This is a genomic window from Methylomonas sp. HYX-M1, assembly GCF_040741385.1.
GTDB classification, from domain to species: domain Bacteria; phylum Pseudomonadota; class Gammaproteobacteria; order Methylococcales; family Methylomonadaceae; genus Methylomonas; species Methylomonas rhizoryzae.
Window position 1 is genome coordinate 345545 of the sequence record NZ_CP160405.1, and the last position, 57671, is coordinate 403215.

46 protein-coding genes, 1 tRNA gene and 2 pseudogenes (2 of these 49 running past the window's edge) are annotated in these 57671 nt (G+C 55.3%); 14 read left to right on the forward strand and 35 right to left on the reverse strand.

Annotated elements, in window-relative coordinates; genetic code table 11:
- A protein-coding gene (locus AB0A83_RS01555) for a hypothetical protein (protein WP_367155256.1) crosses the window boundary here: on the forward strand, positions 1 to 1607 show its 3' portion. It extends 460 nt beyond the left edge of the window; 1607 of the gene's 2067 nt are visible here — the last part of the coding sequence; the start codon falls outside the window, past its left edge; its stop codon occupies positions 1605 to 1607.
- Between the two features lie 482 nt (positions 1608 to 2089).
- Here AB0A83_RS01555 and AB0A83_RS01560 read toward each other — a convergent pair whose 3' ends face one another.
- The 12 genes from AB0A83_RS01560 to AB0A83_RS01615 form a co-directional block, all read right to left on the reverse strand.
- Positions 2090 to 3988: an REJ domain-containing protein gene (locus AB0A83_RS01560; protein ID WP_367155257.1), complete on the reverse strand. Its 1899-nt coding sequence runs from the start codon at positions 3986 to 3988 to the stop codon at positions 2090 to 2092.
- A 137-nt stretch (positions 3989 to 4125) separates the two neighbouring features.
- Positions 4126 to 6348 carry a TonB-dependent receptor gene (locus tag AB0A83_RS01565; RefSeq protein ID WP_367155258.1) on the reverse strand — a complete coding sequence of 741 codons (2223 nt, stop codon included), beginning with the start codon at positions 6346 to 6348 and terminating at the stop codon, positions 4126 to 4128.
- 232 nt (positions 6349 to 6580) lie between these two features.
- Complete coding sequence (locus AB0A83_RS01570) at positions 6581 to 7291, reverse strand: hypothetical protein (RefSeq protein WP_367155259.1); 711 nt, start codon at positions 7289 to 7291, stop codon at positions 6581 to 6583.
- A gap of 259 nt (positions 7292 to 7550) precedes the next feature.
- Positions 7551 to 8546 (reverse strand): GTP-binding protein, encoded by a 996-nt coding sequence (locus AB0A83_RS01575; protein WP_150046229.1) that lies wholly within the window; start codon positions 8544 to 8546, stop codon positions 7551 to 7553.
- Between the two features lie 63 nt (positions 8547 to 8609).
- Complete coding sequence (folE2, locus tag AB0A83_RS01580; protein ID WP_367155261.1) at positions 8610 to 9398, reverse strand: GTP cyclohydrolase FolE2; 789 nt, start codon at positions 9396 to 9398, stop codon at positions 8610 to 8612.
- 338 nt (positions 9399 to 9736) lie between these two features.
- A complete protein-coding gene (locus AB0A83_RS01585) occupies positions 9737 to 11389 on the reverse strand; it encodes a formylmethanofuran dehydrogenase subunit A (protein WP_367156148.1) in 1653 nt (550 codons plus the stop codon).
- Between the two features lie 106 nt (positions 11390 to 11495).
- On the reverse strand, positions 11496 to 12212 hold the full coding sequence (locus tag AB0A83_RS01590) for a DUF1826 domain-containing protein (RefSeq protein WP_367155262.1): 717 nt from the start codon (positions 12210 to 12212) through the stop codon (positions 11496 to 11498).
- 10 nt (positions 12213 to 12222) lie between these two features.
- Positions 12223 to 12996 (reverse strand): ZIP family metal transporter, encoded by a 774-nt coding sequence (locus tag AB0A83_RS01595; RefSeq protein ID WP_150046231.1) that lies wholly within the window; start codon positions 12994 to 12996, stop codon positions 12223 to 12225.
- Positions 12993 to 13238, reverse strand: coding sequence for a hypothetical protein (locus tag AB0A83_RS01600; RefSeq protein ID WP_150046232.1), 246 nt, complete (start codon positions 13236 to 13238; stop codon positions 12993 to 12995). The genes AB0A83_RS01595 and AB0A83_RS01600 overlap by 4 nt, the downstream gene beginning before the upstream one ends.
- A gap of 121 nt (positions 13239 to 13359) precedes the next feature.
- Positions 13360 to 14193, reverse strand: a complete 834-nt coding sequence (locus AB0A83_RS01605) for an all3515 family Zur-repressed PEP-CTERM protein (RefSeq protein ID WP_367155263.1) — start codon at positions 14191 to 14193, stop codon at positions 13360 to 13362.
- A gap of 85 nt (positions 14194 to 14278) precedes the next feature.
- A complete protein-coding gene (locus tag AB0A83_RS01610) occupies positions 14279 to 15640 on the reverse strand; it encodes a GTP-binding protein (RefSeq protein WP_367155264.1) in 1362 nt (453 codons plus the stop codon).
- A gap of 75 nt (positions 15641 to 15715) precedes the next feature.
- Positions 15716 to 17758, reverse strand: coding sequence for a TonB-dependent receptor (locus AB0A83_RS01615; RefSeq protein ID WP_150046235.1), 2043 nt, complete (start codon positions 17756 to 17758; stop codon positions 15716 to 15718).
- A 679-nt stretch (positions 17759 to 18437) separates the two neighbouring features.
- On the opposite strand from AB0A83_RS01615, the gene AB0A83_RS01620 reads away from it, so the two are divergent.
- On the forward strand, positions 18438 to 19211 hold the full coding sequence (locus AB0A83_RS01620; RefSeq protein ID WP_150046236.1) for a haloacid dehalogenase type II: 774 nt from the start codon (positions 18438 to 18440) through the stop codon (positions 19209 to 19211).
- A gap of 20 nt (positions 19212 to 19231) precedes the next feature.
- On the opposite strand, the gene AB0A83_RS01625 is transcribed toward AB0A83_RS01620, so the two are convergent.
- A complete protein-coding gene (locus tag AB0A83_RS01625) occupies positions 19232 to 21910 on the reverse strand; it encodes a methyl-accepting chemotaxis protein (protein WP_197737402.1) in 2679 nt (892 codons plus the stop codon).
- Positions 21911 to 22289: 379 nt separating this feature from the next.
- Between AB0A83_RS01625 and AB0A83_RS01630 the strand changes: the two genes are divergently transcribed.
- Positions 22290 to 23135, forward strand: a complete 846-nt coding sequence (locus AB0A83_RS01630; protein WP_150046237.1) for a mechanosensitive ion channel family protein — start codon at positions 22290 to 22292, stop codon at positions 23133 to 23135.
- 81 nt (positions 23136 to 23216) lie between these two features.
- On the opposite strand, the gene AB0A83_RS01635 is transcribed toward AB0A83_RS01630, so the two are convergent.
- From AB0A83_RS01635 to AB0A83_RS01645, 3 genes are all read right to left on the reverse strand, one after another.
- Positions 23217 to 24236 (reverse strand): HD domain-containing phosphohydrolase, encoded by a 1020-nt coding sequence (locus tag AB0A83_RS01635; protein WP_367155266.1) that lies wholly within the window; start codon positions 24234 to 24236, stop codon positions 23217 to 23219.
- A 15-nt stretch (positions 24237 to 24251) separates the two neighbouring features.
- Complete coding sequence (locus AB0A83_RS01640) at positions 24252 to 27926, reverse strand: response regulator (protein ID WP_367155267.1); 3675 nt, start codon at positions 27924 to 27926, stop codon at positions 24252 to 24254.
- A 587-nt stretch (positions 27927 to 28513) separates the two neighbouring features.
- Entirely contained in the window at positions 28514 to 29152 is a 639-nt protein-coding gene (locus AB0A83_RS01645; RefSeq protein ID WP_367155268.1) for a phospholipid-binding protein MlaC, read from the reverse strand.
- 671 nt (positions 29153 to 29823) lie between these two features.
- On the opposite strand from AB0A83_RS01645, the gene AB0A83_RS01650 reads away from it, so the two are divergent.
- Positions 29824 to 30390, forward strand: a complete 567-nt coding sequence (locus tag AB0A83_RS01650) for a YceI family protein (RefSeq protein ID WP_150046241.1) — start codon at positions 29824 to 29826, stop codon at positions 30388 to 30390.
- 46 nt (positions 30391 to 30436) lie between these two features.
- On the opposite strand, the gene AB0A83_RS01655 is transcribed toward AB0A83_RS01650, so the two are convergent.
- Positions 30437 to 31084, reverse strand: coding sequence for a DUF2959 domain-containing protein (locus tag AB0A83_RS01655; RefSeq protein ID WP_367155269.1), 648 nt, complete (start codon positions 31082 to 31084; stop codon positions 30437 to 30439).
- 349 nt (positions 31085 to 31433) lie between these two features.
- On the opposite strand from AB0A83_RS01655, the gene AB0A83_RS01660 reads away from it, so the two are divergent.
- Both AB0A83_RS01660 and AB0A83_RS01665 read left to right on the forward strand, forming a co-directional pair.
- Positions 31434 to 31521 (forward strand) — tRNA-Ser (locus AB0A83_RS01660).
- A gap of 172 nt (positions 31522 to 31693) precedes the next feature.
- Positions 31694 to 31819, forward strand: coding sequence for an Arm DNA-binding domain-containing protein (locus AB0A83_RS01665; protein ID WP_232056744.1), 126 nt, complete (start codon positions 31694 to 31696; stop codon positions 31817 to 31819).
- On the opposite strand, the gene AB0A83_RS01670 is transcribed toward AB0A83_RS01665, so the two are convergent.
- The 14 genes and pseudogenes from AB0A83_RS01670 to AB0A83_RS01735 form a co-directional block, all read right to left on the reverse strand.
- Positions 31800 to 31985, reverse strand: a complete 186-nt coding sequence (locus AB0A83_RS01670; protein ID WP_367156191.1) for a hypothetical protein — start codon at positions 31983 to 31985, stop codon at positions 31800 to 31802. The two genes, AB0A83_RS01665 and AB0A83_RS01670, sit on opposite strands and share 20 nt — an antisense overlap.
- A gap of 99 nt (positions 31986 to 32084) precedes the next feature.
- Positions 32085 to 32813 carry a beta-ketoacyl synthase chain length factor gene (locus AB0A83_RS01675; RefSeq protein ID WP_367155270.1) on the reverse strand — a complete coding sequence of 243 codons (729 nt, stop codon included), beginning with the start codon at positions 32811 to 32813 and terminating at the stop codon, positions 32085 to 32087.
- On the reverse strand, positions 32810 to 34018 hold the full coding sequence (locus AB0A83_RS01680; protein WP_367155271.1) for a beta-ketoacyl-ACP synthase: 1209 nt from the start codon (positions 34016 to 34018) through the stop codon (positions 32810 to 32812). The genes AB0A83_RS01675 and AB0A83_RS01680 overlap by 4 nt, the downstream gene beginning before the upstream one ends.
- On the reverse strand, positions 34015 to 36306 hold the full coding sequence (locus AB0A83_RS01685; RefSeq protein ID WP_367155272.1) for an MMPL family transporter: 2292 nt from the start codon (positions 36304 to 36306) through the stop codon (positions 34015 to 34017). The genes AB0A83_RS01680 and AB0A83_RS01685 overlap by 4 nt, the downstream gene beginning before the upstream one ends.
- Positions 36307 to 36308: 2 nt before the next feature.
- Positions 36309 to 36929 (reverse strand): outer membrane lipoprotein carrier protein LolA, encoded by a 621-nt coding sequence (locus AB0A83_RS01690; RefSeq protein ID WP_367155273.1) that lies wholly within the window; start codon positions 36927 to 36929, stop codon positions 36309 to 36311.
- Positions 36926 to 37546, reverse strand: coding sequence for a hypothetical protein (locus AB0A83_RS01695; protein ID WP_367155274.1), 621 nt, complete (start codon positions 37544 to 37546; stop codon positions 36926 to 36928). Before AB0A83_RS01695 ends, AB0A83_RS01690 begins: the two co-directional genes overlap by 4 nt.
- 2 nt (positions 37547 to 37548) lie before the next feature.
- Positions 37549 to 37812 carry a phosphopantetheine-binding protein gene (locus AB0A83_RS01700; RefSeq protein ID WP_150046248.1) on the reverse strand — a complete coding sequence of 88 codons (264 nt, stop codon included), beginning with the start codon at positions 37810 to 37812 and terminating at the stop codon, positions 37549 to 37551.
- 156 nt (positions 37813 to 37968) lie between these two features.
- Positions 37969 to 38206, reverse strand: a pseudogene (locus tag AB0A83_RS01705) (IS3 family transposase); the annotation flags it as partial.
- A gap of 953 nt (positions 38207 to 39159) precedes the next feature.
- A pseudogene (locus AB0A83_RS01710) lies at positions 39160 to 39336 on the reverse strand (transposase); the annotation flags it as partial.
- A gap of 140 nt (positions 39337 to 39476) precedes the next feature.
- Positions 39477 to 40451 (reverse strand): glucokinase, encoded by a 975-nt coding sequence (gene glk, locus AB0A83_RS01715; protein ID WP_367155275.1) that lies wholly within the window; start codon positions 40449 to 40451, stop codon positions 39477 to 39479.
- 11 nt (positions 40452 to 40462) lie between these two features.
- The gene (locus AB0A83_RS01720) at positions 40463 to 43729 is read right to left on the reverse strand and encodes a glycoside hydrolase family 15 protein (RefSeq protein ID WP_367155276.1); all 3267 of its coding nucleotides are present in this window, start codon (positions 43727 to 43729) and stop codon (positions 40463 to 40465) included.
- A 12-nt stretch (positions 43730 to 43741) separates the two neighbouring features.
- On the reverse strand, positions 43742 to 44308 hold the full coding sequence (gene dcd / locus AB0A83_RS01725) for a dCTP deaminase (protein WP_150046253.1): 567 nt from the start codon (positions 44306 to 44308) through the stop codon (positions 43742 to 43744).
- A gap of 102 nt (positions 44309 to 44410) precedes the next feature.
- The gene (locus AB0A83_RS01730; protein ID WP_150046254.1) at positions 44411 to 44878 is read right to left on the reverse strand and encodes a copper resistance protein NlpE; all 468 of its coding nucleotides are present in this window, start codon (positions 44876 to 44878) and stop codon (positions 44411 to 44413) included.
- Positions 44879 to 44981: 103 nt separating this feature from the next.
- The gene (locus AB0A83_RS01735; protein ID WP_150046255.1) at positions 44982 to 46487 is read right to left on the reverse strand and encodes a helicase HerA-like domain-containing protein; all 1506 of its coding nucleotides are present in this window, start codon (positions 46485 to 46487) and stop codon (positions 44982 to 44984) included.
- A 277-nt stretch (positions 46488 to 46764) separates the two neighbouring features.
- Here AB0A83_RS01735 and glyQ point away from each other — a divergent pair, with 277 nt between their 5' ends.
- From glyQ to AB0A83_RS01765, 6 genes are all read left to right on the forward strand, one after another.
- Positions 46765 to 47667 (forward strand): glycine--tRNA ligase subunit alpha, encoded by a 903-nt coding sequence (gene glyQ / locus AB0A83_RS01740; RefSeq protein ID WP_367155278.1) that lies wholly within the window; start codon positions 46765 to 46767, stop codon positions 47665 to 47667.
- Between the two features lie 11 nt (positions 47668 to 47678).
- Positions 47679 to 48734, forward strand: coding sequence for an ATP/GTP-binding protein (locus AB0A83_RS01745; RefSeq protein ID WP_367155279.1), 1056 nt, complete (start codon positions 47679 to 47681; stop codon positions 48732 to 48734).
- A 106-nt stretch (positions 48735 to 48840) separates the two neighbouring features.
- Entirely contained in the window at positions 48841 to 49251 is a 411-nt protein-coding gene (locus tag AB0A83_RS01750; protein ID WP_367155280.1) for a hypothetical protein, read from the forward strand.
- Positions 49252 to 49274: 23 nt separating this feature from the next.
- Positions 49275 to 51341 (forward strand): glycine--tRNA ligase subunit beta, encoded by a 2067-nt coding sequence (glyS, locus tag AB0A83_RS01755; protein ID WP_367155281.1) that lies wholly within the window; start codon positions 49275 to 49277, stop codon positions 51339 to 51341.
- Positions 51338 to 51880 carry a D-glycero-beta-D-manno-heptose 1,7-bisphosphate 7-phosphatase gene (gene gmhB / locus AB0A83_RS01760; protein WP_150046260.1) on the forward strand — a complete coding sequence of 181 codons (543 nt, stop codon included), beginning with the start codon at positions 51338 to 51340 and terminating at the stop codon, positions 51878 to 51880. Before glyS ends, gmhB begins: the two co-directional genes overlap by 4 nt.
- On the forward strand, positions 51846 to 52595 hold the full coding sequence (locus AB0A83_RS01765; RefSeq protein ID WP_150046261.1) for a lysophospholipid acyltransferase family protein: 750 nt from the start codon (positions 51846 to 51848) through the stop codon (positions 52593 to 52595). Before gmhB ends, AB0A83_RS01765 begins: the two co-directional genes overlap by 35 nt.
- 119 nt (positions 52596 to 52714) lie before the next feature.
- Here AB0A83_RS01765 and AB0A83_RS01770 read toward each other — a convergent pair whose 3' ends face one another.
- From AB0A83_RS01770 to AB0A83_RS01780, 3 genes are all read right to left on the reverse strand, one after another.
- On the reverse strand, positions 52715 to 52852 hold the full coding sequence (locus tag AB0A83_RS01770; protein WP_190303221.1) for a hypothetical protein: 138 nt from the start codon (positions 52850 to 52852) through the stop codon (positions 52715 to 52717).
- A 113-nt stretch (positions 52853 to 52965) separates the two neighbouring features.
- The gene (locus AB0A83_RS01775) at positions 52966 to 54873 is read right to left on the reverse strand and encodes a DCC1-like thiol-disulfide oxidoreductase family protein (protein ID WP_367155282.1); all 1908 of its coding nucleotides are present in this window, start codon (positions 54871 to 54873) and stop codon (positions 52966 to 52968) included.
- 129 nt (positions 54874 to 55002) lie between these two features.
- Complete coding sequence (locus AB0A83_RS01780; protein WP_255189959.1) at positions 55003 to 55131, reverse strand: hypothetical protein; 129 nt, start codon at positions 55129 to 55131, stop codon at positions 55003 to 55005.
- A gap of 215 nt (positions 55132 to 55346) precedes the next feature.
- Between AB0A83_RS01780 and AB0A83_RS01785 the strand changes: the two genes are divergently transcribed.
- The gene (locus tag AB0A83_RS01785) at positions 55347 to 55766 is read left to right on the forward strand and encodes a hypothetical protein (RefSeq protein ID WP_150046263.1); all 420 of its coding nucleotides are present in this window, start codon (positions 55347 to 55349) and stop codon (positions 55764 to 55766) included.
- A gap of 51 nt (positions 55767 to 55817) precedes the next feature.
- Here the strand turns inward: AB0A83_RS01785 and AB0A83_RS01790 are convergent, their stop codons facing one another.
- Positions 55818 to 56006 carry a DUF2970 domain-containing protein gene (locus AB0A83_RS01790; RefSeq protein WP_150046264.1) on the reverse strand — a complete coding sequence of 63 codons (189 nt, stop codon included), beginning with the start codon at positions 56004 to 56006 and terminating at the stop codon, positions 55818 to 55820.
- Between the two features lie 73 nt (positions 56007 to 56079).
- Here AB0A83_RS01790 and metH point away from each other — a divergent pair, with 73 nt between their 5' ends.
- Positions 56080 to 57671 carry the 5' portion of a methionine synthase gene (gene metH, locus AB0A83_RS01795; RefSeq protein ID WP_367155283.1) on the forward strand. It continues 2080 nt past the right edge of the window, so only the first 1592 of its 3672 coding nucleotides appear in the window; it begins with the start codon at positions 56080 to 56082; its stop codon lies off the right edge, out of view.

Genomic DNA, 57671 nt, shown 5'->3' on the forward strand with positions numbered 1-57671 from the left:
CTCATGTGAATCAACGTTTCCGCTTTAATTACGTACTTGGCAATGGCTCAGTCAAGAGTTCGAGTGATTTTGATGACGACGGTGATAGCAACAGCGATCCCGAAGATAGCGAACTTCTGATACGCACTAACGAAGTGCTTTCGTTCGCGCTGGAATCGATCAAAATCCTCGCAGAACTCTATGGGGCGTCGCTTCGGACGGAACTAAATGCGACAGACGAGAAGGACCAGCGTGTCATTGATGAACTGTTTGAAGAAGAACTTGACAAGCGGACACGAGAAGACGAGAGATTTCAGCAAGTCGTCGATGCCGTCATGGACGAAATAGAGGAGCGATTTACCCTTCTGTCCAACGGCAAGCTTCAAAAAACGAAAGTCGGTTGGCCCCTGTCGTGGACTTGGGAGACCGAAGATCGAAATGCCTTCATCTCAGAAATTTCGCGCTTTGCTTCGAACTATGCCCCGCTATTCGGCACACTTCTGACCCCACTGGTGAACGGGGTTCGCGTTGCAGGCCCTTTCTATCCAGTGTGGACGAATGACAAACCGAAATTGGTACTTCTCGACGGTGAGGGGCTTGGCCATACACCTCGATCGATGTCCACAATCTCGACAACCCTTTCAAAGCGAATTGATATGGTTGATGCCGTTATCCTGGTTGATAACGCGACCCAGCCGATGCTTGCTGCGCCCGTCGCGGCGATGAAGGAACTGGTCTCATCTGGAAACTCTGCCAAATTGATCTTCGCCTTCACTCATTTCGACAAAGTCAGCGGCGACAACCTGCCAAGCCCATCGGCCCGTGCCGATCACGTCCTTGCCTCAGCAGAAAATGTGCTCTCTGCCATCGGCGAAGACCTCGGACCGTTTGCCGAGCGAGCATTACGCGCCCGGCTTGCAAGCTCTCGAGTTTTCCTTGCGAACCTCGATCAAAGATTGGATATTGAATGCAAGGATGACAAACGCACGGCCACTCAACTAAGTAAGCTTTTGGAGACGATAGACGGCATTGTAGAGCGTCCTAAACCAATTGACTCGCGCCCAATCTATGACCGGATGAACCTTGCGCTCGCCGTCGAACGTGCGGCAGAGAGCTTCCGTAATGGGTGGCGGCCTCGACTCGGCCTGTCAGGAAAGCATAGCACTGAAAAAGAGCACTGGACTCGTATCAAAGCCCTCAGTCGACACATCGTGGTGATGGGGGCCGATCATTACGACACGCTGCATCCAGTGGCTGATCTGAGGAAGGAGTTAAGGCAACGGCTTTACATACTGCTTCAGAATCCAGTTGGCTGGAATGGGCCAGAGCCAACCGACGATGATAAGCAGATTATTTTCGACGCCATCGCCGATGATCTTAATCGCCGCTTGTTCGACCTATCTTTGCGCAGAGTCAAGTCTGAACGCTTGGCCGATTGGCGCCACGCATACGACGAATCAGGCCCACGCTCAACGTTCCGACGCGCAAAACTGATTGGAGAGAGCATTTACGACTTAGCTGCTCCAGTACCTGACCTAACCCCATCGCCAGACCGGAATGCCTTCTTGCAAGACGTGGCCACTGTGACCAGAGAGTCGGTTGAACTAGTTGGTGCGATTTTGAACTGAAGAAGTCGGTTTGACACGTAATGCTTTTAACGAACGTCGGCAACCTGAAATATTGCCGACGTTCAATTTATCGATTTTGATCATGAGAAAATGACAGCAATTGGCCGAACACAAACGCTCTGACTACCAGTGTATATTGATTGAAATCCAGCCAAACCGAATTCGCCTAAAGCCCGACAGCATCAGCTCTCGGCAAATAACTTGGGGAACAGCAGGTCGATGGATCGGCTGGTAAATCGCAGCACCCCAGCAAATGAAAGTTTTTCGGTGGGAGAGACGCCTTCGACGCGACGAAGGCGTCGCTCCCACAATGACTTTCATAGTCATTGCTCAGTCAGTGAGGTCAGTTCAGCCACCCAATCGACCACATCCAGTGGAGGATTTTCCAATAGATAAGGCTCGATGCGATTAAGCGGTTTTGCCGGCGCCGAGATGCCGGGTAACTGCGCTTGGCGTCACGTCATGCCTTCCCCGTGTCCGAGCTAACGCCGGGTCGGCCGGCAGCGCCTTAGCGTGCAACGTCTTTTCGCCGCCCGGGCGTCCGCTTTGTTGATTTTGCGATTGCCGTCCAAGTCGCGCACATCGTTGACGTCTATCGGTTTAGGCGCTTTTTTAATGGCCCGCAAAATCAGGGCGACGTCGATTCGGTCGACGTCGCCGTCCAAATCCACGTCGCCCAGCGCCGGGACGGTATAAGTCACCTCGTCGTAAGCAATGCCGACGCCGTCGCCGACCGCCAATTTAAAGGAATAGTTGCCGGGACGGGTCGGGGTGAAATAGGCCGACCGGTCGTCGGCGCCGTTCAACGCCATCGCCTCGCCTTGGGTTTGTTGCCAGCGATAGCTTAATGCGTCGGGACCGGGGTCGGTATCGACGCTGGCACTGCCGTCCAACGCGACTAGGCTGTGCAAGCGCGCCAGTTTGTCGGCGCCGGCATCGGCCAGCGGCGGCTCCGGCACGGTAACGACGACTTCGTCGTAAGCGATCAGATTGCCGTCGCCAACCGCGACGCGAAAGGCGTAACGACCGGTTTGAACCGGAGTAAAACCGGGGGTGGCGGTATCGGCGTTTTGCAAGATCACGCTAGTCCCGGCGGTTTGTTGCCAGCTAAAATTCAATTCGCCGGGGCCGGGTTCCGGGTCGTAGCTGGCGCCGGCGTCCAGGGTTACCACAGCATTCAAACCGACTGTCTTATCGGCGCCGGCATCGGCGACCGGCGCAATCGGCGTGTCGGCGGCGCTCACCGTGACCGCGACCTCGTCGTTGGCGCTGGCGGCGCCGTCGTTGACGGTCAAGCGGAAGGCATATTGGCCGGCTTGGCTGGCGACGAAGCTCGCGCCGGCGCTATTGCCGCCGCTTAACTCGACCGGGCTGCCGACGGTTTGTAGCCATTGATAGCTTAACGCCTTCGGCGCGGCGTCCGGGTCGTAACTGGCCGAGCCGTCCAGCTCGACGGTATCGCCGACCTTGACCGAGCGGTCGGCGCCGGCGTTGGCGATAGGTGCGACCGGTTGCACCGGCAATGTCTCGATGCGCTCCAGCAAGGCATCGGAAAAATCCTCGGTCGACAATCCGGCGTTGAATAATACGTAGAACGGGGTGGACGACTGGATGCGGCGGTTGGAACCGACTTGCAGTTCCAGCAAATAAGCGCCGACCGGCCCGCCGAGCGTACCTTGGGGGGGTTCCAAAAAGAAATTCAAGTGGGTGTGCAAGCTGCCCGAGTTGTTGGCGGCGTCTACCACCATTTGCGCCTTGCCGGCGATGCCGCTGCCGGTAAACAAGGTTACCGCGGTTTGGTTATCGAAACCGTCGGCAAAGCAAAACAACTGGCCGCCGCACTGGTTGTAGTCGGTGATTACGTAGGCCGGATCGATGGCCCCGGCCAGTTTGACGCGCACATTGGCCGGGGCCGGCTGCCAGGCGCGAGTCTCCGGGTTCCAATATTCCAGGATGCCCAGCGCTTGGTAATTGACCAATTCGCCGGCCTCCAGCGCGCCGTCTACCGCTTGAAACCCCGGATTCGGCGTCTTGTAAGGGCCGCCGGAGAAATCGCGAAAGTCCGTCAAATACACCATCTGCCCGCTGGCACCGTCTACCGGTAAAGTCCCGGCCGGCAAATTCAGGCTGCCTGTCAATTGGGTCAGGTCGCAACCGACCGCACCGGGCGTGCGGCAAAAACCGGCCTGCATCGCGTCGCCGTCGGCCCAAATTTCCACGTCCAAATGCACGGCGTAAACCGGAACGGCGACGGTGGCCAGCAGCCAAGCCAGCGGCTTCAACATCGCCGGCACGTGCGGCCGCTTTGGTTTGACAAGGCCGGACGGGCAGGCCGCAATTTGGGGACGAATGGTTAGGCGCGGCAAGCGGTGACGAAACATAGGGAATCTCCGGCGTTACGGATTACTGTGAAAGCTGCGCGGGAACAGACAGGCTCTTTGCGGCTCGAAAAATGTCGTGGCGATAGGCTGTAGCTGCAACTCATCGGGCCTAAACGTTGTCATGGCTTAAGCATGTTTTAGAAGGTGGCGCGAAAGCCGATCACGACGCTACGGCCCGGCTCCGGCGCGAAATTGCGCAAAAACGACACCGAGTTGCGCACTTCTTCGTTCAATAAATTGTTGGCTTTGGCGAAAAGCCATAAATCCAAGGGCTCCAGGCTTTTCCAATGGTAATCGGCGCCGGCGGCCAGCAGGTGGTAGCCGGCCGTCGCCGTTTCGGCGTTGCCGGGGTGGCTTTGCGCTTCGCCGCGGGTATAGCGGATTGAAGCGTTCCAGATCGCGTCGCCGAAGCCGAGTTCGGCGCCGAAGCGTAGCGGCGGCAGGCGTGGGACATCGCTGCGGTCGCCGTCGGCAAAGCGTCCGCGCACCCAATCGGAAAACAGCGTCAGTTTCAACCGGCCGAGACCGGTATCGGCCAATACCGCTTGTGCCTCGGCTTCGTAACCGGTGAACCAGGCGTTGCGTTGGTCGTAGGCGTAAATCGGCAAACAATCGACCAGACTGACGCAGTCGGCGTAAAACTGCGACTGGTGATAACTGTAAAAGCCGGACAGGCGTTTTTGATAGATGTAATCGTCGCTCCAGTTGTAATAGCCGTTCAATTTGAGCGACAGCCGCTCCGATTGCCAGTCCAGGCCTAGATCGGCCAGATTGACGGTTTCGTTGCCCAATTTGACGTTGCCGACCTCGAAATTACGCGTCGCCAGATGCGGGCCTATCGCCAACAGCTCCTGGATGTCCGGCGCACGCTTGGCCCGGCTCAGCGTCAGGGTCAGCCCGGCGTCGCGACTGAAATCCCAGCGGCCGGACAAGGACGCCGTGTCGGCACGAAATTGCAAGCTGTCGGGCAGGGCAATGTCGGCAAAACGGGGCGGCAGACCGGGCGGGGTCGGGAAGCGCAGATAGTCGGTGCTGGGGTCGATGCGCAACCGCTCGGTACGCAGGCCGGCTTCCAGCGTCCAATCGCCGAATTGCAGTTTTTGCAGGGTAAACAAGCCTAAGGTATCGCCTTGGGTCGGCGGCACAAAGCTTTCCACCCCTAGCGCGGCGAACTCGCGGTCTTGCCAATGCGCGCCGAAGCTGCCGGTCAGCGCGTCGAAGAAAGTGTGGTGAATTTCGAATCGGCCTTCGCCGACTTGGTTGGTGAAGGTGGTGAACGGCAGGCCGCCCTCGACTTCGGTATGGGCGTAATCGACGATGCCGTAGCGGAACGCGACTTTTTCGATGCCGGGCAAGCGCGGATACCAATCGCTTTTAAAGTCGTATCGGGTCTGGCGCATGTCGATGCGGATACTGGGATTCAAGGCTTCCGCTCCCAGGATGTCGGCGAATTCGTCCAGCAAAGCCGGGTCTATGTCCGGCAACAGCAATTCCAATCCGTCCAAATCGCTGGGGTCTATGCCGTGCGTGCCTTTGGGCACGCCGTAGCGGTTGGTGAAGTGGCCGACCGACAGGCCCGCCATGGCCGATTCGCCCAGCCAAGACAAACCCAGCGAGCCGCCGACGCTTTCGCTGTCGGTATTGGGTATCGTGCCGTAGGCGTTAATGAGCTTGTTCAAGCCGAATTGTTGGCGAACCGCGCCGGCATCGATCGCGGCGCCGGGAATTTCGGTGTCGTTGCGGTTACGGTGAAAACCGGCGACCCGCATCGCCAATTGCTCCCGGCCCAGGTCGAATTTAAAACCGGCGTTAGTGCCGTCGGCGTTGGTGTCGAAACGGTTTTCGACGGCGCCTTCGATGACGCGCCCCGGTACCTTTTCCGGAATCCGGTTGTCTTTGACATCGACGAAACCGCCGATCGCGTTGCCGCCGTAGCGAATCGTGCCCGGCCCGCGTACCACCTCGATTTGTTCGGCAAACAGCGGTTCTATCGCCACCGCGTGATCCGGGCTCAAAAAGGATGCGTCGTGGCTGCCGATGCCGTCTTGCATGATGCGCACCCGCGAGCCGCTCAGGCCGCGGATTACCGGTACGCCGACGCCGGGACCGAACGAGGCGTTGGCAACGCCCATTTGGTTTTCCAGGGTTTTGCCCAAGGTGTCGGCTTGCTGCCGGTACAAGGCGTCGCCGCGCAGTTCGCTGGTTTGCGGCGCGATTGTGGATTTCGTCCGGTCGCCGATCACTTCGACCGTGTCTAGGGCTATTTCATCGTCTACCGTGCTGCGTTCAAAATCCGTAGCCGCCGGGTCGGCGGCGCTTGCTAGCGGGCTGAGCGTCAGCAAAAACGCGGTTAGCGTCAAGCGTGCACACAACGGGCTGTGCCGGAAAACGCAAGCAAACCTTGTTGGCTCAAGCCGATTGGGGCCGCTGGGAATAGGCCGGGGGGGGCGCGGGGGAGCGCAACTGCGCGGCCTGATGATCGGGAATCGTTGCATTGCTTAAAAATTTTTGCGGTGCCGCAAGGGCCGAGGGGGGAGTTAAACCCCACCCCCGGCGGCGAGCTCAATTGCAGGTCGGCAAGCGGACGACGCTTTAAACATGCGCTTGGCGGCGGCGTCCTGTGTACAGCCAGCCCATCAAGGCGGAACCGAACATCCACACGGCGGCCGGCAGCGGTACCGGTGCGGTTGCCGCAGAGACCGCCGCTTCGAAGTCTGCGCTAGCCAAGCCGCGGTTGAAAATGATGTCGTAGCTTGCCGAAATCGCCAGCGGAGTTTGCGATTCAGCAACCGTCTCGAACAATTGCAGCGTAATCCAATAGGCGCCTACGCTGCCGCCTAAAACGTTGCTGGCGTTGCGAATCGCCATGTCCAGATGTTCGTGAATATCGCCATTGCTGTCGAATTGCCCTATTACCCCGGCGCCGTTGCTTACGCCGTCAGCCGAAAATACCGAGGTGTTGCCAAGCGCGTCTTCGATTTGGATGTGTTCGCCGTTCAATACCGAATTGCTCCAAGCCGAGCCGTTCCAGAATTGCAAGGAACCGATGCCTTGAAACCATAGCCAGTTACCGTCTCCGAATGCGCCTAACGCGGTGTCGGCATCGTAGCCCGGATCGTCGGTACGGTAAGCGCCGCCGGATAGGTCGCCGAAATCGGCTTCGAACAACGTGCCGTTCAATTCGATTTGCCCGCCTTGTTTCCAAGGCTGAATGTCGCCGTCGTGTTGCTCCGCCGCCAGCGGCGCGGACAGATTGATGCTTAAACCCAGTATCAACGCGGGTTTTAACCAAAGATTACTCATGAACGTTCTCCTGTTATGCAAGTGAAAGCCCGGCCTGACTCTAGGCGACGAGCTGTGTGAACCAAGTCACTATGTTATATTATAACATCTCATACAGGAGCACAATGTCATTTGTGCTGCTCCCTAAGGCTAGCCTGACGGGATCATTCGCGCGATCTCACCTCCGCATGGCTTATTCATGAAATGGGCCCAACTCTCGGAGACTTGGCGCGTGGCGACGCGTAGCGCGAGAGGTCAAGAATGATGCGGGCAACGTCATTCAAACCGCAAGCTGACAGGCTGCCAACGCCTCCAGCATCTCCTGCTTGGGTAAATTGCGGCCGATGAATACCAGATTCGATTCCCTAGCCGCGCCGTCCGGCCACGGGCTGCCGAAACCCTCGGTCATCAGCATGTGCACGCCTTGATAAATGACCCGCTTGTCGCAGCCGGCGATATTGAGGATGCCTTTGTAGCGCAGCAGGTCGTTGCCGTAGTCGCGCACCATGATGTCCAGAAACGCCAAGATGCGGGCCGCATCGAGCGGACGGTCGGTACGGAACACGAACGAACCGATGTCGTCTTCATGCTCGTGACTGACGTCGTCTAAAAAATCCGGCTCGATTTTCAGGATGTCGTCCAGGTTGAAACCGTCGATGTCCAGTATGTCGTGCAACTCGGTGGCGCCGAAATGCACGCGCTTGATCGGCGCCCTGGGGTTCATCGCCCGCAAGCGGGTTTCCAGGTCGGCAACCACTTCGGCTTCCTGCAAATCGGTTTTCGATAGCAAAATCCGGTCGGCAAAACCGACTTGTTCTTGCGCTTCGTGATGCTCTTGCAATTGCATGTGGGCATGCACCGCGTCGACCACGGTGACGATGGCGTCCAGTTTGTAATTTTCGGCGATGTCGGGTTCGATGAAAAAGGTTTGCGCCACTGGCGCCGGATCGGCCAGACCGGTGGTTTCTATGATGACCCGTTCGAAGTGGATAACGCCGCTTTCCCGCCGCTCGGACAATTCGGCCAGGATGCGTACCAGGTCACCGCGCACGGTGCAGCAGATACAGCCGTTGTTCATCGTGACGATTTGCTCGTCGGTTTGTACCAGCAGTTCGTTGTCGATGCCGGTTTCGCCGAATTCGTTTTCGATCACCGCGATGCGGCGGCCGTGCTGTTCGGTGAGGATGCGGTTCAGCAGTGTGGTTTTGCCGGCGCCGAGAAAGCCGGTCAATATCGTCACGGGTACCGGGTAGTTGAGTTTTGGGGCGGTTTGCATGGCGGTCTCCTTGGGGGGAATGACTCGTCCGTCGTCAAGGACGAACGATGAAGGCATAGAAATTCATAGCGTCGGTTTACGGCGCTCGATCAGCGCATAAGCCGAGTGGTTGTGTATCGACTCGAAGTTTTCCGATTCCACCGTGTAGGCGCCGATGCGCGGCTCGGCGTCCAGGCGGGCGGCAACGTCGCGCACCATGTCCTCGACGAATTTGGGGTGGTCGTAAGCGTATTCGGTGACGTATTTTTCGTCCGGACGCTTCAGCAAGCCGTAGATAGGCGACGAGGCTTCGGCCTCGACCAGCGCGATCAGATCTTCGATCCAGATGAATTGCGAGGTTGCTACCGTGACGCTGACGTGGGAGCGCTGGTTGTGGGCGCCGCGTTCCGAGATTTCCTTGGAACATGGGCACAAGCTGGTCACCGGCACCACGATTTTGACTTTGGTGCGGCAACCCTGGGCGTCGATTTCGCCGATAAAACCGACTTGGTAATCCAGCAGACTGCGCACGCCGCTGACCGGCGCGGCCTTTTCGAGGAAATACGGAAAACGCATGTCGATGTAGCCGGATTCGGCTTCCAGCCGCTGTAGCATTTCCTGCAACATGACCGGAAACGAAGCAATGCTGATCTCCCGGTCGTGGCCGTTCAAGATTTCCACGAAGCGCGACATGTGGGTGCCCTTGAAGTCGTGCGGCAGATTCACGTACATATCAAAACGAGCCACGGTATGTTGTTCGCCGCCGTTTTTATCCCGCACCCGCACCGGATGCAGAATGTCCTTGATGCCGACTTTGTCGATGGCGATACGGCGGCTGTCGGCGCGGGCCTGGATGTCTTCGATGGGGTTCATGGTTTTTACTGGTTGTAACGGCTTAATGTGTATTGGTCGAGGCGACTGTCATTGTTGTGTCACTATCGCGACGGCTTTTTAATGTCGGGTCTCGGCCCGACAGCCGAGATACTTTCTTTTGCGTGGCCAAAAGAAAGTATCCAAAGAAAAGGCCACCCCCGCTGCCGCTTATTCCCTGCGCTCCTCGGGTTTGAACGGGGTTTTCCGAAGGGGCTTCCCAGCCCCCGCGGAAAACGCGCGGCATCCTTGCCGCGCCCCTTCGGGCTATTCCGCTCAAACCCTGCGATGCTCGGCGCGGCAGAGGGGATGACAAATCTCGACTTCGTAGCGCAATGTCGTCATTCATGCACCTTAAACCTGGGATGTTCGCCGAAGTCGGCGTCGTTGACCGCGTATTGGCCGAGTTTCAGGCTGTAGAAGCGGTCGAAGTGTTGTTTGACAGTACGGATGATGCCGGCGTCGTAAACCGGGGTAACGGTCTGGGCCAAGCCGGCCGGCCGTTCGATCACGATGCCGTCTTGTACCACCAGCCGGCCGTTTTTGAACAGCAAGGCGGCGTCGGCGAACATTGCCCGGTAGTCGGGACGAGCGCCGGTACGCTGACCAGGATGGTAAACGGCGATGTCGGCAATGGCGCCCGGCGCCAGATGGCCTCTGTCGTTGAGGCCCAGCAGCGTGGCGGCGGCGGAGCGGGTCATGCTGGCGACTTCGCTCAGGGTCAATTCGCGCTTTAGATTCGGCAGCAAGGTCAATGCCAGGGCTTCCTGGTTCAGGTGGGCCATGCATTCCTGTCGGTAATCGGCGTCCATCAGCAAGCGCAGCAGTTCCGGGTAGGCGGTAAACGGCGCGCCGTTGGGGTGGTCGGTGGTGAAAAACAGCCGCTCCGGCGCCTCGGCCAGTAAAAACAGTTCCAGGCCAATCGCCCATTGCAGAGTGTTGACGAAGCTGGCTTGGCGGTAGCGGTACGGCACCACGCCGCCGGAGCCTTCGGTTTCGGCGTCCCACATTACATATTTGCTCGGGCTGGCGTCGGCGTGGCGGCTATATTGGGCGATGACGTCGCCGGAGATGGTCACGGTCTGGCCGAACAGCACTTGGCCGACGTCCATGCTGATGTTGGGGTGGCGGTTGAAGGCTTCCAGCAGTTTGGCCGCCGCCGAGGAAAAGCCTTTGGCGCCTTCCGTACCGTAAGCGTAAAACTGCACGTGGGCCAGGTGCATCGGCAGGCCTTGCGCGGCTTCCATGGTGGCGATGATGGTGTCGACGTTGCCGGGGATGCCCAGGTTGTTGCAATGCACGTGCGGCGGATGTGGCACGCCGAGCTGATGCACGGCGGTTTGCAGGGTTTGCAGAATCTGCCGCGAGCTGACGCCGTAATCCGGTACGATGTCGTCCAGACCGAATTGGCGGACGTTGCTTTTGAAGGCGTTGGCGCCGCCGGCGTTGATGATCTTCAAGCCCAGCGCGCGGGTGGCGTTCAAGGTCCAGGCTACGTAATCGTTGATTTGGTTCTGGCCGGCCTTGGCCCGTAGCAGTCGCAACAACAGTTCGTCGTTGCCCAGGATCGCCAGCGCGGCGGTGTCTATGATCGGGATGTCGGCCATTTGCAGGTGCACGTCCAGCGCGCCCACCGGCAACATCGCCGGTTCGACCACGCTGGTATAGCCCATCCGCGCGTAGCGGTAGCCGATGTCGGTACTGGACCACTTGGCGGAACTGAAGGGATGGTTAAGCCGCCGCGCCATATGATTGCGGTGCTGCTCCGGCAACAATACCCGGGCGGTGTTGACGTTGCCGCCGGCGATGTGGCTGTGGATGTCGATGCCGCCGGCCATCACAATCTTGCCGGTCAAGTCGTACACCGCGTCGAAACGCGCGCCCGGTCCGGGATCGGCGACAATCGCCCCGTCGCGGATGAACAGGTCGCGGGTATCGCCGTGCAGGTTTTGGCTGGGGTCGTAAATCGAGCCGTTGTACAGTTTGATCAGCATGTAGGTTTTTGTTGCGGTAGTCAGTAGATACGCACCGCGTACCAGTACCAGATTAAAGGTTTCCGATGAATCGTTTGCCAAAAGGTACGCACTGCGTACCTACGCTTTACAACATATCCAAAGTCAGCAACAAGCGGCGCGGCTGCACCGCGGTGGGGGCCGGCGAGCGGTGCACCAGGCCGCGGCCTTCGTTGCCTTCCCAGTGTTCGCCCTTCATCAGGCCCACCGCGTAGGCCGGCATTTGCCGGATTGCGGTCGGGTCCAAGATCAAGCCGGAACAGTCGTCCGGCTTTCCGCAAGCGCCCATGCCCAGCTTGCCGCGGTCCAAGGCATACTCGGGCAGCCATTCGGTACCGATGCCGCCGTAGCTGCAAATCAACCGGGCCGGCACCCGGTCGACGTGAAAGCGCGGGCACATGGCTTTGTCCAGCGTGTACAGACGGAATCCGGCCTCACGCAACTCGAATAAGTCGCAAAATGCCCCGACCAACATTTCGACGTCGTCCAACCAAGTTTGGTAACCCGGCAGCGCGGATGCTTGAGGCCAAATTTCGCCGAAATCAAACTGCAGTGGATCGATTCGCAGGCTGATTTCGACGCCGACTTTCCGTGCCAGCGCGGTATAAACAAAATGTTCCATGTCGACCGGAAACGTCCGTTCGATCAGGCATAAGTTGACGTTGTGCCGGTAAATATCCGCCAAATCGGCAAAATCGCGGGAAACCAGGCTTTTCATCGGAGAGTGCAGCCATGGCGGCGCTAAGTGTTGAGCGGCTTGGCCGGCAGGGCTTAAGGTTTGCCTCAAAAAATGGGCTACGGGCATTTAGGCCTCCTTATGCGGTTAACAAAATTTGTTCGAACAGCACGACGGCCTGCATGCAAGCAATGCCCAAAGCGAAAGAGACGGCTTGCCCGCCAAGATGGGGCAAGGTCGAACGCTCGTGCAATACCGGAATCAGGTCGGAGGCGGCAATGTAGATAAAGCCGCCTGCAGCTATTGGTAACAATACGATCAACGACGATTCGGCGACTTGGCCGAGCAGCAGGGTAAACAAGGCGCCGGGCACAACGGTTAAGGAACAATAAAAGTTGTACAACACGGCTTGCCTGGGTGCATATCCGCCACGCAGCAACGCGCCGACGTCGCCCAGTTCCTGCGGTACTTCGTGGGCAATGATCGCCAACGTGGTGGTCAAACCCACTACCGGGTCGGCCAAGAAGCTGCCGGCAATCAACACCCCGTCGACGAAGTTGTGGATCGCATCGCCGATCAGATTCATTTTGGCCAAAGGCAAAATTTCGCCGGCTTCGGCCTGGGTGTCGACAGTGTGATCGTGGCGCCAGCGCACTAGCTTTTCCATGACGAAAAAGCCGAAGACGCCGATCAATACCATCAGGCATACATCGCTGACCGAGCCTTGTCTGGCCGTGGCGTCCGGAATCAGATGGATGAAAGCGTCCCCCAGCAATACCCCTACCGCCAAGGCAACTAAGAACGGCACGATTTGTTTTAGGCGCTCCGTCGGCAGCCACAGCGCAAGCGCGCTCGACAGCGAGCACAGGCTGACGGCAAGGCAAGCGGCAATGCTAGGTAAAACGCTGTTCATGTCGGTTCTTTGCCCGGATTTTTCAGCGAGCGATAATCGCGGTGCGAGCTATAGATAAAATCGGCCAACCGGTTCGGCAGTACGTGGGAGATGAAATGGGCCAACATGAAACCGAGCACCGCCGAAAACACCAGGGTGAGCGCCCGTTTGTGGGTTTTATCGTCCAACAACGGAATCACGGCGCCGAGAATGATCAAGAGTTCAGCGCCTATCAGGTGCAGATAACTATCCAGACCGGTCATCTCATCCTCCTACACGAAAATGGCTAGCCGCCGGAGCGCACGGCTAGTCAAGCCAAGCACATGCGTAATGGCGGTACGCTGCCCATGTCGCTTCCGGCCGAGTTATTTTCACCGGTGGAACTCATGCCGTAGGGAGGCCGCGCTTGCGGCTAAGGCCGATATATCCGAATAAACCGGATGCAAAAAACCAAAACGCCGCCGGCAACGGAACCGCGGTCGGTGCGAAGTCGAAGTAAAAACGTCCGGAATTGATATTCGCGTCATTTAAGCCGACCAACCGAAATTCGGCGGTATACGTGCCTGCAACGGCATCGGATGCGGTCCAGAAGATCGGCGAGAATCCAGTAGTAAGGTAGCTATCCAGGTTGATGGTGTCGCTGATGGCGAACAGGTTGGCGGTTTGTTGGTCGCCGACGAACAAACCGGCCGTGGCGGAGATCAATTGCAGGCCGATAGCGGTATCGCCCAGCAAGGTCGACCAGCGGTTGTTGCTGCTGTTGAACAGAATCTGCTGTTCGCTGCCGGTTTCGTGCCCTGCCAGGTCGTCTACCCGAGCGAAGGTCAGGTTGCCGTAGTCTTCCGACGGATTGTTTTGGGACGTGAGTTTGCCGCTATACAGGCTACCGCTGCCCCAATTGAGTGCCAGAGGCGCATCCAGCGAGGAAATTTCCGGAATGCGGTTGTTGGTATTGGTGTCGTTGGTCGTTGGCGACCCTGCTGGGCCACTGTATGCGTAGGCGCCGATGCCGTGATAATGGTTGCCGTGGTTGAGAAGTAAGGTCAGATTGCCGGCATTGGGGTTTGCCAGGCCGTTGTAAGTGCCGGACGTAAAGGTGTCGGTACCGTCGATACCGATGTAATAGCCGGCCAAGCTACTCTCGGCAGCGAGGGATTGGCCGGCTATGCTCAATCCCATCGCAAGCAGCGCTACCGGTAACAGTTGGTTTTTTTTCATGGTATTGCCCTCCAAGGCAAAGGTTGGAAAAGTAGGCCGGCGATACGGTTTGCATCGCCGGCGGGTCGAGCCGTTTGCTTGCGCGTCATTGCGCGAACCAAAGCGGAAACGGGTCTGCATACCGGCGCCAAGCCATGGGGCCTGCCGCCAATTCGGCCTCGGTCAGTAAGCAAGCGTCGAGCTCCCGACAGACTTGTTCGGCATCGAGGTTTTGGCCGATGAACACCAGTTCCTGGCGGCAATCGCCATAGGGTTCTTGCCAATGTTCGCGAATGTCTTCTAGGTACTCTTCCGGCCATTGATCCTCCGGTACCGACGCCCACCAGCGTCCGGCCAGACCGTGGCGCATGATGCCGCCGGCTTGCGACCAGTTGCCGGCGTGCTCGGGTCTGGAAGCCAACCAAAAAAAGCCTTTGGAGCGCAGCAACGTGCCGTTTTCCCACTCGCCTTCGTGCAAATGCTGGTAGAAGCGTGTTGGGTGGAAAGGGCGGCGGGCAGAGTACACAAAGCTGCTGATACCGTATTCTTCCGCCTCGGGAACATGCTCGCCGCGCAATTCCTTGAGCCAGCCGGGAGCCTGTTCGGCTTTTTCAAAATCGAATAGCCCGGTATTCAATACTTTGCCGAGGTCGACTTGGCCCATCGCCATCGGCACGATTTCGGCGTCGGGGTTCAGGCTGTGCAAGATGGCCTTGAGGTTGACGATTTCGTCGCTGGCGATCAGATCGATTTTGGAAATCAGGATCACGTTGGCGAATTCGATTTGGTCGACCAGCAGGTCGGCGACATTGCGCTCGTCGTCTTCGCCCAAAGCCTCGCCGGCCTCCTTCAGACTCAGGGCTTCCTGGTAGTTGCGCATGAAGTTGACGGCGTCGACCACGGTTACCATGGTATCCAGTCGGGCGATGTCGGCCAGGCTAGCGCCGGTTTCGTCGCGAAAGGTGAAGGTTTCGGCAATCGGCAGCGGTTCGGCGATGCCGGTGGATTGACAAAACCCATCCTTGGGTTTTGCCGCTGGCGCGGTGCTTGCGCATCCCAATTTGCTCCCGGCAAATTGGTCAATCACCAGATAATCGAAGCGGCCGTCCCTGGCCAAGTTGCCGACCTCGATCAGCAAATCCTCTCGTAGGGTGCAGCACAAGTTTGCCGGGAGCAAACTTGGACGGGCAAGGCCCGGTGCGGAGCACGCAACCCAAGGATGGGTTGCGCAAATGCACCCGTTACTCATTTCGACCAGTTTTTCCTGGCCGCGATTCAGCTGCACCTCGTTCTTGACCAGCGCGGCGTCGATGTTGACTTCGCTCATGTCGTTGACGATCACCGCCACTCGCCGGTTTTCGCGATTGCTGAGTATGTGATTCAGCAGCGTGGTTTTGCCGGCGCCGAGAAAGCCGGATAACACGGTTACCGGGAGTTTGGGTTGATGAAAAGGATTAATTGCTGTCATTGGTATGTTATATTATAACAATTGGTGATTCAAAAAAAGGCGCTCCTCTCGGTGCGCCTTCGCCGCTATCGATAATTAATAACTTAATCTAAACCCTACTTCCGCCCCGCGTCCGGCTTCCGGCGCAAAATTGCGCAGATAAGAGGTCGCGTTGCGGATGTTTTGATCCAGCAAGTTGTTGCCTTTGGCAAACACCAGCAACCGGGTGTCGTTGGTCGCTTGAATCTGGTAATTGACGCCGACGTTCAGCAAGTAATACCCTGCGGTAGAGGTCTCGAACTCGCCGACGTGAGTTTGCTCGTCGGCACGGGTCAGACGCAGATAGCTGGAGAGTTTGTCCTGATTGTAATCCAGTTGCAAACCGTAGCGCAGCGGCGGCATGCGCGGCACGTCGCCGCCGTTGACGAATTGGCCGCGGGTGTAATCGCTGAACAAGGTCAGTTCCAGCAGGCCGAAATGGTTTTCCAGCATCGGGAAAATCAGCTTGGCTTCGTAGCCTTTGAAAATGGCGTCCTGTTGGCTGCTTTGCACTACCGGTTTGCAATCCACCGCGCACGGGTTGCCGTCTTCGTCGACGAATTGCCCGGTGCGGCGTTGGTAGATGTAATCCCCGGCCCAATTGTGAAACAGGTCGAGCTCGGCCCGCAACCAGTCGCCGTTGAAGCGGTAACCCAAGTCCAGGTTGTATGCGGTTTCTTCGTTCAGGTTCAAACTGCCGATTTCGAAGCTGCGAGTAGCGTCGTGGTAACCGTTGGCCAGCAGTTCCTGGACATTGGGCGCCCGCGATGAGCGAGTCACAGCCAGATTGATGCTGTTGCTAAGGTCCAATTTCCATAATGCCGCCGCCGATGCGCTGACCGGGGTATAACTCAAGGGGCTGAAACCGTCCGGATGAATATCGGTTTGCTCGACGCGAGTACCGAGCTGGTAGGTTACCGGGCCGAGATCGAAGGCTTCGACGCCGAACACCCCGTAACTATAGGTATCCGATCGCGGCACGATGCTGGCACCGCTCAATTTCTCGGTTGCGTTGAAATCGCTGATCTGGGCTTGAAAACCGACCGCGCCGCGTAGCGGACCGATGTCCTGGTGATTAAGTTCGATACGGCCTTCGTAGCTTTTGTTGGTGAAGAACGCGCCGGGCTCACCGTTGGCGATTTCGGTATGCTGATAATCGGTGTAACCAAGACGGGTACGCACACTTTTAGCGAACGGCAACGGATTGTTCAGTTCGCTTTTGAAATCGTATTTGTTCTGCCGCATTGCGATTTGTACGGTTTCTTCGCCGGTGCCGTCCGGAGCGATGCCGTAGGTATTGTTCAGGTTATTGATCGAGGCGCCGGCATAACCGAAATCGTCGATCCAAGACAAACCGGCCGAACCGCTGATCGCTTCCGCCCCGGTGTTGTTTAAATAGCCCTTAGGATTGTCGACGACAGACAACGACGGATCGGTAGTCGCTACCTTGGCGCTGTCGATGCCGCGACCACCGATGTCCAAATTGTTGCGGTGGCGGTAAAAACCATCCAGGTGGTAGGCGATGTGATCCCGGCTACCTTCGATTTTCATCGTCGTGCTGGTTTCGTCGCTGGTGGAGTCGAAGCGTTGCTCCAACGCCGCGTTCAAGGCTTTGTCGAAGGCCTTGCCGGGAATCCGGTTGTCGATCACGTTGACTACCCCGCCCATGGCGCCGCTGCCGTAGAGTAAGGTCGCCGGCCCGCGCAACACTTCGATGCGCTCCGCCAGCAGCGGTTCGACGCTGGTGGCGTGGTCCGGACTGATCGCCGACACGTCGTTGGCGCCGATGCCGTTATTCAATACCCGCACCCGCGGACCGGCCTGACCGCGTATCACCGGCGTGCCGACGCCGGGTCCGAACGACTGGCTGGAAATGCCTAGCTCGTTTTTCAAGGTGTCGCCGATGCTGTGACCGGTTTTCATTCGTAATTCGTCGTCGCTCAAGACGGTAATCGGCGACAAAAAGTCGGACAGTTTTTCGCGAATCGGCGAAGTGACGACCACGGTTTCCAATACCGGAAGGGACTCTTCCGCATAAACAGGCCCCGGCAAATTGCCGGACACTACTAATAAAATCAGTCGGGTGTGTTTTGAACTCATATTTTCAACGTTATATCGTCACTCTTGGTGACGCAAAACAGCGCGTCAATTCCGATCCGGTTTCAGTCGGCGCTACGATTGCGGATAGCAGGGTAGTGTATCCCGACAATGTAACCGGCCTTTTACAGCCCATACCCATGCCTTTATCGTTTGTTACCAGCATTCGCTCTAAATGTTCGAAGCATCCATTGCCCTGGACCAATCCTGACCTCGCAGCAACTCGACTGAACAAAAAATAGACATTTAATGGCATTTCCGCCTGCGAATGCTTCGGACAAAGTCTTGACCCACTCGGTTTAGCAACAGCAGTGGCGCACTTGAGACGGCGGATAATTGTTATAATATAACAACACAAATCGCGACAAACAAGCCATCTCTCAACGCAATACTTTTATGCTGCAGGATACGCCCGTGAACGGCCGCCGCTCATCCCCGGTTCGGCCGGCGGTCAAAGGATGCGCTCCGCATGACTCCAAATCGCCTGGCAAGCGTTCGCACCTAACATTAGGCGTTGGTGTTGTTTTGTAGTATTTTGCTCGCCACTCAGTGCGCCCGGCAGACCGACTTTTGCAACTCCGCCGACGCCTGATTACTCACTATCCGTAAAGACCTTGCCTAGCCATCGCCGGCTTGCGATTGGCTTAGTCAAAAACCACACCCTTGCTTCCGGAGAACCGTCATGCCCTTAACCCGACGCCGCTTCCTCGCCTTAACCAGCGCAACCGCCGGCGCGGCCTTGTCGCCATCGCTGATCAAGGCCGGCGGCACTGCTGCTCCAACCATCAAAGCCATTGCCTTCGACGCTTTTACCGTGTTCGACCCGCGACCGGTCGCAGCAGCAACAGAACGGCGCTTTCCAGGGCGCGGCAGCGAACTCAGCGCGCTGTGGCGCAGCCGCCAGTTCGAATACAGCTGGTTGCGTACCCTGGGTGGACGTTACACCGGTTTTCGCAGCATTACCGCGCAGGCGCTGTCCTATGCGGCAAACGCGCTTGGTTTGCCGTTAGCCGACAGCGACCGGGACGATCTGGTCGCTGTGTTCGAACAACTGCCGGCCTGGCCGGACGCACGACCGGTATTGTCCGAATTACGCGAACGCGGGATACGGCTGGCGTTTTTGTCGAATCTGCCGGAAGCGATCTTGCTGAAACTGAGCCGGGACAACGATTTGCAAGCGCTGTTCGATCCACCGCTCAGCACCGACCGGGTAAGCGCTTTCAAACCGGACCCGCGCGCTTATGCGATGGCGCTGAATGCTTTCGGGCTAACCAAGCAGGAAATAGCCTTCGCCGCCTTCGGCGCTTGGGATGCGGTTGGCGCCGCCTGGTTCGGCTACCCGACCGCCTGGATCAACCGCCAGCACTTGCCGTTGGAACAGCTGGAGCAGATGCCGGCAAAAATCGGACCGGATTTGACGACATTGCTCGAAATGACGCAAACGGCCCAAATCTGAACATCCAACAAATCGTCTGCCTATGCGGCTTTCAGAGTAAAAAAGGCCATCAGCCGCTGTAATTGTTCGGTTTGACTGGTCATGTCTTGCGCGGTGGCCGCCAACTGCTCGCTAGCCGCGGCATTCTGTTGGGTCACTTGATTCATGTAACTCATCGCGGCATTGATTTGATTAACGCCGTTAGCCTGTTCGCCGGAGGCCAGAGCAATTTCCTGCACCAATTTCGAGGTCTCGATGATGCCGGGCACAATTTCCTGAAGCAAGCTTCCCGCCGTTTCGGCGGTATCGACGCTGCTCACCGCCAATTCACCAATTTCTTGCGAGGCTATCGAACTGCGTTCTGCCAGTTTGCGCACTTCGCCCGCGACCACGGCAAATCCTCTGCCGTGCTCGCCCGCCCTAGCCGCCTCGATAGCGGTATTTAAAGCCAACATATTGGTTTGAAAAGCAATGTCGTCGATGATACGCACCTTGTCGGCAATGTCGCGCATCGCTTCCACGGTGAGTTTGACGGCTTGCGCGCCGTCGCCGGCATCCTGGGACGCTTTACCGGCAATCGCCTCGGTGTTTCTGGCATTTTCGGCATTTTGGTAGATGGTGGAAGTCATTTGCGCCACGTTAGCGGAGGTTTGCTCGACATTGGCGGCTTGCTCGCAGGATACTCGCGCCAAGGATTGCGAAGTCGCGCTGATTTGATCTGCGGCGTTCGCCAATTGTTCTGCGGCACCGGCTACTTCGGTAATGGTCAAGGCCAGCCTGTCGATGGTGTTGTTGACGGTATCCTTGAACGCCTGCAACTGTCCGCGATAACTAGCTTGCATCGACCGGGTCAAATCGCCGTTCTCAACGCTGTTCAGCACGTTTATCGCTTCGCTTAAGGGCGCGATGAGGTTATCCAGCGTATGGTTAACGCCTTCGACGATTTTTCGATAATCGCCCTGATGTTTGCCGAGATCGGCACGCGCACTCAGCTGCCCTTGTTGTGCGGCACCAGCCAGCATCAAGGCATCGGCTACCAAGGCATTGATGGCGTCAATGCACCCGTTCAAATTGCGCTTGATCAGGTTAAAGTCGCCCTGGTATTCGGCGTTGATTTTTGCCGGAATATTGCCTTTGGAAATAGCGTCTATGGTATTCGCCGCCGTGTTCAACGGGCCTATTACTGCGTCTAAGGTCGCATTGAACCCCTCGACGATTTTGCAGTAATCGCCCTGATGCTTGCCGGCATCCGCACGCATCGACAAATGCCCGGCCACCGCCGCCGCCGCGAGGTCGTTGGCGTCTTTTATCAAGGCGTTGATAGCATCGATGCAAGTATTTAAATTGTTCTTGATGACATTGAAATCGCCGTTGTATTCAGCGGTGATCTTTGCAGGCATGTTGCCCATGGCGATTGCGTTGATCGAACCGGCCGCCATGTTCAACGGACCGATCAAGGCATCCAGCGTCGAATTGACCCCGTTGATGATCTTCCGATAGTCGCCGAGATGGCGGTTGGCATCGGCGCGTGCGCTTAAATTGCCGGCAACGGCCGCCGCGGATAAACCGGTCACGTCACCTATCAAAGCATGCACGCTGGATACCGCCGAATTCAAACCGTTTTTCAGTTGATTGAACTCCAAACCGTAATCGTTATGGTCCGGCGCCGGCATTTCTCCTTTGCCCAGCTTGCCCAAGCCCGACAACATGGCCTTGACCGAGCGCAACACGCCGGTTGTGGTTGTCCAACTGACGTAAACGAAGCACGCCAACAGCAGCAATACCGTCCCGAACAGCTTGATACTGGAAAGCCGAATCCGCGCGATTCTGCCGTCCAGCGCCGCGTTCAAAGCGCCGTTCAAGGCCTCGGAGGCGGAAAAATGCAAGTCGATGACGGCGGTTAGGTCCCGCATGAATACGTCCGGGGCAAGATCGAAATTTTGCGCTTTCAGAAGCTCGGTTTCCACCAACTTGCTGAGGCCTTTGGCCTTTTGAATCATCGTTTGAATGTCGGCGAGGGTGGAGGCATTCAGCGTCGAAATTTTCACCACGTTTTCCATCAACAACATCTGCTGGTTATCAAACGACTTCAGCGCATAAAAAATCAGCACCAAATCGTCCCGGGCAAGCTGCTTTTGCATCAAGGCTTTGGTTCCCAGTCCGCGCACGTTGGCTAACAGTTCGGCCATTTCCGGCAATTGGCTTACCGACAACGCTTGCAAATAATAGCTATCGATTTCCGGGTCCAACGAAAGCGCCGAAGCATCGGCGATTTTCCGGTTAAAGTGCAACAGACTTTCTATCCAAGCGGTATGCAGCCAAAAACTGTCGTCAGCTTTGGTTTGGGGTAAGGAGGCAAGCAGCTTCGCCCATTCCTGCCGTAATTGCGCCAAATCCGCGTCCATGCCTAATTCGGGGTGGTTTTGGTCGATTGCGGCAATCTCGGTTAATTGCGCGTCGATGTCTCGCCGAGTCGCCAACCAGCGTTCGGCTACCGAAGAATCTCCGGCCAGCGCCCGGTTAGCGAGGCCACGATGCATCTGTACTGCCTGCAGTAGTTTTACGGTCTTGTGCAAGTATTCGCCGCCGTGCTTCTCTTGTTCGGTCATGGCAATTTGTTCCAGGCTGCCGCTCAGTAGCGCAGCGCTCGGCGGGGCAAACATCATGATTGCCAGCAGTGTTAACGCTATGAATTTATACGCCAGTTTCAAATTGTTCATTCGCTACTTGTCTCCGCCGAAAACCATAAATAGAGCGCCTATCGCGGCAAGGGTGCGCTAGCTCCCTGCGCGCCGAAAGGGGGGTAGTTTTACGCTACAAAGAATAGACAAGGAGAGCGAATACGCTAATCGGCAGACGCTTTATGGCCGGACTTGGGTTTACGAAGTGTCTCAGCGGAGATGCTCTCTCGCCGCTCTCAGTCTTGCAGTGCGATTTTTGAATTATTGCCGGCTCTAAGGTTATAGTGAGTCCGGCTGATTTTCGAACGAACAGCCGAAGACTCGACCGTCTCCGCCAAACCTAAAAGACTGCTGCTTGTAGCATGCGGCGGCTGGCGAATATTTTGTGCCGCACACTAAAAACCAAACGAGGCCTACCATGAATCTCGACATAAACACGGACAAATTATCGAAATTGACCGACACCGCTCTTGCCCATTTAACCGAAGTAGGCTTGAAAGTCATAGGCGCGCTGCTGCTGTTTCTGATCGGCCGCTGGCTGATCAAGATTGCGATCCGCTTGATGTCCGCCGCATTCGACCGTCAGCATTTCGACCACACACTGGTCAGCTACATCAGCTCCGTGGTGTCGGTAGGCTTGAATGTTGTACTGATCATCGCATTGCTGGGCTATTTCGGCGTGGAAACCACCTCTTTTGCCGCATTGATTGCCGCGATGGGTATCGCCATCGGCGCGGCTTGGGCCGGCCTATTGGCCAACTTCGCCGCCGGCGCGTTTCTGATCGTGTTGCGCCCGTTCAAAGTAGGCGACTTCGTAACCATGGCCGGCCTCACCGGAACTGTCAAGCAAATCGGCTTGTTCGCGACGACCATCAATACCCCGGATAACGTGATGGCCGCTATCGGCAACAACAAAATCTTCTCGGACAATATCCAGAATTTTTCGGCCAACCCCTATCGCCGGGTCGAGCGTATCGCACAGCTAGCTCACGGCGTAGATCCGAATGACGCAATACGCCGTTTGCAACAGGCATTGGCAAGCATTCCTAACGTATTGACCGACCCTACCCCCAGCGTGGAAATATTGGATTTCAACCTGTACGGCACGGTGTTGGCCGTGCGGCCGTTTTGCCACAACGACCATTATTGGCAAGTCTATTTCGATACCAATCAGGCAATTGCCCGGGAGTTTGCAGCGGCCGGCTACCCGATACCGGAACAGCGTTGGGTCACCCGGCAATTGGACGCGCCGGCCGCACCCTAAATAAACATCGCAAGGCTTGGACTTTAACGGCCGGCGCCACGCCGGCCGCATCGAATCGGCAAAGGCGCTACCCGTGCGTTTTTAACCTTCATTGATGGAGAAGCCGTCTTCCATCCCCTGCTCGCGCTTATCCCATTCGTCTCGAATTTTCAAAACGTCGGGCAAGCGGCTTAAAAACACCTGCACCAAGCCCTCGTCGAAATGGTTGCCTGCGTTATCTTGAAAATACCCCAAGATGCGATCCAACGGCCATACGTCTTTATACGACCGTTTCATCGACAGTGCGTCGAACACGTCGGCCACTGCGACGATACGCGCGGATTCCGGTATTTGTTTCCCCGACAGACCGTTCGGGTAACCGCTGCCGTCCCATTTTTCATGATGATTCAGCGCGACCTCCGCGGCTAATTGAAACACCGGCGCGCTGCTTTGTTTTAAGATGCCGTAGCCGATTTGGGTGTGGGTTTTCATGATGGCCCATTCATCCGCATTCAATTTGCCGGGCTTTTTCAATACCGAATCCGGAATGCCGATTTTGCCGGTATCGTGCATAGGCGCGGCTAATTCCAATAATTTACAGCGGTCGGAGTCCCAACCTACCGCTTCCGCCAACAGCCGGCTATAGGCCGCCATCCGCCAAATATGCATGCCGGTATCGGTATCGTTGTAATGGCCGGCTCTGCCCAACATATGCACGGCATCGCGGTAACTTTTTTCCAGCGTCTCGGTTTTGACGAGCGACAAATGTGTTTTTACCCTTGCTTGCACAATAGGCACCGACACCGGTTTGGCGATGTAATCCACCGCTCCGACGTCGAATCCGGCTTTTTCGTCGATTTCATGGTTCATGCCGGTGATAAAAATGATAGGGATATGTTCGGTCGCGGCATTGCTCTTCAAGCGGCGGCAAACTTCGTAACCGTCCATATCCGGCATTTGCACGTCCAGCAATATCAAAGCCGGCCGGTGCTTTTTAACTGCGCACAAGGTTTCTTCGCCGCTACGGGCAAACACGAGTGCGTACCTATCCTTTAATGCCATGCGCAAAATACCCAGGTTATAGGGTTCGTCGTCTACACAGAGTATGGGACCGCCGGACATACCAATTCCCCCGAATTACTGGTTGACCAATTGTTCTATCAGTCGTCGCGTTTCTCGTTCCGCTGCGCGAAAATCGAAGCCGTCCAGCATATCGAATAGCGGTTTTAACGCACGGTAAGGTAAATGCGCCGCCAATGCTTGCAATAGCGGCTCGGCTTGATCAGGGTTGTCGCTATCCAAGGCCTGCAATAATTCCTGCAACAAGCGTAGCGAAGCTTCAGCGTCGTTAACTTCCGCAACGGTTGTTGCGTCTATCGGCAACGGCGGAGCGATGCGGGCTATTGCCTGCAATGCAGCGTCCAATTCGGCTTGCAGCTTGCCCGACAACGCTTGCGCCGGTAAACCGGCTGCGAGCGCTTGCTCCAACTGTTCAGCCAAACGCCAAACCGTCATGACGGCCAAATTACTCGCAGTCCCTTTCAGTTTATGCACTAGCGCGTTGGCTTCGGCAATGCGTTTTGCGGCAAGCAACTCGCCGATTTCATAGCCGTCGCGGCCGTGCGCATCCGCAAATTTGCGCAAATATTTGTAATAGGTTGCCTCGTCGCCCCAACTGTGCAAACCTCTTGCCATGTCTATGACCATGTCGGCTTCCTCAGCCTTGCCCGGCTGTACCGGCAAGGCAGTCGCCGGAATATCCGGAATATAGCGTTGCAGCAAGGTCACTAATTCGTCCACGTCGAACGGTTTAGCCACGAAGCCGTTCAAGCCGGCCGCCAAAGCGGCAACTTGCTGATTTTTAAAAGCTCCCGCAGTTAATGCGATAATCGGCAACGACTTCAAACCCAGCACGTCCCGAATTTGCCGGGTAGTTTCGTAACCGTCCATCAGCGGCATCTGTATATCCATCAAGACCACGTCAACGCCTTGGGTATTCAGGTTAAGCCATTCGAGTGCGACCGGTCCGTCATCCGCCACTTGGACGCTGCCGCCCTCCGCTTCCAATATGCGCCGCGCCATATCGCGGTTAATTTCGCTATCGTCCACCACCAGAATGCGCAAGCCCGCGAGGCGTTGCTTATCCGGCTCTGCGTAAACGGCATGGACGCCATGCTGCCCTAGGCGCTTACGCTTGGCTTCCGACACCGCGTTATATAGATTGGAGGCGGTAATCGGCTTGCTGAGCACCCCATCCGCTAGTTCGATTCCGGCTTGGCGCAGCAAGTTCTCGCGATCGTAAGCCGTGGCGATCAGGATGATAGGCGCAGCCGCGTCGCCCAGCGATTTTTTAATGCTGATGCCGGCTTCCAAGCCGCTCATACCGGGCATATACCAATCCAGCAAGACGATGTCGGGCAGCTTGTTCAGTTGAGCCTTTTGAAAAAACCGCTCCACGGCCTCTTCTCCCGAGCAAACTACCTCGGGGTTCCAGCCGATGCTGCGCACCGTCGCCGCCAACATATCTCTGGCTACGGGGTGGTCGTCCGCAATCAAAACACCCTGAAACGCCATGGAGGGATGCACAAAATCTTGCGACTCGACCAACTCCACCGGCAATTCGAACCAAAAATCGCTGCCTTTGCCCGGCTCGCTGGCCACGCCGATTTTTCCACCCATTTTTTCGACCAGTCGGCGGCAAATGGTTAAACCCAAGCCAGTACCGCCGAAACGGCGCGAGGTGGAGCTGTCTTCCTGAGAGAAGGCGTTGAATATTTCCGCCTGCTTGTCCAGCGTTATGCCCTTGCCGGTATCTTTGACGCTAAAGCGGATGCGTTCGCTTCCCTGATGCCGAGGCAATCTGCTCGTCGTAATCAGCACGCTGCCCTGATCGGTAAATTTCAAGGCATTGGTCACCAGATTGACCAGGATTTGCTCCAATCGCAAAGCGTCACCGCGCAAAAACTCCATACCCTGCGGTGCCGGGCCCATGCTTAATTCCACGTCGGTTTTATGCTCTACGGCCGACATCAATGTCGCGACATTGTCCAGCACGTCGTTGAGTCTAAATGGCGCGTGTTCGATTTCCAAATGCCCGGATTCGATTTTGGAGAAATCCAAAATATCGTTGATGATGCCGAGCAAAGAACGCCCGGCTACCCGGATTTTTTGTATGAGTTCCAACTGGTTGGCGTCCAGCTGGGTGCGTTCCAATAAATACGCCAAGCCGAGTACCGCATTCAGCGGGGTGCGGATTTCGTGACTCATATTGGCCAGAAAATTACCTTTGACGCTGGCCAGGCGTTCCGCCTCCAGCCTAGCCGCCTGCAATTCTTCGGTGCGCTCGGTCACGCGCTTTTCCAGCCATTCGTTCATTTGCAAAATCGTATCTTGCGCGCGTTTACGTTCGGAAATATCGGCAATCGTGGCGAGTACGAACAATTTACGAGTATCCCGATATGGACTTAAGCCGATTTCAATCGGAAATACGCTGCCGTCCTTGCGGGTACCGTATAAATCCCGTCCCGCGCCCATGGCCCTGCTGGTCGGCGCGCTCATGAATACCCGCCGTTGTGCGGCGTGCTGCGCGCGCATATCGTCTGGCAGCAACATTTCCACGCCGCGGCCTTGCACTTCGGACACCGCGTACCCGAACATCGATTCGAAAGCGGGATTCACCATGACGATGCGGCCTGTCTCGTCCACTACTAACAGCGCATTGGTGTTGGCCTGAAACAACATCTCAAAGCTGGCTTGCGCATCCTGCAGCCGGCGGGTTGCTTCTATTTCGTTGCGCACCAAGGCCGCTTCTTTCTCGGCCTGCATTTTTCCCGCTTGGCTTTGCACCAAACGGGCGATACCTATAGCGAATAACAGCAATACGATAAATGCCCCGAACAGCTTTGCCGGCCAAATGCTCCACGCCAATTGCCGCAGTGCCTCGTCCGGAAACCGGCACAGCACTGTCCAGCGTATTTTATGCGACACGCTCGTATCTTTATCGAACGCCGGAACAACACGTTTCCAGGTCCAATATCCGTCGGGTAACCGCAGATTTCCGCTAGGTTTGTCGAGGATTTGTTGCCATAACCGCGGATTTTTAGTTCCTAAGCGGAAATCTTGTCCAAGCATGAAGCCCCATTCGTCGCTTTGTACCGGACTTTTCAGCCAATAACCGTCTCCGTTTAATAACATCACCCGATCGCCTGCCGGCCCGCTACTGGCAACAAAAGTCTCCAGCATCGAATCGGCCGAAACGTTGATGATCAAAATTCCCCGTGCCCCCCCATGTTGATCGAAGATCTTACCCGCAACTCGGATAGTTGCTTTATAAGGTCTTTCAATCTCGCCGTTTTCGACACTTAAATCGAGGGGAGAAATGTAGACGACGCCGGGGGGCAGCGCCATCGTTTCGGAGAAGTAGTAACGCTGGCGCTTGTTCTGCAATTGCTCTTCAGGCACTACGCTCGGCCGGCCTTCGCGGTTATTGACCCTCACCCGCTCCATGCCGGCTTCGTCTATCCAGCGCACCTGATCATAACGGGGATTACGCGACAGCAACGATGTAAAAGACTGTTCGATTTGCGCTAAGTATTGGCCGTTTTCCGCTTGATAAGCCGCCCTCACCGGTGCCTCGTTGATCAAGCTGTGCAAATGTCTGACCGGTATGGCCAATTCTTGAACTAAGCGGCCTGCCCCTAAATCGACATAGGCCTTTTCTTCGGCCAGAATGGTCGCCACTTCGGTCTTGATGCGCGATTCCGCTAAGGCCCAAGCGCCCGCGATAACCAGAACCGCTACCGGAACGAACAATAGTAGAAACTCTCTCGTTAGCTGAGATAGTCGGCTAGTGTTGGTTCGGCCAACGGATGGGGTTAATTCGACCGGGATTTCAGCCATACATTTAAGTCTATTACACGAGGCATCGGACCAGCATCTAAGCTTATCCGGCAAAATACGCTCAAAGTATAGGCTAGATAGCTTTCGTTAAGCGAGCAGCTTTCGAGTGGTGAAAACCGGCTAAGTAAGCGGACGGCATTTTCAGCGCAATTCGGTGAAAATGCCTGAATTTAAAAACTCTCGATAAGGCATCCTGCTGTTTGGAATAACGGCGGGCTAGACGGCGGATAAGGCGATTAGTGTTATCAATGCACGTACACCTAACGGTCATGAAGGTCTGGCAATCGCCCCGACAAATGAAAGGTCGTTTGGTAGGCGCGACGCATAGTCGCGATGAGGCCTTGCGAATCGCGGCTATGTGTCGTTCCCACCATGATTTTCATAGTAACAGATAAAACCAAGCGGATTGCATACTGACATTAACGGTTGATCAGAGTTTCAAAGCCGGTTAACGCCGGGGCCGGAGAACTGCCGGCTGCGCAACAGCTTGGGTTTCAAGTTTAATTACCGGCTGCGGCCGAAGACTGTTGATTGTGCTTGCGCAAATTGTCCAGTGTGCCTGTCAGAGAACCGCCGTTGGTTTCGATTTCGCTTCGAAACGAACTCCGGTAAGTGGCAACCAAACTCACCCCGTCGATCAGGATGTCATACACTTTCCAACTGCCTCGTTGTTGCAGCATGCGGTAATCCACTGCTATGGGTTTACGCTCCGCCTGTAAGATTTGGGTTTTGATCAAGGTTTTTTGACCGCTGGGATCCGCGTCGCTCGGAAAAAACTTAAGCGACCAATTTTTGGCTTCGGCAAACCCTCTGGCGTACACCCGCATCAGCAAGGTTTTGAATTCGCGGCTGAATTCGGATCGCTCCGCCGGCGTAGCGGTTTTCCAATAGCTACCGAGCACCAAGCCGGATACCAAGTCGAAATCGATATACGGATCGATTTCGCTAGCGACGTAGTCCGATAGCTGCTTGAAATCTTGGCCCGCTCCCGCGCTTTGCAAGTGTTCCTGGATACGGCTCGATACGCTCTGCACAATGGCTTGCGGATCGTCCGCCGCACCGCCTACCGCAGCTTGAGTGCCGGCCGGTGTCAACACCGCTGCGGTAGCCAGCGTTATCGCCAATAAAAATGTTTTCATGTCTGATCTCCGAGTCCGGTCCGTCTATTAAAAAAGCGAGGCGTAAGCAAAAGTACTCTGGAATCTGCCGGCAAAACCGCACATTCCTGAGCGCTAAGGTTACGCCCCGTTCACTAAACCATAAACCGTCGCAGGTTAAAACACTCTTAAAGGCCTGGCGAAATAACCGGACTGCTCTTTTGCCGCCCCTATCCGGCTTTGTTCGCATTCGAACCGCTTTCGTCACGAGGCTCGTCATCCAGTCTGACTTCTTCAGCCGCGCTTTTCGGATTTTGTGCATCTTCCGCATACACAGCTATAGACATAGGCAATGCGGAAATCAGTACCAAGGAGCAGTTTTCCCGATGTGATGTATACGGTTTTTCATCGTGTATTCCTCGTTGAATGACTAAAAACGGCTTCCCCACTATGCAATAACAAGGCCACGGCCGTTCCATTTGGACCGTTTTGGCAAGCATTCAACTAAGCTTTAGCTGATGTCCCTGCCGGTCCGACGCTTAGCCCTAACCGAATAAAAAGATCTTTTCCTCGCTCCTGCCGGCTTCGGACTATTTCAACCTTGTTTGCCTATTACCGAAACTTCTCTACTCTAAACGGCCTCCAACCGCGCGAGACTGTCCATTCGCGCAACCACAAACTAACTTCATTTGACCCTATTCAAGGAGCATCCCATGTTCAAGCCGCTTGCTATCGCCGCCGCCGTTAGTCTATGCAATATTCCGGCGCACGCAGCCGATCGCTATACCATAGACAGCCGCCACACCTTTCCCAGTTTCGAAATCGACCACATGGGCTTTTCCACCCAACGCGGCCGCTTTGATAAAACGACGGGCAGCATCGAATTGGATGCCGCCGCCGGCCAAGGCAGCGTAGACATCCGGGTAGAAGCGGCTTCTATCAGTACCGGCTTGGCGGAATTGGAAGACCGATTGCGTAGCGCGGATTTCTTCGACGCCGGGCAATTTCCGACCGTCACATTTAAATCGGACCGGTTAACCTTTACCGGCGAGCAATTAACCGGGGTGGATGGGATTTTGACGATGCACGGCGTCAGCAAACCGGTGCACCTGGACGTGGAGCACTTTCAGTGCGCGATGAACCCCATCCGGATGAAATACGCCTGCGGCGCTAATGCGACCACCACGCTCAAACGCTCCGATTTCGGGGTCAGCAAATACGTGCCTATGATTGCCGATCAGGTAAAAATCGCCATCCAAGTCGAAGCGTTCCGGGATTGACGCCGGGCGGGGCTAAGCTCTGAGAATATGGCTTAAGTCGCTATTCTCAGGGCTTTTCCATGTTTTGGATGAAGGTGTCGGCCTCGTCTATGGATTTTTCCATCGCAGCGATCAATGTGGAAACGTCGGATTGCACGCTGCCTAACTGGCCTTTCAACGACGCTATCGCTTGCGCGTTCAAATTGTGTTTCAAATACAGCACTTGGTCGCGGAATACCGTCAGCACCGGCTGGATTTTGGCCTCCGCCTGCTTCATCGCCGTTATCAATTGTTTGTACTGAATTCGGGTGGCCGCCAGCTTTTGTTGGCTGTTGCGGCGCATGGCCACATTGCTGTATTGCAGCAACTCGGCTTCCCATTCGCTAAACAAGGCCTCGGACACATCTTCGATATCGCCGATACGTTTATGTACCTCGGTGGCCATCTTTTCGCTGGCTTGGTATTCGCCGTTCAATTTATCGTAACTCGCTTGCAAATCTCCGCCGTTGAACTGAGTCAATGCGGTGAACCGTTCCAATGCCGTTTTGAACTGTTGCTTGGTTTCTTGCTGGGTATCCCTGGCCTTCTCGACCCGATACACCATCACCTCCCGTTTAGGAATGCCGACTTGCTCCAAACCTTTGTAATAAAGACTGGAACAAGCCGTCAGGCCGACCAGCAAAACAGTTAAAACCAGTTGACGCGTTAAGTTCATGTTTTCTCCCGTTTATTGAGCTTTTGATGATAAAACATTCCGGCCGCAACCCTATCGAATCGCATCATGCAAATCATAATGACTGCGGATATTGACCGGTTTGTTGCCGATTCTTGCGGACATGTACAAGCCTATCGGTTAGTTTTGAACTTGAACCGCATGGCGGCTTGAGGAATTTTTGGGACACTCCGGTACTTTAATTCTTATCTGTGAAAATTGGGAAACTTCAGCGTGTAAAGCCACGATTATGATCCCGGCTTTCGCGCTTTCAGGCTCATGTGTCATTGGACAAGACTGATAATTGCAAAATCGACGGTTTTTTAGGATAATTAACAGGATATATTGAATTGGAGAGATGGCCGAGCGGTCGAAGGCGCACGCCTGGAAAGTGTGTATACGGCAACGTATCGAGGGTTCGAATCCCTCTTTCTCCGCCAATTTAAGAGTCTGAAGACATCTCGGACGATCCAAGAAACCCGCAAGCGACAAGGCTTAGCGGGTTTTTTATTGTCCATCGTCGTCTTATGTCGTCTATTGACATACCGCCATTCGTAACGCCAAGCCCAAAGAAAAACCCTATAAACTTCAGGACGAAAAGGGCTTTATCTGTTGGTTAATCCTAACGGATCCAAGTATTTCCGCTACAACTATCGCTGCGCCGGAAAGCGCAAGACGCTGGCGCTTGGCATCTACCCGGATACCGCCTTAAAAGACGCTAGTAGTTCGTTCCATTAATATATTGACTAATTGAGCAAGCTCCAAGTCGAACTTTTTCCAGGCGAACATATTCGTAATCCCGGTCAACCGTTGGCGCCTTACCGGGAACCGGCGGCAAATAGGGAGCCGTTAAGCCGATGGCTTGAACCCCAGGTGTTGATCCCAGTCCACTGAATAATGCCATTGCTGCACCTCGTTAAATAAAGGTAAAACATCGACAATTTCGACGAATTTAAATAGATGGGGCCGTTAAATGCTTACGAAAAGCGATTAAAAAACGACTTTAGTCTGCCAATAGGGCGCTACTGTCGATAGCCGAATAGTCGTGCCGACCACGGGAGAATGCGCTAAGACATTGAGTAGCGGTGAGCAGGCCAATAGCGGTGATTCGGGATTGGAGCCGTGCTCCGGGGGCCGGCGGCCTTCCGGGGTGCGGAGGGCCGAGTAGGGCGATGGCCGAATCCTGTTGTTCCGCTGCAAGGATCAAAGCCGTTGCCAGCGGGCCGCTGCCGTGATGCGGAAATAAATGGACGGGCCAGTGTTCGTCATAGTAAACCAGCAACAATTCTCCGCCGTGGCAAGCCAGTTGCGCCCATGCTTCCAGCACAGCCATCGCCAACGTGTGGTGTCCGCCGGCAATGGCCGTTGCGGGTCGGCGGTTGCCGTGGGCGATGCTCCAGTAGCCGGCGACGCTGTTTTGTACCGAGTTATGGAAATCGCTGGGCGATACCAAGCCGTCCGCTTTAGCCAATTCCGACAACAGCCGGTCGGTGGTTTGGATTTCTCCGGCTACGCTGGCGAACACGGCCGGTAAATCAGCCGGCTGGCGCAAGGCATTCGCGCAGGCTTTTGCCGCTGCGCTGAAGGCTAATCGCATGGATTGGCTGCTGCGCCGGCGCAAGACCGGTGGCATTGCATCCCGTTCCACCGCGTCGCATGCAAACGGCAAGCCGGTCCGAAACTCGTCCGCCGCCGCGCATACGGCATATGCCAATACGCTCATCGCTTTCATAGGGCTGCCTCCAGCAATACGCTGGCGTTGTTGCCGCCGAAGCCGAACGCGTTGCTTAGGATCAGACGCGGGGCTTGATCGACCATCGGCTCGGCGCTCACCGGTAAAGCCAGACTAGGGTCGACGACACGTAAACCGCAGGTACCTGGGATAAAGCCGTGTTGTAAAGCCAGTAGGCTGACGACGGTTTCCACGGCGCCAGCGGCGCCTAAGGTATGCCCCAACAAACCTTTGACTCCGCTACACGGCGGCGGATGGTCGAAAACCTGCAGGATGGCTTTGGCTTCGGCTGCGTCGTTCAGCTGGCTGGCGGTGGCGTGCAGATTGATGTGATCGACCTGTGCGGGTTCGCGGCCAGCCAAGTGCAAGGCCATGCGCATGGCTTGGGCGGCGCCGTAACCTTCTGGATGTGGTGCGCTCATGTGGTGCGCGTCCGAACTTTCCCCTACAGCCAGTAGCCGGGGACAAGCGAAATTGTGCTCGCTAACCCGCTCCAAAAGTAACAAAGCGGCAGCTTCGCCGATATTGATGCCCTGCCGTTCGACGTCCATGGGGCGGCAGGGTTTTGCATCGATCAATTGCAGACTGTTAAAGCCCCGCAAGGTCAAGCGGCACAAGCTGTCTACCCCGGCTATCAACACCGCGTCGCAAACGTCGGCGCCGATCAGGCGTTGCCCGGCGGCCAGCGCTTTGGCGCTGGACGAGCACGCGGTGGATATGGCGTAGCAAGGTCCTTGCAATTCCAATTCGCGTTGTAAAAATTCGGCGGTTGCTTGCGCGGTGTGGGTGTGCAGGAAATCGAAGCCTGCCGGCATGGCACCTGTCCGTGACCATTCAAAATAGCCGGCTTCGGTTTCCAGAATTCCCGAGGTGCTGGTACCGAGTAGCACGCCGATGCGGTCGGCGCCGTAGCGGTTGCGAGTGGTCAATAGTGCGTCGCGAAAATCCATTTGCGACAAGGCCAGCAGTGCCAGTCGGGCATTGCGGCAATCGTAGGCGGATAGCTCGGCGCGCGGTGCGGACAACGGCTTGCGGATTTCGCCGACCACGGTCGCAAACGGCAGCTCGAACAGGCTTAACGGTTTCAACAGGCTGCGATTGACCAGCAATGCCTGAGTTAAGGATTCGACGTCGTTACCGGCTGCACTGGCGCATTGGAACGCGGTTACGGCAACCGCAGCGAGGGCGGGCTGAGGCGCCGTCATATTTCGGCTCTACGCGGAATCAGCAATGGGCAAAGCAAAAAACCTAAGCCCACACCCAAGCAGACCGACAGCGCCAGAATAGGCAAGGTCGGAGTTTTACCCAAACCCAAGGCGGCGAATGACGCCAGGGTGGTCAGAGTAGACGCGGCGATGGCATGATAAGTGATCAGGCTGTCGCGGCTGTTCCGGTCGATAAAAAAAATACCGTAATCCACGCACAGGGAAATGGCCAGCAGCAAGCCTATGACGTGCAAAAAGCTCAAGGCTTCGCCCAAGACTGCCCAGGCGCCGAAAATGAACAAAGTGGCCGCCAAGCACGGTAATAGCGTCAATAAGCCGATGCGTACGCTGTGTTGTTGCCAAGCGACGCAGAGGCCCATCGCCACTATTCCGAGTGCCAGCATCCACAATGAGCGGTCGCGGTAGCGAGCGGCCAAGGAGTCAAGTTGATCTTTTTGACTGTAGTAGCGCACACCCGGCAAGCCTTGCAATGCATTTGCGACCACGGCCGGGTCGTGATCGCCCAACCACAGGGCGAACCCGGCACCGTGCTCGGTTTGCAACGATTGGCCGGCGAGAATTTGTTGGACCGGCGACGTCAGCAGTGCAGCCGAATCCAGAAAATCATGGCCGGCCGCGCGTAGCGCCAATTTGTCGGCCGCCAAACCTTGTGCGTTTAACGCGGCGTGCCAAGTCTCGCGAAACTTTGGCGTGATGGCGGCGTTATAAGTCTCGCTGTTGCGGTGTTGCAATTGTTGGGATACCAGCCAGGGAAATAAACCTTGGTAGCCGCTCAAGCGAGCTTCCCCTTGCAGCGTTTGCAAGCGGCGTTCGGCGGCCTCGCTGCGCTGCAATGCGGTTTCCAAATCGTCGGCCTGGACCAGCACGAAGCGGCCGGGTTCTATGTGAGAGAAGTGGCTGCGCACTGCTTGATCTCGTTGTTTTAGTTCGTCCATGTTTAACGCCAGATTTTGCATATCGTCCATCCAGCGCACTTGCGGCAACCAGGCGATGGCCACTAGGGCGGCGCAGCCGAATCCGATTAGCAAGTGCCGGCGCCGGCGTCGGCAGAACCCTAACCAGCCGGCTATGCCGGGTAACTCGACCGGGTGCAAGACGACATTCGCCAACAGGGCCGGCAAGACGTAGCGGGTCAGGAGCAACGCGGCAACGATGCTGAATAAGGCAAAGGCCGCAATTTGTTCGAAACCTGGAAAGCCGCTGGAACCCAACGCCGCATAACCGATGACAGTGGTCAAACCGCCCATCGCCAGGGCAGGCCACAGCAAGCGTGCCGCCTGATGCGGCGTTTCGCCGTGCTTGGCCGCGTGCACCATCACGTGTATGGGATAATCCACGCAAATGCCGATCAAGCTGGCACCCAAGGCCAGGGTCAGACTATTGACTCGTTCGAACAGCACGGCAATGCCCAATGCTCCGCACAAGAAGGCCGCGGCCTGGATCAGCAAGATCCAATGCAAAGCCGCAAAGGAGCGGAACAGTAATAAAAACACCGCAATCACCCCAGCGCCGGAGGCTGCCGACACCAAACCGACGTCGCGGCCGATTTCCCGTTGTGCGGCACTGCTGAACACCGGTACGCCGGCCATGGCCAGTCGGAACGAACTTCCGTTCTCGGCGTTCAGCGCCGAGAACGTTGTAACAATTCCGGCTTGCAGGCGAGTTTGCGCATCGGCGTCCAGGGCCGCCGCTCGGCTGTTGAGCAACAGGGCGCCGTCGGCCGTGGCCGATACGAATTGTTGTTTGATCCGTTGAAAACCTTGCAGCGACAATAACAAAGGGTCTTGTTTGGCTACCGTTTTGACGAATGCGGCTTGCGGCGACAACAAGGCTTGTTTCAGCCCGGCGGCTTTGGCCGGCAAGGCCGCCGGATCGAATATCGCAGCTGCGTCCGCTTCCGGATTCAAGCTGAAAATGCCGGCATGATGAGGAGCATACGAAGCCAGCGCATCGACCCAGGCGCGCGGCGGTTGTTTGGCTAGCCAGACCTGTTCCACGTCTGCCAGGTCGGCCAAACGCTTCACCAACTGATTGCTGAAGGCGGCCAAGGTGGTCTGTTCCGCGTTGGCCGGCGCTTCCACTAACAGCAAATAGCGTCGAGATAGCTCGCCGGATTTAAGTAGATTGGCCAGCAAACGGGAGTCTGCATCTTCGGTGGCGGTGAAAAACGCGTTCAAATCCGATTCCACCCGCAATTGCCAGGAGGTGAGTGCCAGTAGCAAAGGGCATAGCCATAAAAATATCCGTTTACGCCATGGCAAAGACACCGCTATTCTCCGGCCGCTTCCCGTAGCAACGCGTCTATGGTCATGCCGCCGCCGGCTTCGGGTGCGGACGCGTCGATACGGTAGCGAGTGATTTCACCGTCCGCTTGACGTATGCTGATGTCGCGTTGCCGGGTGTCGCCGTTACCGGCGATTTCTATGCTGGGCAGACTGGTTTCGGCGGCAGCAGCCTTAGGGGTAAAACGTAGTTGCCAGCCGTTGCCTAGCGGGTGCAAGGCAATTTCATAGTCGGCTTGCAGCTGTTCGATGCGGCCTTGCAAAATGGCACGGAACGCGGCTATTTGTTGTGCGGCGTCGCCGGCCGCCTCGATAGAGGCGCTATGTCGCTGCTTGTTGATGGGATCCCAGTAATACAATTGCTCGCCGGCAATGGCCATGATGACCCGCTGCGGGACGGTTTGCAGTTTGACCAAATTGCCGGTGGCGTCGGTTAGCATAAAGCCTTGTGCGTGCCAGGGTTGGCTGGCCAGTTCCAATTCGCGGGTTTCCTCGTAGCGGTAATAGCCGGGTCCCGTTTGCTTCAGCAATTGCACCCAGTTTGCCGGTTCGCCGTCGGCCCAAGCGGCGAACGGCAGCCACGCACATAGCCAAATCCAATAGTTCATGTACCGCTGTTTTTGAAAGCCTTGTGGCCGTTTAAGGCAAAAAAGCGTACGGTTTCCAGCACCGGCGGGATGTACAAATCCGGAAAACGCTTGCGCCGGTACAGCCATTCGCCGACGACTAACAGCCCCATCAACAGATAAACCAGTACGCCGGTATACACGGCCCAGACCTGTTGGCCGGCCAACAGCGGTAGCACCGCGCACACCGGCACGTTGAGGGCAAAGAACCAGGTCCACGCCTGGGTGACTTGCCGTAAGTATTCGGCGATGCCGGGCTCGAGTTCCGGAAACTGCAAGCGAACCAAGCGCTCGCATAGCGACGGCGGAGCCAGCAGGGTATGGCCGAACAAGCATGCCAAGCAAAGATAAATCGCTGCCGGCAGCAGCCAAATCCAATAGCTGGCCGCCGATTGGGCTGCAATGACCAGCATGGCGGACAACGCGAAGCTACCGTAACGCCAGGATGCTTTGGTGAGTCGCCAGCCGCGCCATGCCGTCAGCGCGGCGAACGTCAGCAACACCAAAGGTGCATAACCTTGCCGGGCGAAATAAGCGCTGAGAAACGGGTAAGCCAGAAACAGGCCGGCAATCGTGATGCCGCGCAATGCACCGAACATGGCTAACGGGTGCGTTGATCGGCGACGAATTCGGCCAGAGAACGTAAAGACGCGAATATCTGTTGGTTGCGCTGGTCGCCGGAGGTGATTTTGATGCCGTATTGACGATCCAACATCACCCCAATTTCCAAGGCATCTATCGAATCCAAACCCAAACCGTCGCCGAACAGTGCGGCATCGGCCGATAGGTCTTCCGGTACCATATCTTCCAGGCGCAAGCCTTCGATGAGCATAATTTTCAATTGGCTGATCAAATCGTCTGACATCGCGATTGGCATTCCGTTGTTAAAGCCGCGATTCTACACAAATTTTCGGTCCCGGCCAAAAAGCCTTGGCATTCCGGCGGAAAATTTCAAGCTAGTTGTCGCCTCAGTGTAAAAAAACTTATGCGGCAATTTTATACGGGTTAGCACTCTCCTGAGTTAATGGGCGTGGGTTTCGGTGTGGTCCGGATTTACGTGCACGGTATGGATCCTGTTCCGGTTGCGGGTCTGTTGACTCCGGCGTCTCGGATTTTGCCGGCGAGCGTTTTCATAAAGCGCTTTGCGTTGAGCTAACAGCGTTTCGTCCACTCCCGCATGGCATTGGGCCGGGGTGACAAAGCCAATGGCGCGATGCCGATGCTCATGGTTGTAACCGCTGCACTGAATCGCCTACCCATTGCCCTGCCTCTGCCAAGACCCCTCTATTTCCGGCGTCACTGCACGCTGGTTAGGTTTGGTACCGTCGGTGATATTCGGCGGAACGATGACGCCGGTGGTAGTGGTAGTTGCTGCGACGGCTAACCCGGCAAAAAGACTTGCCTTAGCACCGAGACGACGGCTGAATCAACCTGTGTAGTACGGATGCCGACAGGCGATCCGCCAATTCCAAACGACTCCGCAATGCGTTCCACGGATTAGCTTACCCAGCTTGATACGGAGCTCGGTATTGAGAATAGAAACCAAGGCCTACTAGGCCGGTAAGAAAAACCACAGAGCAGCTGGCAATGGTACAGGCGCTGTAAAAAACGTTTGAGAATAAAGATAGCCGTCTTTATAAATATCTATCTGATGCTGGATAAATCGATCCAGCCATCGCCGAGAACTAAAAGTTTCACAACACCTTGTAAGTCTCCCCAGTAGTCGCCGCTAATTGAGGCGGCAGTACTGCCGGTCCTTCGGATAGGTCGGTAATCGGGTCAGAAAGGAAAGGAACGTCAAGTAACGAGTCTTCAAAAAAACTAGTGCCAATTTGAACAAGATCATTTGCTGATCCGTCAGACCAATAAAATCTTACAGATAGAACGCTATCTGACATAAGGGGACGGGATGCCGGTATAAGCTACATCCTCAAAATGAAAGTAATAGGATCCGTCTTGACCATTAATCGTTCCTGCGTTGGCAAAGCTTGAGATTACGAAACAAAACCAAGCTACCAGATAGTGTTTAAATTTCATAATTTACCTCTAAAATGGATGTGTTTTGATGTAATGTTTTACATCGGCTTTTGATTTTTATTAGGGTTCAATTGGTTGATAAGCGCCTAGCAAAAAGTTAACGTGTATTTTGAGCCAATCCTCGTCCAATCTCATCAATGGCGTTTTCAAGCTCGTCGGGAGTAAACCTTTTGAAGGGCAACCATTCATATTTCATTTGGCGCCACAGCAATTCAATTCGGTTCAACTCAGGACTATAAGATGGCAGGAAATGCATGCATGAATCGAACGGTTTGGCGGATTTTAAGACGCCAAAAGCGACGTGAATCAACTTACGCATCATGGCGCCATTAATGAGCTTGTTGGGTTTGCCGGTATCGGCTAATCGGCTGCGGAATGGTTTGCCCCCAGGCTGTTTTATAAAGCATCACCATGGCAGGCATGTTAAAGCGGGGGCGAGCCGGATGGGCGTACCATGCACAGCGGCGCCCGCTACGGACGTTAAGATTAACCTTATGCAAAGTAATGCATTGCGCCGATCAACGGAGTTTTCGGGTTCAACGCCAGCTTCACGGACATGGTGCTGAGCAGAGTTTCGAACCGGCCTTTGGCGACGAAGTTTTGCAACAAATTGCCGTTTTCGAGCGCGCCGCGTATTTTCGGCCCTATCCCGCCGCCGATGAATATCCCGCCGGTGGCCAGCGATTTCAAGGCCAGATTGCCGGCTTCGGCACCGTAAACCTCCACGAATAAATTCAACGCGGCGGTGCAAGCCGGGTCTTCGCCGGTTATGCCCAATCTGGAGATGACGGCGTTGCGGTCCATGCCTTTGATTCTGGCCGGGGGGACGGCCGGGCAGGCCGGTGCGATGCCGCTATCGACTACGAAATCGTATAAATGGCTGAACCCGGCGCCGGACAGAATCCGTTCGTAGCTGACGTGAGTCGGAAACCGTTGCCGTAGAAATTGCAGCAGTTGCTCCTGCAGCGGCGTTTGCGGGGCGAACGAGCAATGCCCCCCTTCGGTGGCGACCGGATGGTGGCGTTCGCCGTCCCAATAAAGCATGGCTTCACCTAAGCCGGTGCCTGCGGCGATGACGGCCATATTGCCGGTATGCGATTCCGCGTTGGGATTTAATTCGACGAAATCGGCGGCCGGCAGGTGCAGCATGCCGAGCGCCATGGCTTCCAGGTCGTTGAGTAGCCTGACTTTGTCGGTTTGCAGGCGTTGTTTCAACGAGGCACCGTCCAGGCTCCAAGTCAAATTGGTGGCGAAGCAGCGTTGGTCGACCACGGCACCGGCAAAGCCTATGCAGGCCGCATCCACTGTTACCTCGGGCGGCAGGAACAAATCCATGATGGCCTCCAGGCTCGGATATTCGCCGCTGGCGAAGGTTTGTTCCTGTTGGATGCTCAAGCGACCGGCGCCGTCCCGATCGACTAAGGCCAAAATGGTTTTGGTTCCGCCTACGTCTCCGGCCAATATCATGCGTGTCCTCGTTAAGAATGATGTTGATTGAGCAAATGCACCAGTGCGTCGAGTATGGCGTTGGCGACCGCATGGGGCGGCAATTGATAAAAGGCTTGCCAGGCCAAGGATACGTTGTCTTCGTATTTGTTTTGGTAATCCGGGTGGGCTTGCAGCCAGGCGATTCGGACGGCGTGGCCGATCAGGATGTCGGTGACCAATACGTCGTCTATGCGCAGGTCCGGATTGTTTTTCATGATGAAGGCCAACGCTCTGAGCGCCTCGACGGTCAGCTGCCGGTAAACCGGAGCCTGGATTTTGTTCAGCACGTGGTTGATGTGCAGTTTGAAGCTTTGTTCGCCCGGCGTCATTTGCGCGAGCAGGGTTTCGCTGTCTATACGTCGGTTGCTGTTATATTTTTCGCCGAGCATCAGGCCTTTGCAGCGATGCAGCAGCAGCCAGACGCCGCCGAAGAATTCCTCGTTTTCGCGGCCGAAATTGCCTTGTTGTTCGCGCCAGGCATACCAGTCTTCCGCGTCGCCGACATGTTTGGGATTGATGCTTTCCGGGAAGCGGGCCGAACTGAGGTCGCAGCGGCTGCCGTCGGTTTGCAGGGTTTCCATCCGGCCCAATTGGGTTTCGCTGTTGGCATAATCTTCCAAGGTGGCGCGCAACAATTGCAGCACCGCGTGCGGAGGTAGCGCCATGATGGCTTCGAACGCCTCGTCCAGCGATTCGCATTTGGCCAGCCTTTTTTGCCGGGCGATGATCAATTGCAATATGTGGCCGACGCGAATGGTGTGCATGTCGGCGAACAGGGCGTGATTCAACTTGATCAACATGCCCAGGTAAAGAATCAACTCCTGAATCAGTATTTGTTGGCTACCTTCGCCGGGGTTGAAGGTGCGGATGATTTCCAGGATTTGCCAGGAATCGGCGGGTCGGCGCAAGGTGGCTTTGCCGCTGTAGGCGCGGCCGACGGTCAGGCCGTGTTGGCGGACCAGAATGTCGGTGGCGCTTTGTTCCAGATTGATGTCGTATTTGCCCAATAAACTGGCGCAACGGCGGATCACCTTCCAAACGTGTCGGTCGGCGGCCCGGCTATAGACTTCTTCCAACAAATCGCAAACCGTAGCCGCCTGACCGAAATCGTTACCAAGGCCGCAAGCAAATTCCAAACCGTGCCGTTGCACCAGTAGGTTCAGCACTTCCAGTTGCGCGCACAAATTGCCGTTGCGCCGCAATTCGTCCAGTAACAGCGCGTCGTCCGCCAATTCCCATTGGGTCAGCTGCAAACACGAGACGGCTTCGAGCAACTCCGGGTTCGCCGGAAGCACGTTGGCAAATGGCCGTTCCGGTTCCCGCCAGACGGCGGCGGAAAATTTGAAATCGTGTAAATAGCCGATTTTCTCTTGATAGACCTGAGGAGCCGCGGCGCTTAGCGACTCTAGTTGAATGGGGGTGCCCTGCAGATCGCCGCTTTGCAGCTGCTGGATGAAATCGAGCAAGACTTGGCGGCTGTCGCCGGCCAACATGTTGTGTTTGACGTCTATCACCATCAGCGGCAAGCCGGGTTTGTCCCAATGCCTGGCGACGTAGGCCAGTTCCAGGCGCAAGCGCTGAATCAGCAGTTGGTTGTCCATCGCCAGATAAAAACCTTTTTGGCTGACGAACTGCGGCAGGAATAGCAAGCGCTCGCCGGCGAGCTCGTACAGCTTGGAGGTGGACAAGGTGCGTAGCTGGCGCAACGGACGCCCGCTCAGCCTCATCCGGTCGTTGCGGCCGACTTGGGTATAGGCGGCAGCCAATTCGCTGGCTTCGCGGACTTGGATAGGGGCTATCTCGGCCCGGGTTTGGCTGGCGATGCCTAACGCCGCCAATTCGTTTTGCACCTCGGCGTCTTCGGCCAACAGGGCGATTTGCACCCGGGCCGGGTGGCGGCTGTGACGTTGCCGATGCCGGCCCAAAGGATCGATGTCGGCAAGGTCGAGAAACCCGTCTTGAACCAAACAGCCCAAGATGAACAGGCTTTGCGCCCATACCAGGGGCACGTTTTCGTTCGGTTGCCGGGTTTGGCTGTGCGGATCGGTTTTTTCGGCTTCGACCGCATCGGCCGGCACCCAATACAATTCCGGTAGCAACCATTGACCGCGATCCTCGACCCGCAAGGCTTCCAATTTGCGTCGGTAGTCGGCGGCGCTGTGCGTATCGCCGTTAAACAAGCCGTTCAGCAACAAGTAACAAAAGAACAGCGGCCACTCGCATTCGATGTCGGCGAATTGCTTCAACTCGTTCGGTTCGTAATGCAGGCGCTTATGGTCTTCCAGTACGGTTTGATGACCGTCCAGTAAAAAGCGTTTGCAGCCGTAACGGCCTTGCAGTTTTTCGACGATGGCGGCCTGAGTGCGTTGCCGCAGCTCCGGATCGTCTACCGCGAAGGCCGGAAAGCCGGTGACACTCAGGACTGCGGCGTCGACTTCTTTGGAAATGGACTCGCGCGGCAGCAAGGCTTCCAGCGTGATGCGGGTGCGGGCGATGTCGTCGCTGACCACATGGACGATGGCGCTTTGGCCGCCGTCTTTGCCGAACAGGTTGAAGTTGGCCATGGCTTCCAAGGCCGCTTTGGCCATGCCGATCGAGCTGGCGTTCAATTCGGCGATGCCGTGATTCATCTTGTTGCCGCGTTCCCAGATGCCGTAATCCGGGGTGCGGTAGGTGCGACTGACGTAATGCACCAGATTTTGTACGAAGTTGACTTCGTCCAGGCTGAATACGATGCGCAGTCCGGACTCGGTCATTTGCGCCAGCATCAGCAGAAACAGCGAAGTGGCGTCCAGTTGCAAATGTCCCCATTCCCGGTCGCCGACCACCACGTTGCCGCTATGCGTGTCGTATTTAGCGTGCAGCGCATCCAAAGGGTCTTGGCTGTGCTTGAATTTCTCCACTTTGTCGGCCTGCTTCATCATGGAGGTCAACAAACCGCGCATCAGTTTGACCACGCTTTGTTCGAGTTCGTAACGTCGATCCGCGCGGGCTTCGGCTTTGCGATAGGCCAGCGCCAAGCCCCAAGCCGCCAAAATGCTGTATACGTTGTCCCTGACCCAGGCGTCGGTGTAGTTGCCGTGCGTGGTGATGGCGGTGCTGGCGGGCAGCAGGCCGGTGATCCAGTCTTGCCTGTTCAGAATGATGCCTTGAACTTGCCGGTAGTATTCGTCCAAGCCGGAAAGCGTGTCGACCGGCGCGGCGTTTACCGGGCTAGGCATGGATGCGGTCATTTGACTGAAAAATGGTTTATACATGGGACTCCGGCGCTAGGCCTTGGGTAAAGTCACTCCCAGCTGTCCTTGGTACTTGCCGCCTCTGTCCTTGTAAGAGGTTTCGCACACTTCGTCGCTGCCGATAAACAGCATCTGCGCGACGCCTTCGTTGGCGTATATTTTCGCCGGCAGCGGCGTGGTATTGGAGAACTCCAAGGTGACGTGGCCTTCCCATTCAGGCTCCAGGGGGGTGACGTTGACGATAATCCCGCAGCGGGCGTAAGTGGATTTGCCCAGGCAGATGACCAACACGTCGCGCGGAATTCGAAAATACTCCACCGTGCGCGCCAACGCAAACGAATTCGGCGGGATAATGCAAACGTCGGAATGGACGTCGACGAAACTGCCTTGGTCGAAGTCTTTCGGATCGACGATGGTCGAGTTGATATTGGTGAAAATTTTGAATTCGTTGGAGCAACGGACGTCGTAGCCGTAACTGGATGTGCCGTAGGAGATGATGCGGCCTTGCGAGGATTCGCGAATTTGGCCGGCTTGAAACGGTTCTATCATGCCGTGCCGCTCGGCCATGCGGCGTATCCATTTGTCAGATTTGATGCTCATGTTGCGGGTGCTGGTTATTCGATGGAATGAGCCGCCAACATAGCATATTTTCCCGGCGCAAAGCGCACCGGCGTCGCTTTATCAACGCCGGTGCCGGCCGGTTTAATGGGCGTGCTCCGGCGGGTTTTCCGTTACGTCGGTCCGGCGCAGAACATAGCGGCTGGCTAGCTCGCCGGTGTAGGCTTTGCCGTGGTCGTCCAACTGCATCAATTGGCCGTCCCCGATTCGGTATTGGTGGGTGTCGCCGGCTTTGCGCGGGGTCAGAGAAATCGTCTGGCTGGCTTCGTCCACGCTGTATTTGCCTTTCTCGACGAAATCGCGCGGCGACCTGCCGACGTACTGGGTGATCAGAATATAGCTGCCGTTTTTGTTCAGCGCTAACGAGGTTTTCAAGCCCATGCAATCGGCGCAGGGTAAGAAACCGTTGTATATGCCGGGCCAATCCATTTTTTTAGCGGGGTGATGCGCTTCGTCGTGGGGTGCGGATTGAGCCGAAGCGTTGCCGCAAAGCAAGCCCGAGGCCAGAATCAGTGCTGAAATCGATTTTAGGGTGGTAGTGATTAGCTGCATAAATGTCTCACAATTTTTCGGACTACAGTGCGAGGGTTGAAACAAGCCGGCCGTTCGAACAAACCGCCGGCGGAAGCGGAGTATGCAAAGGTTTGCGCGGACGTCATCGGCGCTTGCCTCCGCCCAGCAAGGAGCCCAACACGCCACGGATGATTTGTTTGCCGACTTCCTGGCCTATGCTGCGGGCGGCGCTTTTGGCGGCGGCTTCCAATACGCCTTCGCGGCGGCGGCTACGTTTGCCGGTGGTATTGCCGCCGAGCAGTAGATCGGTCAAACCGAAATCGCCGTCGCTCTCGGCCGGCTGCCGTTGTTCGCGGGATGAATTAGTCCGATCGGGTTCCGCGCGCTGTTTCAGGATTTCGTACGCCGATTCCCGGTCCAGTGCTTGTTCGTAATGCCCGAATATCGGCGAATCGGCGATAAGCTGACGGCGCTCGCCGGCCGTCAGTGGGCCGACTTGCGAATGCGGCGGCCTGATCATCGCGCGTTCGACCGGGCAGGGGATGCCGTTTTCGTCCAGAAACGACACCAGAGCTTCGCCAACCCCAAGTTCGGTCAGTGCCGTTTCGACGGCTAAATCGGGATTGCTGCGAAAGGTTTGCGCAGCGGCTTTGACGGCTTTTTGATCGCGCGGCGTGAAGGCACGCAATGCGTGCTGTACCCGGTTGCCGAGTTGGCCGAGCACGTTATCCGGAATATCCAGGGGATTTTGGCTGACGAAATAAACCCCTACGCCTTTGGAGCGGATCAAGCGCACCACGTGTTCAATCTTCTGTAGCAGCGCGGTCGGTGCGTCGTTGAACAACAGATGGGCTTCATCGAAAAAGAACACCAGCTTTGGTTTATCCGGATCGCCGGCTTCCGGCAAATTTTCGAATAATTCCGATAATAGCCACAACAGTACGGTGGCGTAAATTTGGGGCGAGTTGTACAAGGTTTCGGCGGCCAGAACGTTGACCACGCCGCGGCCATCGACGGTTTGCAGCAGGTCGTTGAAATCCAGGGCCGGTTCACCGAACAATTTGTCGCCGCCTTGTTGTTCCAGCTGCAGCAAGCCGCGCTGGATCGCGCCGACGCTGGCGGCGGAGATACTGCCGTATTCGTCGCGCAACTGTGTTGCGTGTTCGGCTGCGTATTGCAGTATGGCGCGCAGGTCTTTCAAATCCAACAGCAACCAGCCTTGGTCGTCGGCGATTTTGAACACCGCGTTGAGCACACCGGCTTGGGTGTCGTTCAGGTTGAGCATGCGTCCCAACAATAAAGGCCCCATGTCGGAAATCGTGGCGCGAAGCGGATGCCCGTCTTTTCCGAACACGTCCCAAAACAGCACCGGCACGTTTCGGTAGTCGAAGTCTGAAAGCGCCAGCGCCTCCACCCGGGCGGCGATTTTGGCGTTGCCGCCGCCGGTTTTGCCGAGGCCGGACAGGTCGCCCTTGACGTCGGCCATGAAAACCGGCACACCCAAGTCGGAAAATCCTTCCGCCATGGTTTGCAGGGTAATGGTTTTGCCGGTACCGGTCGCGCCGGCAATCAAGCCGTGGCGGTTGGCCATGCCGGGCAGCAAGTGGATGGGTTTGTCGGTTTGCGCGACTGACAGCGGTTGGCTCATGTAGGCATCCGGAAAAATTTTCGCTAAACCATAGCATGCTTGAGTGATTTTCGGCAGCTAACCGTTGCAGAAAGCTGCTTATCGACGTCACCCGGAATCGGCGCGGAGCATGCGACTGACTCGCACGGTTTGGGCTAAAGCCGTCCGGTTTTAAGATGCCGGGAATCATAACCGCGTTACGGGATTACGGCCCCTGCGGGAACCCGGCTCAGCCCTGTCTGAGCCGGGTTTTTCCGTTATAATCGCGCCACTTTTCATCAATTTATGTGGACGTAACGTGTCGACTAACAACGATGTCTCAACTTTTCAAGGCTTGATTCTGACTCTGCAACAATATTGGTCCGAGCAAGGCTGCGTTTTGTTACAACCCTTGGATCAGGAAGTGGGAGCGGGTACTTTTCATCCGGCCACTTTCCTACGTGCCATAGGACCGGAGCCTTGGAACTCGGCTTACGTGCAACCGTCGCGTCGCCCGACCGACGGCCGTTACGGCGAAAACCCCAACCGTTTGCAGCATTATTACCAGTATCAGGTGGTGATGAAGCCGTCGCCGGACAACATCCAGGAGCTGTATCTGGGGTCGCTACGCCATCTGGGCTTGGATTTGCTGGAGCACGACATCCGTTTCGTCGAGGACAACTGGGAATCGCCAACCCTGGGCGCCTGGGGCTTGGGCTGGGAGGTCTGGTTGAACGGCATGGAAGTCACGCAGTTTACCTATTTCCAGCAAGTCGGCGGTTTGGAATGCAAGCCGGTGACCGGCGAGATTACCTATGGCCTGGAACGCATCGCCATGTATCTGCAAGGCGTGGAATCGGTGTTCGACCTGGTCTGGACCCGCGGCCCGCAGGGTGTGGTGACTTACGGCGACGTGTTCCACCAAAACGAGGTGGAGATGTCGGCCTTCAACTTCGAACACGCCAACGTCGAATTCCTGTTCCAATGCTTCGATACCTTCGAAGCGGAATGCCAAAAACTGCTGGAACAAAATCTGCCGTTGCCGGCCTATGAAATGGTCTTGAAAGCGTCCCACTCGTTTAACCTGCTCGATGCGCGCCACGCCATCTCGGTCACCGAACGCCAACGTTACATCTTGCGGGTGCGCAATCTGGCCAAGTCGGTTGCCGAAGCCTACTATGCCCGGCGGGAGAGTTTGGGTTTTCCGATGTGCCTTAGTTAAACGGAAATAACGTGAGCGCGTTTTTCAATTCGGTACAAATTCGCAACTTCAAATCGCTGAAAGACGCGACGTTGCAGGACTGCAAGCGAATTAATGTGCTGATTGGGAAGCCGAACGTCGGCAAGTCGAATATTTTGGAGGCGATTGGGTTATTTTCGTTGCCTTATATTCGATACAGTCAAAGCGACAAAATTACTCAGTTTGTCAAACTGGAAAATTTAACGGAAATGTTTTTTGATGGCAATACTGAAAATACCATTGATATTAGCACTGATAGTAATGATTCTATATCAGTCAAGTTTAATGACAAAAGCCAAAAAGAGCAAATCAACATAAGAATAATAGAAATAGATCAAAGTTATATACCATTAGAGGCTGAAGATTTTTTTCCAGACATACCACACTCTACTACAGAGGAAATAATAGTAAACCACGACCTAAGCTTGCTGCACCCTAAAGTGCCAAATGGCAAGTCAAAATTTAAATATTACAAATTTCCTGAGTTTTTTTGTTTTGACAAAAACCCATTATCAGAGCTAACACCTCCAAGCGGAAGTAATTTATTTCAAGTGGTGCAAAAAGCCCCATTAAAACAAGAGCTATCTAAATTGTTTCACGATTATCGTTTAAAACTACTGCTCGACAAAACCAGCTACACACTGCGAATTGTTAAAGAGCTAGACGATAACTCCCTTGTATCGCTGCCATTTAATGCAATGGCCGACACTCTGCAGCGCATCGTGTTTTTCAAAGCGGCAATCGCTTCGAACACCGATTCAATTTTGCTGTTCGAAGAACCCGAAGCCCATTGCTTCCCGCCGTATATCGCCCACATTACTCAGGAAGTCATTGCCGCAGAAACCAATCAGTTTTTTATCGCCACACATAGCCCTTATGTACTGAATGCGTTTTTGGAACAAAGCCGCGAGGAATTGGCTGTTTTTATTATCGATTATGAAAATGGACAAACGGTAATTAACCGCTTGACCGATGCCGAGTTAACCGAAGTCTACGATTACGGCATAGACGTATTTTTCAATTACGAACGCTTTACCCGGCATGGATAATCATATTTTGCCGGAGTGTTACCTCGATACTATGTTAGCGGAAATATTGGTAAAGCCTGTTTCTGGCTATAACCATCAAAAGGGTTGCAGCACGGTCACTAGCAAAATGCAAAACTGTAAGCACCTTAAAGATAATTTCGCCGTTGGCGTACTGGATGACGACAAACAACAGACACCCTATTTAAATGAGCTTCAACTGATCGCAGAAAGATCCGGTTTAAAGCTGTATAAGCATCCGCACAAACACCATTATTTGATTTTGCATCCGCCAATCGAACAATGGATATTGGATGAGGCAAAATCGGCCAATATCGATTTGAGCGCCTACGATTTACCCGGAGAACGAAGCGCGTTGCAAAAACAAACCAAAACCGCCACCAGCAAACACGATTCGCGATTCAAACGGTTATTTCGCGATTTGAAATCCGGCGACAGTTTTAATCGGTTATCGAATTGGCTCTGTTATTTAAAACAGCATCCCTACGATGCCTGTATCGAACATTTACAACACCTATAAACTTTGCACCATAGGCAAACGCTGTGACGATCACTCAAGATTTATTATTCGAACTGGGCGGCGAAGAACTGCCGCCCAAATCCTTGAAAAAACTCAGCCAGTCGTTATTGGACGGCATGGTCGCCGGCTTGAAAGACGCCGGCTTGAATTTCAGCGAGGCCAAGGCCTATGCCACGCCGCGCCGTTTGGCCGTTCTGATTCGTAACCTCGACAGCCAGCAGGCGGACAAGGTCGTCGAAAAACGCGGTCCGGCGCTGCAAGCGGCTTACGGGCCGGACGGCGCGCCGAGCAAGGCCGCATTGGGTTTTGCATCCAGTTGCGGCGCCAGTTTCGAGCAATTGGAGAAACTGGAAACCGACAAGGGTGCGTGGTTGATTTTCAAGCAAGCGGTCAAAGGTCAGCCGACCACCGAATTGATGCCGGACATTATTCGTAAAAGTCTGGCGCAATTGCCGATCGCCAAGCGCATGCGCTGGGGCGATTACGATCACGAATTCGTGCGGCCGGTGCACAATGCGGTGTTGCTGTTCGGTAGTGAAATTATCGACGCCGACATCTTGGGCTTGAAAACCGGCCGCCATAGTTTCGGCCATCGCATGCACGCACCAAATCCGATCGAGTTGAGCCATCCGGACGAGTATGTCGAAAAATTGTTGACGGCGAAAGTCACCGTCGATTTCGAACAACGCATGCGGCAAATCGAAACCGGCGCCCAGCAGGCGGCGACTGCATTGGGCGGCATCGCCCATATCGAGGAAGAGTTGCTGGAAGAAGTCGCGGCCTTGAACGAATGGCCGGTGCCGGTGGTCGGCAATTTCGACGCCCGCTTCCTGGAACTGCCGCAGGAGGTGTTGATCACCACGATGCAGTCCAACCAGAAATATTTTCCGGTCAAGAATGCGCAAGGCGGCTTGCTGGCGCATTTCATTACCTTCGCTAACATCGAAAGCTCCAATCCGGCTTCGATTCGCGCCGGCAACGAGCGGGTGGTATTGCCGCGTCTGGTCGATGCCGAATTCTTCTGGAAACAGGATAGAAAGCAATCCCTGGCCGACCGCGTCGACAGCCTGAAAACCATCGTGTTTCAAAAAGACCTGGGCACCTTGTTCGACAAGACCGAACGGGTCGCCCAACTGGCCGGTTTGATCGCCGAACAGCTTGGCGCCGACGTTGCGCTGGCAAAACGCGCCGCCTTGCTGGCCAAGACCGATTTGCTGACCAACATGGTTAGCGAATTCACCAACCTGCAAGGCACCATGGGCCGCTACTACGCGGTGGCCGACGGCGAGGATGCGGCGGTTGCCAATGCCCAGGAAGAACAATATTTTCCGAAACAATCCGGCGGGGAGATTCCCAAAGCCCCCATCAGCGTGGCGTTGGCCGTGGCGGAAAAAATCGACACCTTGGCCGGCATCTTCAGCGCCGGGCTGATTCCGACCGGCGACAAGGATCCTTACGCCTTGCGCCGCGCCACCTTGGGCATCTTGCGCACCCTGATCGAAAACGGTCTGGCTTTGGATGTCGTCGAACTGCTGAACGCAGCCTTGGCGCAATTCAGCCATAAGTTCGACCAGGCCGAAACCCGGCAAAAAGTCGTCGGCTTCATCTTCGATCGCCTAAAAGGCTATTGCCTAGATCAAGGCTTTAGTAGCGACGAATTCGAAGCGGTGTTGGCGGTTAATCCGACCCGGCCGTTTGATTTCTGGCTTAGGATCAAGGCCGTGCAGTCCTTCCGCGCCCTGCCCGAAGCCGAAAGCCTGGCCGCGGCCAACAAACGCATCATCAATATCTTGAAAAAGTCCGAGCAGCCGGTTTCGGAAACCATAGGCGCGCTGGTCGAAGCGCAGGAGAAAAATTTGCTGGTTGCCGCCGAGGAAGCTGAAGCCGCGATTCTGCCGCTGTTGGCCGAGCAAAATTATCCGTTGGCTTTGAGTCGTTTGGCTCAGCTGCGCGATAGCGTCGATGCCTTTTTCGACGGCGTGATGGTCAATACCGAAGATACTGCTTTGCGTAACAGCCGGCTGGCGTTGCTGGCCAAGTTGTCCGGCCAATTCTTGAATATCGCCGACATTTCCAAGTTGCAAGCGTGAGCCGGCGTTATGTCGTGTTGGACCGCGACGGCACGATAAATCTCGATTCCGCCTCCTTTATCAAGTCGGCGGACGAATGGATTCCGCTGCCCGGCAGCTTGGAAGCCATTGCGCTGTTGAATCGGCATGGTTTCGCGGTCGTGGTAATCAGCAATCAATCCGGTGTAGGACGAGGCTTATTCGATCCGGCTACTTTGGATGCGATGCATGCCAAGATGCGCCGGCTGGCAGCAGCAGCCGGGGGCTCAATAGAGGCTGTATATGTTTGTCCGCACGACCCGGAGCAAGGATGCGACTGCCGCAAGCCTAAGCCCGGCTTATTTCTCAAGTTTGCTGCCGATTTTGGCGCGGATTTGACCGAGGTTTACGCCGTTGGCGATTCGTTACGCGATTTGCAAGCCGCTGAGGCGGTGGGTGCTAAACCGATTTTGGTGAAAACCGGTAAAGGCGCCGATACCTTCGCCAAGCACCCCGATTTACTTTGTCCTATTTTCGATACTTTATATGACGCCGCTCATTTCATCGTCTCGCAAAGCTGATTTGCGAGTGATCTTAGGTTCTACTTTATTCTTCATTTATGTGGTGTTGTCCACGCCGATAGTCGGTTTGGCGATTCTGGGTTGTTACTTTATGCCATTTTCCACGCGTTATAAGATCGCGGACATATGGATAGATTATTTGTTGTTTATGCTAAAGCTGTGTTGCGGGTTGAGTTATCGGGTGGAGGGGTTAGAGAACGTTCCGCTAGACCGCGCCGCGGTGATTCTCAGCAAGCACCAATCCGCGTGGGAAACTATCGCCCTGCGGCAAATTATTTCGCCGCAAACCGCCGTATTGAAAAAATCATTGTTGCAAATTCCGTTCGGAGGCTGGGCATTGGCTACCTTAAAGCCGATTGCTATAGATCGCAGCAACCAGAAAGAGGCGTTGAAGATGTTGTTGGAGCAAGGAACCGCTCGCTTGCAGGAGGGATTGTTTGTATTGGTGTTTCCCGAAGGCACGCGGGTTGCCCCCGGAGCTAGCAAAAAATTCAATGCCGGCGGGGCGATGTTGGCTCACAAATCCGGGTTTCCGGTTATCCCTTTGGCGCATAACGCCGGGGAATTTTGGCCGCGGAATAGTTTTTTGAAGTATCCGGGGGTAATTACTGTGAAGATTGGCCCGGAGATTAGCACTCAAGGTAAGAGCTCCAAAGAAATCAATGCCGAAGCGGAGCAGTGGATTGTAAAAACGATGGATGAGATGGCGACTTAAGGCTTTAAGAGTGCTCCGTGCTTAACTCGGATGGAGCGGTAGAATATCAAGTAGCCATAAAACATAAGGCCCACTGACGTGGGCCTTACTCAGGAAGTTTTTAGTCCTGTCAAAGCTGCTTACTGAAGACCGCTGCCTTGTTGGCTAGGTGTGCCGTAACCTTTCGGTTTTGGGTTGCCACCGTCTGGATCGTCCATGCAGCCGCTCAAGCTAACAACCATAAGAGCCATGGCCAAAAGGGTAAATACTTTCTTCATAACATCCTCCGATCTAATATTAGGGTTATTATAATTTTTGCGCGCCCTAACAGGACACGCGGAATTTTATAACATGACAAATTGGCACTTGCAAGAGCCAATTTCCAAATAGCTTACAGAGCGTCGATGTCGGCCGGCAGATCGATTTTAATTTCTCTGCCGTGCCACTGGGCATAACCTATGCTGGACCATGCTCCGGAAAGGTTGTTTTGCCGAAGATTGGCTTCCCACTCGAACGGTGCCCGAATTTTTTTCATTTTGACGATAAAGCGCGTGCCGTCCGGAGCTAGGCCTAGTTTATGCCCCCAGAAGGCGGTGACCTTCATGATGAATTTTTTCAGTCTTAATTCGTCGATATTGGGCGTAACCGCGATATTGGCCCACATGGAGTGCACACGGCCCCAGTTAGGCGCCAGCAGTCGGCCTTGCTCGTTGACGAAAGGCAACCATTGTTCGTTACCGTTGCCATCAATATAGGTAATCGCCAGCAGGTGCTCGTAACCGGCGAAGTGATCGTGCAAATACAAGGCGTGCGGGGTAATGCCTAAAAAGGTGTGGGAAAACATTAACAGCGCGTTGCTCATGTCGGCTAGCGCACTGGAAAAGGCGGTTTGCCGGGTGTCGATTTCGTAACGGTACAACAAGCCGTAATGTATGCTGCTGTTCAGCTGTAATAGGATTATAAACGCTAACGTTTTAGCGACTTTATGCAGGTTCCGTTTTGTTTGCTTGTCGTTTTGCGAGGCGAACAGCAAGTCGTATAGGCTTGGAGATGGCGGTGCGCTGATGCTGGAAGCACAGGTGATGTCACAGTCGAGCCTCGCTCGATTGTCGGCAATGCGCCGATAGATGCGCTGCGCAATTTGGCGTATGCCCGGTAAGGATAGGCCGTAGCCGAATACGGCCGGATAACCCATGGCGATTAAAATGCGCGCATAGGTGTCTATGCCGCTATAGACTTTTCCTTGGCGGTCGACGGCGTACAAATCGGTCAACAACGTTTTTTGCTCCAGCCGCATCAGTGCCGGATAGTCTTGGGCATGCAATTGGGCGGGTTTGAATTCCACGCTACGGCGCACGTCGAAGTGATTTAGGGTTAGCACGGTGCGATTGCACAACGGACACTGTTGATCGTATAGCACGGCTAACGAGGGTTCGAGTTGTCTTATCCGGGCACCTATTTTTCGGTACCAAGACAGTGGCATGACCAGCGCGTAGAATATCAGCATGCCCAATCCGAACGGGTAAATGTTAAACGACAGGGTAATGCCAAGATGTAGGCTTATGCCTATCAGAAAATAAACGGGCCGCAGTAGCCGAAAATCGAAGAGGAACGGAAAGCTGAATTGGAAGGCTAAAATCGTATAGCCTATCGCCTTTTGTAGGCTTTCCTGATTGAGCAGCCACGACATATCCAGCGCGGACAAGTAATAAGGCACCGAAGAAGGTAGCCAGGCTCCCAATCCGTTGCGCCAATGGGGGGCGAATAGCTTGTGGATGGCCGAGTCGAAATACAAAAAGCCCAGGCAAATCAGTACCGGCAACAAATAGCTGAGCCTGGAAACCTGATTTGGTTGATATTGCGAATAATGCACAAAGGGCTGGGCTAATTTTTTACGTAACGCGTCTATCGCGAACGCTTTATCTATCGGCATGAACAGTAGAAAAAAATTCGCGCCGATCATGAAAAGATCGAAGCCCCCGTCGAAATCGCGTTGCATGGGTGTGAAATTGACGAAGATCAGCCACAGCAGGTAATTGGCTATGCTACTGAAGCGGCAGCGATAGCCGATGGCTAGGCAAAATGCGATGACCGCCCATAGCCATAAGAAACAGACGATCATTGGGAATTCGACGTCTATATAGGGTATAGGGTCGAAAATCAAATGGTTGAAATAGATTAAGAACAGAATTTCCTGCAGGGCAACAAGCCCGTATAGCAAGCGGAACAGACCGACTCCGGTTGCGGGGACCTGTTGGTTGGACAGGGCGAAAACTTTGGAATATAAGCGTTTGTACATCTTCAGGACGGCTAAAAATGTACAAATTATAAGGTATTAGCCGATTAGGAAAAACTGGCGGGCATAAAAAAGGCGGCTTCCATTGCGGTGCCGCCTTTATTCAGAAAAGCTAAGCTTACTGCTTGTCGCTTACTCTTCGTCTTTAGGTTCGGCAAACACCCATTTTACGAAGAAATATCCTGCAGCGATAATGACTACCGCTCCAATCATGCCTGATGGTTCTTTTAACATTTCTGTCAAGTCTAAGATCGCTCCCATGGGTGCCTCCTACCTTATTGTTAATTGGTCATTGTTATCAAAAAACGCCGAGACCGGCGCCAGAGCGCCATATGTTACTTTAGCTAACTTTAATGTCAAGCAATTGATAATCTTCGAAGAAAGAGTGAGCTTGAAATTGCCAATACGAGCGAATAGAAGTAGTATGCACCTTTAACTTGTTGCATAAGAATAACAATAGCTAAAGGGGAGCAATCATGATAGGTGGTATAGTGATGGTGTTGGCTGCGATTTGGGTCTACCAGACCATGATGAGGGCCAAAAAGAGCAGCGTAATGATGTGGGTGGGCATTTGTTCCGTAGTGTTCTTTGGGGTCGAATTCGTAGCGCAAATTTTCTGCATCGAAATTATCGACGCCTTAGGCGGTAGAGACATCGGCGAAAGTTATGATCGCGAGTTGACTAGTGTCGGCGATAGACGGACGCAGGAAAATGCCGGCGGTTTCTTGGTCAACAGCTTGTGCGAGTTGTTCCCATCGGCGGCCGGCGTGTTGGCGGTAGCGGCAATTCGGACCTTGGTGATTTTGAAAGAAGCGCCTACGCTCGCTAACTTGTTCAGCGGTATGAAAGAGCTGTTTATCAGCATCAAAGACAGCTTCAAAGTATCCGGCAACTAATGCTGCAGGCGAGCAAGCCCGACTGCGGTCTGGCTTGCTCGCTAGGGTTCGTCAACCCAGAACCAGCGATACGACAAATACGATGGCGCCGATCAACAATACAGTCGCTATCGCTCCGACGACGATATAAGCCGGCAGAGAGCCGTCCTTAAAATCGATCTCCCGATTTTTATTGCTCTGTACCCCGATTCCCGCGGCAATGACGCTTTTAACAACATGCAGTAGATCCGGTTTAGACATTTTTCCTCCTCGTTTTACATTTTAAATTCCGTCGACACCTTAAAAGGTTGCGCTTTTTCAACGCCTTTTGCTAATGACCAATTCAACGATATTACATCAGCAGCTCTCGCAGAGAATTTTGTTCTTGGACGGTGCCATGGGCACCATGATACAGAGCTACAAGCTAGGGGAAAAGGATTACCGCGGCGAGCGTTTTGCGCAGTGGCCGGTGGATTTAAAAGGCAACAACGATTTGTTGTCGCTTACCCGGCCGGAGATTATTCGAGCCATTCATGGCGCGTATCTGCAAGCCGGCGCCGATATATTGGAAACCAATACCTTCAACTCGACTCGGGTTGCGATGGCCGACTATCGCATGGAAGAGTTGGCTTACGAGATTAACCTTGCTTCGGCAAAACTGGCCAAGCAAGTCGCAGAAGAGTTTAGCGCCAAGACTCCGGAAAAACCGCGTTTCGTCGCTGGCGTGTTAGGGCCTACCAATCGCACCTCGTCGATGTCGCCGGACGTTAACGATCCCGGGTTCAGAAACATCAGCTTCGATGAATTAGTAGATGCTTACAGCGAAGCCACGCGCGGTCTGATAGCCGGCGGCGCCGACATTATTTTGATCGAAACCGTGTTCGATACCTTGAACGCCAAGGCGGCGATTTTTGCCGTGGAGTCGGTATTTGAGCAAATCGGTTACCAATTGCCGGTGATGATCTCCGGCACCATTACCGACGCCTCCGGCCGCACCTTGTCCGGCCAGACCGCTGCCGCATTCTGGACTTCGCTGAAACACGTCAAACCGATTTCGATCGGTTTCAACTGTGCGCTCGGTGCCCGGGAATTGCGTCAGTACATCGAAGAATTGTCCAATATTGCCGACACCTACGTCTCGGCCCACCCCAATGCGGGTTTACCCAACGAATTCGGCGAATACGACGAAACCCCGGAAATGATGGCCGCCGAGCTGGCCGACTGGGCTGCCAGCGGTTATCTGAACATCATCGGCGGCTGCTGCGGCACCTCGCCGGACACGATCCGCGCCATCGTCGCCGCGTTGAGCAAATATCCGCCGCGACAAATTCCCAAGCTGGAAAAACGCTGCCACCTGGCAGGTCTGGAAGCGATGAGCATCGGCCCGGAAACCTTGTTCGTCAACGTCGGCGAACGCACCAACGTCACCGGTTCGGCGGTGTTCAAGAAAATGATCGTCGAAGAGCGCTATGAGGACGCACTGGAAGTGGCGCGCCAGCAGGTCGAAAACGGCGCCCAGATCATCGACATCAACATGGACGAAGGCATGCTCGATTCCAAAGCGGCGATGGTGCGCTTTCTGAATCTGCTGGCGGCCGAGCCGGACATCGCCAAAGTGCCGGTGATGCTGGATTCGTCGAAATGGGAGATTCTGGAAGCCGGCCTGAAATGCATCCAGGGCAAGGGCATCGTCAACTCGATCTCGATCAAGGAAGGCGAAGCCAAATTCATCGAACAAGCCAAGCTGGTGCGGCGCTACGGCGCGGCTGTGATTGTGATGGCCTTCGACGAAGTCGGCCAAGCCGACACCATGGCGCGCAAGATCGAAATTTGCAGTCGCGCCTACAAGATTCTGACCGAGCAGGTCGGCTTTCCGCCGGAAGACATCATCTTCGACCCGAACATTTTCGCGGTCGCCACCGGCAT

Coding starts and splice junctions, on each gene's coding strand:
- AB0A83_RS01560 (WP_367155257.1), bottom strand. CDS start 3,988: ATGTTTCGTCACCGCTTGCCGCGCCTAACCATTCGTCCCCAAATTGCG.
- AB0A83_RS01570 (WP_367155259.1), bottom strand. CDS start 7,291: ATGAGTAATCTTTGGTTAAAACCCGCGTTGATACTGGGTTTAAGCATC.
- AB0A83_RS01575 (WP_150046229.1), bottom strand. CDS start 8,546: ATGCAAACCGCCCCAAAACTCAACTACCCGGTACCCGTGACGATATTG.
- folE2 (WP_367155261.1), bottom strand. CDS start 9,398: ATGAACCCCATCGAAGACATCCAGGCCCGCGCCGACAGCCGCCGTATC.
- AB0A83_RS01585 (WP_367156148.1), bottom strand. CDS start 11,389: ATGCTGATCAAACTGTACAACGGCTCGATTTACGACCCCAGCCAAAAC.
- AB0A83_RS01590 (WP_367155262.1), bottom strand. CDS start 12,212: ATGCCCGTAGCCCATTTTTTGAGGCAAACCTTAAGCCCTGCCGGCCAA.
- AB0A83_RS01595 (WP_150046231.1), bottom strand. CDS start 12,996: ATGAACAGCGTTTTACCTAGCATTGCCGCTTGCCTTGCCGTCAGCCTG.
- AB0A83_RS01600 (WP_150046232.1), bottom strand. CDS start 13,238: ATGACCGGTCTGGATAGTTATCTGCACCTGATAGGCGCTGAACTCTTG.
- AB0A83_RS01605 (WP_367155263.1), bottom strand. CDS start 14,193: ATGAAAAAAAACCAACTGTTACCGGTAGCGCTGCTTGCGATGGGATTG.
- AB0A83_RS01610 (WP_367155264.1), bottom strand. CDS start 15,640: ATGACAGCAATTAATCCTTTTCATCAACCCAAACTCCCGGTAACCGTG.
- AB0A83_RS01615 (WP_150046235.1), bottom strand. CDS start 17,758: ATGAGTTCAAAACACACCCGACTGATTTTATTAGTAGTGTCCGGCAAT.
- AB0A83_RS01620 (WP_150046236.1), top strand. CDS start 18,438: ATGCCCTTAACCCGACGCCGCTTCCTCGCCTTAACCAGCGCAACCGCC.
- AB0A83_RS01625 (WP_197737402.1), bottom strand. CDS start 21,910: ATGAACAATTTGAAACTGGCGTATAAATTCATAGCGTTAACACTGCTG.
- AB0A83_RS01630 (WP_150046237.1), top strand. CDS start 22,290: ATGAATCTCGACATAAACACGGACAAATTATCGAAATTGACCGACACC.
- AB0A83_RS01635 (WP_367155266.1), bottom strand. CDS start 24,236: ATGTCCGGCGGTCCCATACTCTGTGTAGACGACGAACCCTATAACCTG.
- AB0A83_RS01645 (WP_367155268.1), bottom strand. CDS start 29,152: ATGAAAACATTTTTATTGGCGATAACGCTGGCTACCGCAGCGGTGTTG.
- AB0A83_RS01650 (WP_150046241.1), top strand. CDS start 29,824: ATGTTCAAGCCGCTTGCTATCGCCGCCGCCGTTAGTCTATGCAATATT.
- AB0A83_RS01655 (WP_367155269.1), bottom strand. CDS start 31,084: ATGAACTTAACGCGTCAACTGGTTTTAACTGTTTTGCTGGTCGGCCTG.
- AB0A83_RS01670 (WP_367156191.1), bottom strand. CDS start 31,985: ATGGCATTATTCAGTGGACTGGGATCAACACCTGGGGTTCAAGCCATC.
- AB0A83_RS01675 (WP_367155270.1), bottom strand. CDS start 32,813: ATGAAAGCGATGAGCGTATTGGCATATGCCGTATGCGCGGCGGCGGAC.
- AB0A83_RS01680 (WP_367155271.1), bottom strand. CDS start 34,018: ATGACGGCGCCTCAGCCCGCCCTCGCTGCGGTTGCCGTAACCGCGTTC.
- AB0A83_RS01690 (WP_367155273.1), bottom strand. CDS start 36,929: ATGAACTATTGGATTTGGCTATGTGCGTGGCTGCCGTTCGCCGCTTGG.
- AB0A83_RS01695 (WP_367155274.1), bottom strand. CDS start 37,546: ATGTTCGGTGCATTGCGCGGCATCACGATTGCCGGCCTGTTTCTGGCT.
- AB0A83_RS01700 (WP_150046248.1), bottom strand. CDS start 37,812: ATGTCAGACGATTTGATCAGCCAATTGAAAATTATGCTCATCGAAGGC.
- glk (WP_367155275.1), bottom strand. CDS start 40,451: ATGATATTGGCCGGAGACGTAGGCGGAACCAAAACCATTTTGGCCTTA.
- AB0A83_RS01720 (WP_367155276.1), bottom strand. CDS start 43,729: ATGTATAAACCATTTTTCAGTCAAATGACCGCATCCATGCCTAGCCCG.
- dcd (WP_150046253.1), bottom strand. CDS start 44,308: ATGAGCATCAAATCTGACAAATGGATACGCCGCATGGCCGAGCGGCAC.
- AB0A83_RS01730 (WP_150046254.1), bottom strand. CDS start 44,878: ATGCAGCTAATCACTACCACCCTAAAATCGATTTCAGCACTGATTCTG.
- AB0A83_RS01735 (WP_150046255.1), bottom strand. CDS start 46,487: ATGAGCCAACCGCTGTCAGTCGCGCAAACCGACAAACCCATCCACTTG.
- AB0A83_RS01750 (WP_367155280.1), top strand. CDS start 48,841: ATGCAAAACTGTAAGCACCTTAAAGATAATTTCGCCGTTGGCGTACTG.
- AB0A83_RS01765 (WP_150046261.1), top strand. CDS start 51,846: ATGACGCCGCTCATTTCATCGTCTCGCAAAGCTGATTTGCGAGTGATC.
- AB0A83_RS01770 (WP_190303221.1), bottom strand. CDS start 52,852: ATGAAGAAAGTATTTACCCTTTTGGCCATGGCTCTTATGGTTGTTAGC.
- AB0A83_RS01775 (WP_367155282.1), bottom strand. CDS start 54,873: ATGTACAAACGCTTATATTCCAAAGTTTTCGCCCTGTCCAACCAACAG.
- AB0A83_RS01780 (WP_255189959.1), bottom strand. CDS start 55,131: ATGGGAGCGATCTTAGACTTGACAGAAATGTTAAAAGAACCATCAGGC.
- AB0A83_RS01785 (WP_150046263.1), top strand. CDS start 55,347: ATGATAGGTGGTATAGTGATGGTGTTGGCTGCGATTTGGGTCTACCAG.
- AB0A83_RS01790 (WP_150046264.1), bottom strand. CDS start 56,006: ATGTCTAAACCGGATCTACTGCATGTTGTTAAAAGCGTCATTGCCGCG.